The sequence below is a fragment of the Pseudoalteromonas sp. P1-11 genome (assembly GCF_001399995.1).
Classification (GTDB): domain Bacteria; phylum Pseudomonadota; class Gammaproteobacteria; order Enterobacterales; family Alteromonadaceae; genus Pseudoalteromonas; species Pseudoalteromonas atlantica.
This window is the reverse complement of record NZ_LJSP01000013.1, coordinates 72,311-114,612: the sequence shown is the minus strand read 5'-3', so window position 1 is coordinate 114,612 and position 42,302 is coordinate 72,311. Positions and strand designations below refer to the sequence as shown.

The 42,302-nt window shown below is 41.6% G+C and carries 36 protein-coding genes (1 of these 36 cut by a window edge); 23 read left to right on the top strand and 13 right to left on the bottom strand.

Translation table 11 applies throughout. The features are described 5' to 3' along the window. Window positions 1-157: 157 nt before the first annotated feature. The 3 genes from AN390_RS17010 to murB are packed head-to-tail and all read right to left on the bottom strand — an operon-like array spanning window position 158 to window position 2,879. On the bottom strand, window positions 158-883 hold the full coding sequence (locus tag AN390_RS17010) for a type III pantothenate kinase (protein WP_055255461.1): 726 nt from the start codon (window positions 881-883) through the stop codon (window positions 158-160). Continuing rightward, window positions 880-1,872: a bifunctional biotin--[acetyl-CoA-carboxylase] ligase/biotin operon repressor BirA gene (birA, locus tag AN390_RS17005; RefSeq protein WP_055255460.1), complete on the bottom strand. Its 993-nt coding sequence runs from the start codon at window positions 1,870-1,872 to the stop codon at window positions 880-882. Before birA ends, AN390_RS17010 begins: the two co-directional genes overlap by 4 nt. Beyond that, a complete protein-coding gene (gene murB / locus AN390_RS17000) occupies window positions 1,872-2,879 on the bottom strand; it encodes a UDP-N-acetylmuramate dehydrogenase (RefSeq protein ID WP_055255459.1) in 1,008 nt (335 codons plus the stop codon). Before murB ends, birA begins: the two co-directional genes overlap by 1 nt. 133 nt (window positions 2,880-3,012) lie before the next feature. Between murB and AN390_RS16995 the strand changes: the two genes are divergently transcribed. Then, the gene (locus AN390_RS16995; protein WP_029774313.1) at window positions 3,013-4,857 is read left to right on the top strand and encodes a M1 family metallopeptidase; all 1,845 of its coding nucleotides are present in this window, start codon (window positions 3,013-3,015) and stop codon (window positions 4,855-4,857) included. 168 nt (window positions 4,858-5,025) lie between these two features. Here the strand turns inward: AN390_RS16995 and AN390_RS16990 are convergent, their stop codons facing one another. Further along, window positions 5,026-5,637 carry a DUF2057 domain-containing protein gene (locus AN390_RS16990; protein WP_055255458.1) on the bottom strand — a complete coding sequence of 204 codons (612 nt, stop codon included), beginning with the start codon at window positions 5,635-5,637 and terminating at the stop codon, window positions 5,026-5,028. Window positions 5,638-5,725: 88 nt separating this feature from the next. Between AN390_RS16990 and AN390_RS16985 the strand changes: the two genes are divergently transcribed. From AN390_RS16985 to AN390_RS16975, 3 genes are all read left to right on the top strand, one after another. Next, a complete protein-coding gene (locus tag AN390_RS16985; RefSeq protein ID WP_004587493.1) occupies window positions 5,726-6,097 on the top strand; it encodes a histidine triad nucleotide-binding protein in 372 nt (123 codons plus the stop codon). A 219-nt stretch (window positions 6,098-6,316) separates the two neighbouring features. Then, window positions 6,317-6,973, top strand: coding sequence for a response regulator transcription factor (locus AN390_RS16980; RefSeq protein ID WP_004587492.1), 657 nt, complete (start codon window positions 6,317-6,319; stop codon window positions 6,971-6,973). A gap of 116 nt (window positions 6,974-7,089) precedes the next feature. Continuing rightward, window positions 7,090-9,246, top strand: coding sequence for an ATP-binding protein (locus tag AN390_RS16975; protein WP_055255457.1), 2,157 nt, complete (start codon window positions 7,090-7,092; stop codon window positions 9,244-9,246). Between the two features lie 28 nt (window positions 9,247-9,274). Here the strand turns inward: AN390_RS16975 and AN390_RS16970 are convergent, their stop codons facing one another. The 3 genes from AN390_RS16970 to AN390_RS16960 form a co-directional block, all read right to left on the bottom strand. After that, window positions 9,275-10,693: a mannose-1-phosphate guanylyltransferase/mannose-6-phosphate isomerase gene (locus AN390_RS16970; RefSeq protein ID WP_055255468.1), complete on the bottom strand. Its 1,419-nt coding sequence runs from the start codon at window positions 10,691-10,693 to the stop codon at window positions 9,275-9,277. A gap of 68 nt (window positions 10,694-10,761) precedes the next feature. Continuing rightward, complete coding sequence (locus tag AN390_RS16965) at window positions 10,762-11,535, bottom strand: amidohydrolase (RefSeq protein WP_055255456.1); 774 nt, start codon at window positions 11,533-11,535, stop codon at window positions 10,762-10,764. Then, a complete protein-coding gene (locus AN390_RS16960; RefSeq protein WP_055255455.1) occupies window positions 11,523-12,665 on the bottom strand; it encodes a methionine aminotransferase in 1,143 nt (380 codons plus the stop codon). The genes AN390_RS16965 and AN390_RS16960 overlap by 13 nt, the downstream gene beginning before the upstream one ends. Window positions 12,666-12,877: 212 nt before the next feature. On the opposite strand from AN390_RS16960, the gene AN390_RS16955 reads away from it, so the two are divergent. From AN390_RS16955 to AN390_RS16945, 3 genes are read left to right on the top strand one after another with little or no spacing between them, the layout of a single operon-like run. Next, complete coding sequence (locus AN390_RS16955) at window positions 12,878-13,501, top strand: methylthioribulose 1-phosphate dehydratase (protein WP_004587487.1); 624 nt, start codon at window positions 12,878-12,880, stop codon at window positions 13,499-13,501. Then, a complete protein-coding gene (gene mtnC / locus AN390_RS16950) occupies window positions 13,501-14,184 on the top strand; it encodes an acireductone synthase (RefSeq protein WP_055255454.1) in 684 nt (227 codons plus the stop codon). Before AN390_RS16955 ends, mtnC begins: the two co-directional genes overlap by 1 nt. Then, on the top strand, window positions 14,181-14,723 hold the full coding sequence (locus tag AN390_RS16945) for an acireductone dioxygenase (protein WP_024033953.1): 543 nt from the start codon (window positions 14,181-14,183) through the stop codon (window positions 14,721-14,723). The genes mtnC and AN390_RS16945 overlap by 4 nt, the downstream gene beginning before the upstream one ends. 48 nt (window positions 14,724-14,771) lie before the next feature. Here AN390_RS16945 and mtnA read toward each other — a convergent pair whose 3' ends face one another. Then, window positions 14,772-15,797 carry an S-methyl-5-thioribose-1-phosphate isomerase gene (mtnA, locus tag AN390_RS16940; protein ID WP_054983619.1) on the bottom strand — a complete coding sequence of 342 codons (1,026 nt, stop codon included), beginning with the start codon at window positions 15,795-15,797 and terminating at the stop codon, window positions 14,772-14,774. Window positions 15,798-15,925: 128 nt separating this feature from the next. On the opposite strand from mtnA, the gene mtnK reads away from it, so the two are divergent. Beyond that, complete coding sequence (gene mtnK, locus AN390_RS16935) at window positions 15,926-17,143, top strand: S-methyl-5-thioribose kinase (protein ID WP_055255453.1); 1,218 nt, start codon at window positions 15,926-15,928, stop codon at window positions 17,141-17,143. A gap of 36 nt (window positions 17,144-17,179) precedes the next feature. On the opposite strand, the gene AN390_RS16930 is transcribed toward mtnK, so the two are convergent. Together AN390_RS16930 and AN390_RS16925 are read right to left on the bottom strand one after the other, a co-directional pair. Then, window positions 17,180-18,661, bottom strand: coding sequence for an FMN-binding glutamate synthase family protein (locus AN390_RS16930; protein WP_004587481.1), 1,482 nt, complete (start codon window positions 18,659-18,661; stop codon window positions 17,180-17,182). A gap of 95 nt (window positions 18,662-18,756) precedes the next feature. Next, complete coding sequence (locus tag AN390_RS16925) at window positions 18,757-20,535, bottom strand: DUF885 family protein (RefSeq protein ID WP_055255467.1); 1,779 nt, start codon at window positions 20,533-20,535, stop codon at window positions 18,757-18,759. Window positions 20,536-20,890: 355 nt separating this feature from the next. On the opposite strand from AN390_RS16925, the gene AN390_RS16920 reads away from it, so the two are divergent. From AN390_RS16920 to mdoH, 14 genes are all read left to right on the top strand, one after another. Beyond that, window positions 20,891-21,877: a GGDEF domain-containing protein gene (locus AN390_RS16920; protein ID WP_055255452.1), complete on the top strand. Its 987-nt coding sequence runs from the start codon at window positions 20,891-20,893 to the stop codon at window positions 21,875-21,877. A gap of 95 nt (window positions 21,878-21,972) precedes the next feature. Further along, window positions 21,973-22,728, top strand: a complete 756-nt coding sequence (gene ubiE, locus AN390_RS16915) for a bifunctional demethylmenaquinone methyltransferase/2-methoxy-6-polyprenyl-1,4-benzoquinol methylase UbiE (RefSeq protein ID WP_004587478.1) — start codon at window positions 21,973-21,975, stop codon at window positions 22,726-22,728. A gap of 11 nt (window positions 22,729-22,739) precedes the next feature. Then, window positions 22,740-23,423 carry an SCP2 domain-containing protein gene (locus AN390_RS16910; protein WP_055255451.1) on the top strand — a complete coding sequence of 228 codons (684 nt, stop codon included), beginning with the start codon at window positions 22,740-22,742 and terminating at the stop codon, window positions 23,421-23,423. Between the two features lie 9 nt (window positions 23,424-23,432). After that, complete coding sequence (gene ubiB / locus AN390_RS16905; RefSeq protein WP_029772890.1) at window positions 23,433-25,037, top strand: ubiquinone biosynthesis regulatory protein kinase UbiB; 1,605 nt, start codon at window positions 23,433-23,435, stop codon at window positions 25,035-25,037. Between the two features lie 79 nt (window positions 25,038-25,116). Further along, complete coding sequence (gene tatA / locus AN390_RS16900) at window positions 25,117-25,371, top strand: Sec-independent protein translocase subunit TatA (RefSeq protein ID WP_004587475.1); 255 nt, start codon at window positions 25,117-25,119, stop codon at window positions 25,369-25,371. An 11-nt stretch (window positions 25,372-25,382) separates the two neighbouring features. Next, window positions 25,383-25,706: a Sec-independent protein translocase protein TatB gene (gene tatB, locus AN390_RS16895; RefSeq protein ID WP_232423994.1), complete on the top strand. Its 324-nt coding sequence runs from the start codon at window positions 25,383-25,385 to the stop codon at window positions 25,704-25,706. Between the two features lie 48 nt (window positions 25,707-25,754). Further along, window positions 25,755-26,495: a twin-arginine translocase subunit TatC gene (gene tatC / locus AN390_RS16890; RefSeq protein WP_004587473.1), complete on the top strand. Its 741-nt coding sequence runs from the start codon at window positions 25,755-25,757 to the stop codon at window positions 26,493-26,495. 1 nt (window position 26,496) lies between these two features. Beyond that, window positions 26,497-27,027, top strand: coding sequence for a hypothetical protein (locus AN390_RS16885; protein ID WP_054983614.1), 531 nt, complete (start codon window positions 26,497-26,499; stop codon window positions 27,025-27,027). Then, on the top strand, window positions 27,027-27,812 hold the full coding sequence (locus tag AN390_RS16880; protein ID WP_055255450.1) for a TatD family hydrolase: 786 nt from the start codon (window positions 27,027-27,029) through the stop codon (window positions 27,810-27,812). Before AN390_RS16885 ends, AN390_RS16880 begins: the two co-directional genes overlap by 1 nt. After that, the gene (locus AN390_RS16875; protein WP_055255449.1) at window positions 27,812-29,659 is read left to right on the top strand and encodes a diguanylate cyclase; all 1,848 of its coding nucleotides are present in this window, start codon (window positions 27,812-27,814) and stop codon (window positions 29,657-29,659) included. The genes AN390_RS16880 and AN390_RS16875 overlap by 1 nt, the downstream gene beginning before the upstream one ends. A 12-nt stretch (window positions 29,660-29,671) precedes the next feature. After that, complete coding sequence (gene hemB / locus AN390_RS16870; protein ID WP_004587469.1) at window positions 29,672-30,682, top strand: porphobilinogen synthase; 1,011 nt, start codon at window positions 29,672-29,674, stop codon at window positions 30,680-30,682. A 130-nt stretch (window positions 30,683-30,812) separates the two neighbouring features. Next, window positions 30,813-33,542 (top strand): ExeM/NucH family extracellular endonuclease, encoded by a 2,730-nt coding sequence (locus AN390_RS16865; protein WP_055255448.1) that lies wholly within the window; start codon window positions 30,813-30,815, stop codon window positions 33,540-33,542. Window positions 33,543-33,867: 325 nt separating this feature from the next. Further along, window positions 33,868-35,487 (top strand): glucan biosynthesis protein, encoded by a 1,620-nt coding sequence (locus AN390_RS16860; RefSeq protein WP_054983610.1) that lies wholly within the window; start codon window positions 33,868-33,870, stop codon window positions 35,485-35,487. After that, the gene (mdoH, locus tag AN390_RS16855) at window positions 35,459-37,420 is read left to right on the top strand and encodes a glucans biosynthesis glucosyltransferase MdoH (RefSeq protein WP_055255447.1); all 1,962 of its coding nucleotides are present in this window, start codon (window positions 35,459-35,461) and stop codon (window positions 37,418-37,420) included. Before AN390_RS16860 ends, mdoH begins: the two co-directional genes overlap by 29 nt. An 82-nt stretch (window positions 37,421-37,502) precedes the next feature. Here the strand turns inward: mdoH and AN390_RS16850 are convergent, their stop codons facing one another. From AN390_RS16850 to ylqF, 3 genes are all read right to left on the bottom strand, one after another. Then, complete coding sequence (locus tag AN390_RS16850; RefSeq protein WP_055255446.1) at window positions 37,503-37,931, bottom strand: hypothetical protein; 429 nt, start codon at window positions 37,929-37,931, stop codon at window positions 37,503-37,505. A gap of 339 nt (window positions 37,932-38,270) precedes the next feature. Continuing rightward, the gene (gene fusA, locus AN390_RS16845; RefSeq protein ID WP_024033968.1) at window positions 38,271-40,355 is read right to left on the bottom strand and encodes an elongation factor G; all 2,085 of its coding nucleotides are present in this window, start codon (window positions 40,353-40,355) and stop codon (window positions 38,271-38,273) included. A gap of 815 nt (window positions 40,356-41,170) precedes the next feature. Then, the gene (gene ylqF / locus AN390_RS16840) at window positions 41,171-42,115 is read right to left on the bottom strand and encodes a ribosome biogenesis GTPase YlqF (RefSeq protein WP_054983594.1); all 945 of its coding nucleotides are present in this window, start codon (window positions 42,113-42,115) and stop codon (window positions 41,171-41,173) included. Window positions 42,116-42,206: 91 nt separating this feature from the next. Here ylqF and AN390_RS16835 point away from each other — a divergent pair, with 91 nt between their 5' ends. Then, a protein-coding gene (locus tag AN390_RS16835; RefSeq protein WP_055255466.1) for a YaeQ family protein crosses the window boundary here: on the top strand, window positions 42,207-42,302 show its start. It continues 441 nt past the right edge of the window; 96 of the gene's 537 nt are visible here — the first part of the coding sequence; it begins with the start codon at window positions 42,207-42,209; its stop codon lies off the right edge, out of view.

Genomic DNA, 42,302 nt, shown 5'->3' with positions numbered 1-42,302 from the left:
CCTACTGATTACAAGTCAGTTGCTCTACCAGCTGAGCTAAGTCGGCACTGCTTTAGTACGGGGCGAGATATTAGAGTAAGGTTTATTATGATGCAACTATAAAATTAAAAAAAATGTAATTTTTTAGCTTAAATGCTCACAATTCATGCAAAAGTGCTTAATTTTGCTGTTTTTCGTCGTTTTTACTTAGCTCATGCCAATAATTTAATCCTTTCATAACCAATAAAGAATCAAAAATACTGCCACCTATTTGTTGCTGTAACAGCAAACCGTAACCACCGGCGCACAAAATTTGTGGTTTTTGTTCGCCTGTTACGTGTTTAAGTTGGTATTTGGCCTGTTCAATAGCGCCTAATGTTGCCACCAGCGCGCCATTTTTTAATCCGTTGGGTGTGTTTTTACCTAGCTCGTTTAAAAAGGGGGTATTGGCATCATCAAACACGCGCTGAGTATTTTGTGTTAATGAGCGAGTCATTAAATCAAGGCCGGGCAATATCCAGCCCCCTAAGTGCTCGCCTTCGCCGCTCAGTACATCAATAGTGGTTGCAGTGCCAGCATCAACAATAATACTCGCTCTATTTGGGTAAAGTGTAAAACCTGCCACCAGCGCAAGCCAGCGATCAATACCTAAATTGCTAACCTGTTCATATGCGCAGATTAAGCCACTGAGATTTTTACTAACATGCGCCTCAAAACACGGAATACTTTTTTTGGCGGCTAATGTGAGCGCGTCATTTAATAATTCACTGTTACCTACACAAGCATACACAACCTCAGTTATTGCTTGCCACGGCACGTCGCTCATAGAAACGGGCGTTGCTTGTTGCTCGCGCCATAAGGCCGCTTTTAATGACGTATTACCCACATCTATTAGCAGTTTCATAATTCGGCCTTTCTTAACGAGATTTCGCCGCCATAGTAACTTTTAACTTCGCCGTCTTGGCGAATACGTATTCCGCCGTGCTGATCAATACCCTCACAAATACCCCGCCAGCTTCTGTGCCCCGTATTTAGCTCTACGCATTCTCCTGCAAAGGCGTTTAGGGCGTTCCACTGTGCGTACATACTATTTAGCCCGTCTTGCTGGTAATCTGCCAAACGCTGCTCTAAATAAAAGGTAAGCGAAGCAACTAACTGGTTTTTATCAAGCGCGGTGGTGTGTTGGCTTAAATCGGTCCATGCTTGGTCAATGTGTTCGCTGGTGTTTTGCGGCATGTGTAGATTTATGCCAATACCAATGACTAGCTGACAAGGGCCTTGCGGTTGCCCATCTAGCTCAACTAATACTCCGGCTAGTTTTTGCTTATTTATGTATATATCGTTTGGCCATTTAAGTTCAATGTCTATATCGTAAAGTGCTTTTATAGCATCGTATACCGCAAGCCCTACTGCAATTGATACACCCATAGCAGCTTGCAGGCCATCATCTAAGCGCCAAAAATAACTGTAATATAAATTGGCGCCAAATGGAGATTGCCATACCCGCCCTCGCCTTCCGCGCCCGGCTTGCTGCATTTCGGCAACCACAACAGTGCCAGACTCAAGCGCGACTTTATTTTGAATACGGCGCATTAGTTCGCTGTTGGTTGAATCTATAATAGGGTGTACTTCTACTTGGGCTGTATTGGCACCTAATGCGTGGTAATGTTTGGTTATATCGGCTTGGTTTAGCAATCCCACCGCATTGTTTAAACTGTAACCTTTACCCGTCACTTTAAATATATCGAGCCCCATGCCTTGCAGTGTTTGAATATGTTTACTCACTGCAGCACGGCTTATACCCAGCTGCTCGCCAAGGACTTGGCCCGATACAAAGCCACCTTGGTTAAGTGCATTTAATATAGCTAGTTTATTTCCATCTGGTGCTTTCATTACGCGTGCTCCGTAATAATATGGCATTCACTCTTTGTGTTTATAAGCCTTACTTCGTGCTCTAGCATTATGCCGTAACGTGTAAACACAGTATTTTGTATATGCGTGATCATAGTGATTAAATCGCGCCCTTTACTATCACCATGATTAACTAATACCAGCGCCTGTTGCTGGTGCACCTCAATCCCTGCTACTGTAAAGCCCTTCAAGCCCGCTTGGTCAATTAGCCAACCTGCCGCCACTTTGTGATGGTTTTCCCCATAGGGGTAATGCGGTAAATCACCAAACCGCACAAGCAGCGCTTCTAAACGCGCATTGCTAATAATCGGATTTTTAAAAAAACTACCCGCATTGGCTAAAGTGTATGGGTTTGGCAGCTTAGCGTTACGAATTTCAATAACCTGCTCAAATACCATTTTAGGGGTGGGATTTTGCAATACTTTGAGTGGGCCATAACTTAAAACTGGCTGCCACATTTTAGGGAGCGCTAAATTAACTTGAGTGATCACCGCTTTGTTTTTTAAAGCATGTTTAAAAATAGAGTCACGATAAGCAAACTCACACTGTGCGTTAGTTAAAGTCACCTTGGTTTTTGTGGCAATATCAATGTATTCAACCGACTCTACAAATTGGGCAAGCTCAACACCATAAGCACCAATGTTTTGTACCGGCGACGCCCCAACAGTGCCCGGAATAAGCGCTAGGTTTTCAAGCCCTGAAATATTTTTATCAAGTAAATAGCTTACTAGGTTATGCCAGTTCTCGCCCGCAGCTGCACTCACTAGTACGTCATTTTCACGCTCGGTAATAGTAATGCCCTTAGTGGCCATTTTAATTACGGTGCCTGCGTAGTTTTCTAAAAATATTGTGTTGCTACCTTCCCCTAATAAACAAAACGGTGCACTAAAACGGTGTGCTTTAAGTTGCTCAACCGAGGTTATTTCAACAAAATGCTGGCATTGATTATTTAGTGCAAAGGTATGTAAAGGTTTTAATGAGTGCGCCACAAAGGTCTCTGAGTGTACTGGTAACTAATCGCAGTAGTTTACCTTATTGTCGCAAAGAATGTAAAAATCACTCAACCCGCTGTATCAATCATGATATAAAACCTGCACTTATTATTAGTGTTCAGGGTATTTTATGAAAATTAAACCTCTTTTTTTAAGCCTCGCTATGGCCGGTATGTGCTCGCAAGCAATGGCAAACGCGATTGATCAAAACTCATACGCCAACCTAGATGATGTGGTAACAACACACTTAAACCTTGATTTAGATGTCGATTTTGCCGACAAGCAATTAGAAGGTTTTGTTGAGCACACGCTAAAGTGGAACAATGACACGAGTAAAAAGCTGGTACTTGATACCCGCGACTTAGACATTGATAAAGTAATGTACCAAGACACCTCGGGCGATTGGCACAAAGCTAAATTTACACTGGCAGATCGCGATGATGTTAAAGGCTCAAAACTAACAATTACTTTAAAAAGCCAAGCGCCAAAAGTACGTATTTACTACAACAGCCGCCCAGAAGCATCTGGCCTGCAATGGTTAACACCAGAGCAAACAGCCAGCAAAACGCACCCGTTTATGTACAGCCAATCGCAGGCTATTCACGCTCGTAGCTGGTTACCAGTACAAGATACCCCTGCCATGCGCGTTACTTACTCTGCCCGTATTCATACACCAAAAGATATACGTGCCGTAATGAGCGCCGATAACAAAGACGCACTATACAAAGATGGCGACTACCACTTTGAAATGCCACAAGCTATTTCGCCGTACTTAATTGCGATTGGTGCAGGTAATTTAGAATTCAAAGCCATGTCAAAACAAACTGGTATATTTGCCGAGCCTGAAATTTTAGACGCTTCGGTTGCCGAGTTTAACGACACCCAAGCCATGATCGACAAAACCAACGAAATGTATGGTGAGTATGCATGGGGCCGTTACGATTTATTAATGTTACCGCCTAGCTTTCCGTTTGGTGGTATGGAAAACCCGCGTCTTTCGTTTATTACCCCTACCGTAGTTGCTGGCGATAAAAGCTTAGTAAACCTTATTGCGCATGAGCTTGCACACTCTTGGTCTGGTAACTTAGTTACCAACGCTACGTGGGAAGATTTATGGTTAAACGAAGGTTTTACCTCTTACGTTGAAAACCGCATCATGGAAGAAGTGTTTGGCCGCGACCGCGCCGTAATGGAGCAAGCTTTAGATGCAGCAGGCTTACGTGCTCAGCTTAAAACCATTGATGCACCCGATACGCGCCTTAATTTAAAACTTAATGGCCGCGATCCAGATGATGCATTTAGCTCAGTGCCATACACTAAAGGGCAGCTATTTTTAATCTACCTAGAAGAAAAATACGGCCGTGATAAGTTTGATGACTTTGTTAAGACCTACTTTAATGAGTTTGCATTTAAATCACTGACTACTGCGCAATTTGTTACTTACTTAAAAGCTAACTTAATTGAAAAATATCCAGGCGTTGTAAGCATGGATAAAGTGAATGAGTGGATTTTTGAGCCAGGTTTACCAAGCGATGCACCTAACCCCACATCGGATGCGTTTGATAAAGTAGATACAGCAAGCGCAGCATGGTTAAAAGGTGAAACAAGCGCAGCACAATTACCTACGGCTCAGTGGACAGTGCACGAATGGTTACACTTTTTAAATAACCTACCACGTGATTTAAGCTTAGATAAAATGAGCGAGCTTGATAAGCAATTTAACTTAACGCAATCAACCAATGCAGAGCGCGCGTTTGCATGGTTTATGTTAGCGGTAGGTAATGGTTACCAACCTATTTACCCAGCGCTTGATAAGCATTTATCAGGTATTGGCCGCCGTAAATTAATTGTGCCGTTATACAAAGCACTTATTAAAAATGGTAAGCGTGAGTGGGCACACGATGTATACATCAAAGCACGCCCAGGCTACCACCCGCTAGCACAAGGCACCATTGACGCTTTATTTGATAAATAAGCAACCTGTGCCACCCCAAAAGGTATTCACACCTTAAGGGTAAAACAGCAAAACCATTAAAAAAGGCCGATTTATCGGCCTTTTTTAATACTGTAATTTTCTCAAACTAAAAACTGTAACTAAGTTCAGCGCAGTTAGCGCTTAAAATTAGTAGCTGAGATAAGTTTATTATTCAGCGCCTTGGTTCGTTACCTTTTCTAAAAAGGCCTTTCGCTCAGCAATCGTGGCTTGCTGCCACCAAAATTCTAGCATTTGCGGTGCACTTGGCATGCCTTTGCCATTAATAGGCGCAAGAGGCTTTATAGGTTGGCTTGGACGCGTTGGACCCGCTGGCACCGTATTTTGTAAAGTAGGCTTTTGACTTGCAAGCTGTGTATTTGAAATAACACTAAGCGGCTGTGCCACAGACGCGCCCTTTGCTTTTAAACTTACCTGTGGTGCCTCAGCAAATATTTTCGCTGATACCGCGTTATCGGCACGATTAAACACCATGTCGTAGTCTTTGTTATCGTCAATAGTAATATCTACCCAAAACGGTTCAGACTCTATTACCTCATGATCGTCAAAGCCTAGCTCGTATAAATCGGTGTATTTTAATTTTAATCGATAAGACCCTGGGGCAAGTTCAATGTCGTCAACGCGGCTAAATAAAGAGCTTTCAATCACTCTTTCGCCGACTTGTAAAGGCACTAACTCTTCAGGAAAGTGAATATTTCCGGCACTTACTGACATACTCATCAATAGTCCCGCAGCTGCAGTTATTAACATTGGTTTACGCATAAAAACTCCTTTATTTGTTTTGAGTTTGACACTGCAAACAAAATTTGTCATTAGTGACTTTAAATTCAACCCTTACACTGAAACGATTATGAGCACAGAAACAATATTTACAAAAATTATTAACCGCGAAATTCCTGCCGACATTATTTACGAAGACGACACCACCCTTGCATTTAAAGATATAAACCCGCAAGCCCCTTTTCATGTGTTAATTATTCCAAAAAAAGCAATTGCCACTATCAATGATATTAACAGCGAAAACTCACACTTAGTTGGAAATTTATACGAGGTTGCTGCTAAATTAGCCAAGCAATTTAACTTTAGTGACGATGGCTACAGAGTAGTAATGAACTGCAATAAACACGGCGGGCAAACCGTCTATCACATACATTTACATATGCTTGCAGGCAAAGAAATGGGCTGGCCTCCGTATCAAGAAGCTAAAAAATTAAAAATTTAATAATAAAAATTCACTGGAATTATTAGTATTTAGCTAGTTACAAATGTTATGGTTTATCATGTATATAAAGTGAAAAATAATTACTTATTTGCAACATTTTATGTTTAAATAATCGTAAAATCGTACTTGTTCACAAGGCGAAACCCGACTTTCTAATACAAAAGGTGTGGAAGTCGTGATAAACTTAACTAGTCAGCTTTATAAAAAGAGTATAAAAACATGAGCAGTTCAGCCTTTTTGTTATTAGATCAAGAGCCAATTAACACCATTGGCATTAACGTTTTAGAACCTTTGTTAAAAACGCAAGGCCTTGACGTAACCACGGGTACAAATATTTTAGATGTACCAGAAGGGACTCGATTACTGTTCATTGAAACATCAAGTAACGATGCATGGGGTAAACTAAAAGAACAGCTAGTTAACCTGCGCACCAAGTGCGATATCGTATTATTTAACCTAGACGAAAACCCAGAGCTCGCTAACCGCGCGCTGTTGAGCGGTATTCGTGGCGTGTTTTATACGACAGATAACGCTGATGTATTAATGAAAGGTATTCGCTTACTTTTAGAAGATCAGCTTTGGTACAGACGTGACATTATGTGTAATGCATTAAACCGCATGCTGCAGTTTAATAAAGACGCACTACACAAGCTGACCGAAGGCGATATAGAGCCAATTAAACTCACTAAACGAGAAAAAGCAATAATCTCGTTAATGAGTAAGGGTTCTAAAAACAAAGAAATTGCTGAAGATTTAAGCATCAGCCCGCACACAGTTAAAACACATTTATACAGCGCATTTAGAAAAACTAAATGTCGTAACCGTATTGAGCTACTATCTTGGGCTCAACAAAACATTCCAGACGAAATTCGTTAATCAATTTCGTAATTTAAAAACAGGCACTTATGGTGCCTGTTTTTGTTTATGCCGCATGCTTGTTAAATTAATCGCTTTTTATTACTCTATTTAAAGTACCCATTGCTGGAACCTCTATGCTCGACTCATTTACCCTCTTTTTTGCCAGCATTGCCGTTATTATTGTAATGACCCTTCTTAACTTTTTAACTTGGCGTACCAACAAAAGTACCCCAGGTACTCTGCTTTATATTTTTTACCCGGTTTTATTACTAGGCGCAGTAATTGGCTTTACGCTGATTGGTAAAACGCACAACCTTATTGTGATTAGTATTGCCAGCAGTATGATGTTTGGCGCATCAATTGTGCACAGCTTGGCTATATGCCAATTTTTAGATTATCGGGGTATTGGGTTTAAGCTACTATGCTCCTTTACCACGTTTAGCGCAGTAATGTTGGGATATTATTCTTTTATTGACCCTTCTTTACGCGAGCGAATTTACGTCTCGGATGTACAGCACATTGCAGAAGCCGCTTTTTTGCTGTTTTTATTTATTAAATATGCTCGAAAGCCCTATCCTAACGGTACTATTGTTTATATTTTAATATTAACTTTAGTTGGCCTGAGCTTTATTAGCCGCTCACTATTTATGGTTAATATTGAACAACCCCTGCTATTGCAAAGCCCATGGTTTAGCAGCTTACTGTTTTTAAATGGCGTTATTGCACCTATGTTTTATGCCGCTGGTATGGCGCTTTTGTGTAATGAACGCAGAGAAAAAAACCTTAACAAGCTGGCCGACAAAGCCCAAAAAGATTTAGAAATTAGAGGCCTGTTTTTATCAACGATTAGCCATGAAATTCGCACCCCCCTTAATGGCATATTAGGCAGCGCCCAATTGGTTATGAACCAAAGCACCGACACCCGCAATAAAGCCTATTGTGAGGCCATCATTAATTCAGCCGAGTCATTAAATTTACTGGTTGATAAAGTGCTCGACTACGCAAGCCTAGATCAAAGTGATGAAGCACTTTACGAAGAAGACATTGAATTTAAAACCTGGTTAAACAATTTGTGTTTATTACTCAGCCCATTGGCGGAGCAAAAGCAGCTTAAGTTTGAACTGGTATGTAATATCCCTGAACAAGCCTGTTACTACTGCGATCAGCAAAAATTAAGGCAAATTATTATTAACCTTGTTGGTAACGCCATTAAGTTTACCGACCACGGTATAGTAAAAATTCAGGTTGATTTAATAAGCGACAGGCAGCTTGAGCACACCATAAAAATTAGCGTTAAAGACTCAGGCCCTGGTATCGAAAAAGACGAAATAGCCTACTTAACCGAACCCTATGTACAAAGTAGCGCCGGCAAAGAAAAAGGCGGCACCGGCCTTGGGCTTGCCATCACCAGCCGCTTACTAGAAAAGCTAGGCAGCCGCTTAGAAATAACCAGTCAACTAGGCACTGGTAGCGTATTTAGCTTTACTACCACCTTTACTCTAGGGGAACTTAGTTTGGTAGAGCAGCGACATCAAAACAAAGACTACTTAACCGGCCTTGAAGTACTGCTAGTCGAAGATTTAGATTTAAATCAAAAAATTGCCATTGAATTTATGGCCGAAGATGAGCATAAAATAAAGCTCGCCAAAGATGGCAAAAGCGCTATTGAACTGCTGCAAACGCATCACTTTGACGTTATTTTACTGGATATGAACCTGCCAGACTTTACCGGCCAAGAAGTATTAAAACGTTTGCAGCGTTTGGAGCATAAAAACCAGCGCACGCCCGTACTGGCCTTTACAGCAAGCTTAAGCCCTGACGAGGTAAAAGAATACTTAGCCCTGGGAATAAAAGACATAGTAGGCAAACCAATTAAGCAGCAAAAGCTTCGCCAAGCACTGAGTGATTCACAATCCAATCAAACTGCAAATATAGCTGTAGAGCTAGTAGATACCTTATACGACGAAACCGCAGCAGAAACGCTAACTAGCTCATTTAGTGAGGATGAAGTGTCGTCGATTTACAATGAATTTGTACTCTCAGCACGGACTAAACTAACCCGATGCCAAGAACTTATTGACCAGCAACCAGAGCAGTGCATTAAATTATTGCACCGCCAAGCAAGCACCGCGCTGCAATTAGGCTTTAACCGTTACGGTATTGAGCTTAAAAAAATAGAGCGCCGCTTGCTTGATAACAAACCCCATAACAACCTGTTAGATGAGGCGTTAGAGCTATGGCAGCGAAGCCTAGAACAATACTTAAAGTATGTGCGCGGGCAGTTGAGTTAATGGGCTTTTCTATTGCAGATTAAGCTGTTTACTCCCTTCCATACTTATCATCAAATCGCTCTATGTCACTTTCATCTAGTACGGCGCCAGTTTGTACTTCAATGACAATTAGCGGCTCTTTTTGATTGTTCGCTAAGCTGTGTATTTGTTTTGCTGCAATGTAGCACGATTGGTCGTGGCTAAGTGTTAATTCTTGCTTATCAATACGTACATCAGCAATACCCGATACCACCACCCAATGCTCTGCACGATGCTGATGACGCTGCGTTGAAAGTTTAGCAGCGCTGTTTACGGTTATTTTTTTAACTTTAAACCCTGCCCCTGTTACTAAAGTGCGGTAATTGCCCCATGGCCGATACACAACCTGATGGTGATTGAGTTTATCACTTTGGCTAACCGCTAATTGCTTGAGCAATAAAGGCAGACCATCGAGCTTGTTTTTATTGGCAACGAGGGTGGCATCGTGGGTATGAATAATAGCTAAGTCGCTAACCCCAAGGGTAGCAACGCTGTGATCGTTTTCGCTTAAAACAAAATTATTAGTACTATTTTGCGCGCTATGGCTGTCGTTTTCATTATTGCCATGTGCATCTTTTTTAATAAGGCTAGCCAAAGCACCAAAGCTGCCTACATCACTCCAATTAAGAGCAACAGGCAGCACTGCTACATTATTGCTACGCTCTAAAATGGCGTAATCGATAGAGTCACTTGGGCAGTTTTCAAGTGGCTCACTTACCGGCCTTGTAAACCCTAAATCGTCAGAGAAATTAGCCGCCGCGCTTACACTGTGTGCAATTTTTGGGGCAAAGCGTTCTAGTTCATTTAAATAGGCTTGTGGTGTAAATAAAAACATCCCGCTATTCCAGCTATAACCGCCTTGAGTTAAATAATGCTCAGCGGTAGCCAAGCTTGGCTTCTCTTTAAACTCAGCCACTTTATAGCAATTTGAGCCTGCTATTTTACTACCTTGCTTAATGTAGCCAAACCCAGTGTGGGGCTGTGTTGGTGTAATTGAAAACGTGACCAACATACCTTGCTGGGCTAATTCAATTGCATCATTTAGTTTAAGTGTGAGCTCAGTAAAGTTGGATATATGATGATCGGCAGGCATCACCAGTATTGGCCCGGTTATGCCTTGCTGTAAAGCGTAGTGTGCTGCCAGCGCAATAGCCGGCGCGGTACTTTTACCCTGCGGCTCTAACAAAAGTGCATGAGGAGCGGCCTGTGCACTTTGCTCAGCAGCAATAAAGCGGTGCTGTTCGTTACAAACAAGTATTGGCTTTGCAAACCCCTCGCCCGATACACGCGCTAACGTGCTTTGTAATAGTGAGTGTTTGTTATCAAGCAGAGGTAAAAATTGCTTAGGCATAGCTTGGCGAGACAGCGGCCATAACCGTGTGCCAATGCCGCCCGCTAAAATTACCGGTGTAATAAGTGTTGTATTCATAAAGCCGCCAATAAACATATCAGCGGCTATTTTAGCACTTTATTGGCTAGGCGCTAATGCTTAGCGATTTATACCAAGGTAAACGCGTCGGCATCTAAGTAAGCAGGAAACGAGGCTTTAAAATCATCGAGCGGTGCTTTTTCAAGTGTTACGGTAAGTAACTCTTGTGTATTGTCTTTTGCTTTGGCGATTGTATCGCCTTTAAAGTCGTATACAGCCGTGCCGCCATTGTGCGCAACACCATTGCCATCGTCGCCAACACGGTTAACGGCTACTACATAACATAGGTTTTCCATAGCGCGCGCCATTAATAGCGTATCCCAAATATGGCGACGAACCGCAGGCCAGTTTGCAACGTTTATCATTACGTCGTAATCATTATTGTTGCGCTGAAAAACCGGAAAGCGCAAGTCGTAACATACTTGCGGCAGTAACTTAAAACCGTTAATTTCAAACGTTTTACGCGCTTGCCCTGCGACAACGTAATCGCCCTCACTGCCTAAGCGAAATAAATGACGTTTATCGTAATAATTTACCTCGCCACTTGGCGTCACCCAATAAAAGCGATTCGCTTTTTTATCGCCTTGAGCAACCAAAACCGAACCTGCAATAACGGCTTTATGTTTATGTGCTTGGGTTTTTAGCCAGCTCAACACTTTGCCATTTTCGGGCTCTGCGCAATCAAGATTAATAGCAAAGCCTGTGGCGAAGGTTTCGGGTAGTAAAATTAAATCAGGTTGAGCGCTCATCGCTGCTAATTTTTTATCAAACATGGCTAAATTGGCGTCTTTATCAAGCCAATGCAGCGCACTTTGAACGAGTGTAAGCGTTAAAGTTGACATAATATTTGCGCGGCCTCTATTAAGGTTTCATCGTTTTTAGCAAAACACAGTCGAATCACTTTATCATTTGAGGGTTGCTTATAAAACACACTTAAAGGAATAGCAGCAACCCCGGCTTGCTCTACTAACCAGTGGCAAAAATCTACATCATTAAGATCAGACACTTCACTGTAATCGAGCAATAAAAAGTACGTACCTTGGCTTGGTAAAATATTAAAACGGCTGTCACTTAAGTGCTGCGCCAGTAAGTCGCGCTTTTGCTGATAAAAATTACTCAGCTCATCTACATGCTCGCCTTGTTGTTCAAGCATGTCGGCCAATGCGTGTTGTGCAGGTGTAAAGCTTGAAAAAGTAACATACTGGTGTATTTTTCTAAATTCAATAGCAAGCGGTGCAGGCGCAATACAGTACCCCATTTTCCAGCCGGTACTGTGAAACGTTTTGCCAAAGCTTGATATAACAAAGCTTTTTTCACGCAGCTGCTCATCACAAAGCATGCTTAAGTGCTTATCGCCATCAAAGGTAATGTGTTCGTAAACTTCATCACTTATTACATATAAATCGTGATCGCTTACTAACGATTTAAGCGCGTCTATATCATGGCTTTTAAGTATTTTTCCGCTTGGATTGTGTGGCGTATTAATAATTATAGCGCGCGTGCTTTTGCTCACTGCACTGCGAACAGCTTGCCAATCAATAGCATAATCGGGGGCATGCAATGCAATATGAACTGTTTTACCGCCAGCAAGCTCAATGGCAGGCTGGTAAGAGTCATAAGCAGGGTCAAACACAATGACTTCATCATCGGGGCGTACTATAGTTTGAATAGCCACAAATAATGCTTCGGTGGCGCCCGACGTTACCGTAACTTGCTCAGCTGCATCAATATTAGCCGCGTATTTACGCGAAACTAAATTTGCTATTTGTTGCTGTAAACGGGGCACACCACTGGATGGCGAGTATTGATTAACCCCTTGCTGAACATAAAAATTTAGCTGGTTTTTTAGTAATTTTGGCGCATCAAACTCAGGAAAACCCTGCGATAAATTTATTGCCGAATGCTGACTTGCCAAGCCACTCATTTGGCTAAATATACTAACACTTAAATTTGGTAATTTACTTTCAAACACGACAGGCCCTTAATGATGGTTTTGCGCTTAAAGCGATGCTATCATTGCTTAAAACAGAAGTATAGCCGTCTAAAATTAAATAGCTTTATATCAATTTGCTTAATTAACTGAGCTATTTTGAGGTAGCAAAAACGCAGCTCGCGTTTGGTTTAGCGCCTCAAACGCATTAAGTATTATTACGCATTGGTATTACACTCATTGGTGAGGAATGTATGCACAACAATACCGCTATTTCGCAACTTATTGAAGCCGGAAAATGGATCAGTCAAAAAGGGTGGGTTCCCGCCACCGGCGGAAATTTTTCGGCGCGCACCGCAACAGGGTATGTGGTTACCGCTAGCGGCTTTGATAAAGGTCAGCTCGGTACACACACATTCATTGAGCTTGATCATCAAGGTAATCGCACTAAAGGTGCTGGCAACCCATCGGCCGAAACGCAACTGCACCTAGGCATGTATAAGCTTATTCCGCACGCAAACGTGGTGCTGCATACTCACTCAGTAGCAGCCACCGTACTATCGCGTGTAATTAAAAGCCATGCATTAAATTTAAGCGGTTACGAAATGCAAAAGTCACTCAGTGGGGTAACCTCGCATTTAGATACGCTCAGCATTCCTATTTTTGAAAACGACCAAGACATAGACCGCTTAAGTTTGCTGCTTAGCGATCACCACTTACATACACCCATTGAACATGCAGTGTTAATTCGTGGGCATGGCGTTTATGTAGTAGGGCGTAATTACAAGCAAGCACTTCGCCATTTAGAAGGGTTAGAATTTTTATTTAGTTGCGAGCTGGAACGGTTAAAAATAGAAGGTATTGGGGCACAGCTATAATGATAAAAGCAATTTTAACTGATATTGAAGGCACCATAACACGTATCTCATTTGTAAAAGAGGTGCTGTTTCCGTATGCAGCCAAGCAACTAGCGACGTTTATGCGCTTAAACGAAAATAAACCCCATGTCGCTGAGCAAATAGCGGCTGTTAAAGCCATTATTAATGAGCCAGATGCCGATATAGAAAATGTCATTAGCGTGTTACTAAAGTGGATTGAAGAAGATAAAAAAATTACCCCTTTAAAGCAAATACAAGGGCTAATTTGGCAAACGGGCTACGAGCACGGTGATTTTAAAGGCCACCTATACGCAGATGCGATTGAGTTTTTACAAGCTCAGCACGCTCAAGGTACCGCACTTTATGTGTATTCATCAGGCTCGGTAAGGGCGCAGCAGTTACTCTTTAAATACAGTGAGTATGGCGATATTCGCCCCCTGTTTAACGATTTTTTTGATACCAAAGTCGGCGCAAAGCAAGAGCAAGCAGCCTATAACACTATCGTTAACCAGCTCCCTTTTAGTGCTAACGAAATCTTGTTTTTAAGTGATGTGGCAGGTGAGCTTGATGCAGCTAAAGCCGCAGGGCTTAAAACCTTGCACTTAATACGTGATGGCCAAGCACATAGCGCGCACCCATACGTACATGACTTTAGCACAGTTAAATTGGAGCAATTTGCATGAGCCAATTAACAATTTATGCTGACAACAATCCAAGTAATGCGCTGGTAAATACCTGCGATTTAAGCGAAATTACTCAGCAATTAGCAAAGGTAAATGTACGTTTTGAACAATGGCAAGCAACCGCACCCATTAATGAGCACACCACAAATGAGCAAATTATTGCAGCGTATAAAAATGATATAGCGCGCTTAAAAGCGCAAAATGGCTACCAAACGGTGGATGTTATTTCACTTGCAAAAGGTAATCCTGCAGCGGCACAAATGCGAGAAAAGTTTTTATTTGAGCACACCCATAGTGAAGACGAAGTTCGTTTTTTTGTAAAAGGCCAAGGGTTATTTTGCCTACATATTGATGCCAAAATTTACCAAGTATTATGCCAGCAAGGTGACTTAATTTCGGTCCCAACTCTTACCCCACATTGGTTTGATATGGGGAGCGACCCAGAATTTACCGCCATTCGATTATTTAATAATACCGAGGGCTGGGTTGCAAAAAGCACCGAGTCTGAAATTGCGAAGCAGTTTCCGTTGCTCGCATAGCAAAAGTAATACGCTCCACAAAGGGATAAGTGGAGCGCTGTTTTAAAACTACTTAAGCGCTGTTAAAGCGCCACTCTCTACATCACTTTTATTGTAAACACCGGTATCTAACACCCAAGCTGTTATTAGTTTTGCAGGTGTTACATCAAATGCGGGATTATACACATTGGCATTAGTGGGTGCCCACAGCGCCTCACCAAAACTGCCACTTACGCCGCGTACCTCTGCGCTATTTCGCTGCTCTATTGCTATATCGCTACCGCAAGCTGTTTGTGTATCAAGCGTAGTTAAAGGCGCGACAACATAAAAAGGAATATCATGAAAATGCGCCAATACAGCTAAATTATAAGTTCCCACTTTATTAGCAAAGTCGCCATTAGCAGCAATACGATCGGCGCCTACCACTATTTTATCTACCTTGCCTGCGGCCATTAAACTTGCTGCCATATTATCGCAAATAAGCGTATACGGTACTTGCCAGCGCTCAAGCTCGAACGCGGTTAAACGCCCGCCTTGCAACAAGGGCCGCGTTTCATCAACCCACACATGTATATTGCCGTGTTGTTGCTGCGCTTTGTAAATAACGCCTAATGCTGTACCAATACCAGCAGTCGCTAATGCGCCGGTATTACAATGGGTTAAAATATTGTCGCCGCTGTTTATAAGCTCAGCTCCGCGCGTTGCCATGCGCTCACATAGGGCAATGTCTTCAATAAAAAGGCGCTCTGCGCTGCACACCACTGCTGCTACAAAATCATCGCTTTTAAGGGCCTCTCTTAATGTAGCCATGCAATGCATTAAATTAACAGCGGTTGGCCTTGTGGCTTCAAGCTCATCAATTGCTTTTGCAAGCGCCGCTTGAGTTCCCCCCTGCTGCGCTAAATGAGCAACCAGCAAACTCGCACCTAAGCCTATTAATGGTGCGCCACGAATTTTTAAACTGATGATCAGCTCCTTCATCGTCTCAACACTATGGCATTCATGCCATACCTGCTGATGAGGAAGTAAATACTGGTCAAGCACACTTAATGTGCCGTTTTCATATTTTAAACTGCTTGCGATAAGGTTTTGCATGGTGAGGCTGCTTAAATAAAATGCGTAAGGGTATTTTACATCAGTTTGAATAACTCTCAAGTTAGACTTGTAGACATCTAAACATTTAAAGGTATAGAATGCCCAAAAAGGTTATTTGAGAACTCACTATGGCTAACTATGTCGCGTTTAATGCGCAGCGCGCAATTGAATATGTAAACTCGCTAATTGACTCTAAGCAGTATGATTTTTTTAATGCTGGCGCACACTTAACTGCGTACGAATTTGGTGACGGTAACCTTAATTTAGTATTTAGAATTAGCGATGAGCACCATAACAGCATTATTTTAAAGCAAGCACTGCCTTATGCTCGTTGTGTAGGTGAATCATGGCCGCTCACGCTTGATAGAGCCCGTATTGAGGCGCAAGTGTTACTTAACCATGGCGCTATTTGCCCACAAAACACCGCTAAAGTACTGCACTATAACCAAGCTTACGCACTTACTATTTTAGAAGATTTAGGTCACTTAAAAATATTGCGCACTGCGCAAAATAACGCGGAGCAATTTCCTAAGTTAGCCGAGCACGTAGCTACGTATTTAAGCCATACCGGGTTTTATAATTCAGATTTTTACCTAACCGCCCAGCATAAAAAGGCCCTCGTACAGCAATTTACTAACCCTGAGCTTTGCCAAATTACAGAAGATTTATTTTTTAGCGATCCGTATACAGATCACGAACGCAATCACTTTGACGAGCAACTTACTACACATGTACACGCTTTGCGTGATAACACGGCACTTAAGTTAGAAGTTGCGAAATTAAAAGCTAATTTTTTATCTAACCCGCAAACATTGCTGCACGGCGATATGCACAGCGGCAGTATTTTTGTAGATACCAATACCACTAAAGTGATTGACCCCGAGTTTGGCTTTTTTGGCCCTGTTGGTTTTGATATAGGCTCTTTTATTGGCAATTTACTATTAAATTACTGCGCACAAGCAGGGCATATTGAAGAGTTTGTAGCACGGCGAAACTATCAAACGCATTTACTTAGCTGCATTGTTGAAAGCTATAATTTATTTGAGCAACAATGGTTAACTTTAATTGCCAACCACAGCACAGATCACACCCTTAATACCGAGGGCTACCCACAGTACTTTATGAAAACCGTATTACAAGACGCCATAGGTTATTGTGGAACAGAACTAATTAGGCGCACCATAGGGCTCGCGCATGTGGTAGATATTGACAGCATTGAAGATGAAAATACGCGCCTTGCAGTACAAAAACAAACGCTGAGCTTAGGTGAGCAACTTATTTTAAATGCCAAAAGCTGCGACAACAAAGATGCCTTTTTTAGTTTATTAATAAGCCAACTAAATTAAAAAAGGCGCCAAAGCGCCTTTTTTATACTAATACCGTTATTGGTAGTTTTCGTAAATTTTATCGAGCGGCTCCGACAGCCCGCTTTCTTGCACTATACGCACGTGTTTACGCCTTAATTCCCGCGCACTCGTTACACCACATGAGTGGGCAATTAAGCCAGCGCCGTAATGAATATATTTATTATAATTGGCAACCCGCTGAGCTTTATCTGCAACATTTAAACCACGCTGTAGCCGCTCGTTATGGGTAGTTACACCGGTTGGGCAGGTGTCTTTATTACATTGCATGGCCTGTATACAGCCTAACGCAAACATATGACCACGCGCAGAAACAACAAAATCAGCACCCAAAGCAAGCGCCCATGCTACCTTAGAGGGCACAATTAACTTACCCGAAACAATGACTTTAACCCGCCCTGTTAAGCCGTGTTTTTCAAGCATATTAACAACCAGCGGTAAGCTTTCGCGCAGCGGTAAACCTACCGAATCTAATAAGGGTTGTGGCGCTGCGCCCGTACCGCCATCGGCACTATCAATAGTGATAAAATCCGGTGCTGATTCAAGCCCTCGGTGGTTTATTTCTGCAAATAGCGTTTCTAGCCATGTGTAATCACCAATAACGGCTTTAAAGCCGGTAGGTTTGCCTGTGGCGTTTCGCACTGTGGCAATCATATCTAATATGTCGCTTGGCTTTTTGATCTCTGGGTGCCCATTTGGGCTAATTGAATCTTTACCCTCAGGGATGCCCCTTATTTTAGCAATTTCAGCATTAACCTTTTTACCTGGTAACATACCGCCTTTACCTGGTTTGGCGCCCTGGCTTAATTTAAGCTCAAACATTTTTACGTTTTTATGCGCCGCAATTTCTTTAAGTTTATCAATACTTAAATTTCCAAGCTCGTCGCGCACACCATATTTAGCCGTACCAATTTGAAACACCAAATCGGCTCCGCCCTCTAAGTGATAAGGGCTTAACCCGCCTTCGCCGGTATTCATCCAGCAGCCGGCCAATTTTGCCCCTTTTGATAACGCTCTAACAGCCGGTTTTGAGAGCGCGCCGAAGCTCATTCCCGATATATTAAACAAGGAGTTAGTGGTGTACGGCGTTTTACAATAAGGGCCTAAAGTTACATTACTTGGGTCCAGCGCCTCTTCATCTAAGGTAGGAAAAGCACAGTTCATAAACATCACTGTACCTGTAACCTCTAAGCTTTGCGTGGAGCCAAATGCAGCGGTACGATCGACATCTTTTGCAGCGCGATACACCCAGCTGCGCTCTGCTCGGTTAAACGGCATTTCTTCTCTATCGAGGGCAAAAAAGTACTGCCTAAAAAACTCGCCTTGGCGCTCAAAAAAGTACCTAAAGCGACCAATAACCGGGTAATTTCGCCTAATTGCATGCTTTGTTTGAGTAATATCACGAAAATAAAAAACAATAACGGTAAGTACAATTAATCCTAATGCAACAATAAAAATACTCGCAAATACATCAATACTAAAAATAATAAAATCGCTCATCCAAGGCCCCTCGATGGCTGTTTTTAAAATAAAAAAGGTGTTGCGTCAAAATGACACAACACCTTTCGTTGTTCAAGGTTTATACCTTTAGATAATTAGCTTTGCGTGTTTTCAAGCTCAGCTTTTATATACAAACGAACTTGCTCTTCAAGCACTGATAACGGCACAGAACCATGACGCAATACTTGATGATGAAACTCACGAATATCAAAACGTGGCCCAAGCGCTTGCTCGGCCTCTGCGCGTAAACGCTTGATAGTCAGCTCGCCAATTTTGTACGACAAAGCTTGCCCCGGCCACGAAATATAGCGGTCGGTTTCGGTTTTAACATTGTGTAAGGAAAGCGCTGTGTTTTCGCTCATAAAGTTCATAGCGCGCTCGCGGCTCCAACCGTACATGTGCATACCTGTATCAACCACTAAACGAGCTGCACGCCACATTTCATAGGTTAAACGGCCAAATCGGCTGTATGGGTCTTGGTAAAAGCCTGCTTCTATACCTAAGTATTCAGAATAAAGCCCCCACCCTTCACCAAAAGCCGAAAGGTAGGCATCACGTCGGTAGCTTGGTAAGTTTTCAAGCTCTGCATTAAGCGATATTTGTAAATGATGCCCCGGTACGGCTTCGTGTAAGGTTAGCGCCTCTAATACATACAATGGGCGCTTATCTAGCGCATATGTATTTACCCAATAATAACCTGCTTGATCGCTTCGGCTTGAGCCAACATAGCGACCGGTTGTATATTTAGGGGCTATATTTGCAGGTACAGGTGCAACGCCATAGGGCATACGTGGCAGTGTATGAAATAACTTAGGCAGCTGCGCGTCCATTTTTTTAGCTATATAAGCAGCTTTTTTTAATAGCTGCTCTGGAGTGGTGGCGTAAAATTGCGGATCGGTACGTAAAAAGTGGATAAAATCGGCAAACGAGCCTTCAAAGCCTACTTCTTTAATTATTTCCTGCATTTCACTGCGGATACGCGCCACTTCAGATAACCCCAGCTGATGTATTTCATCAATGCTCATATTTGTGGTGGTGTAATACTGTGCGCGGTTTTTATAAAATGCCTTGCCATTAGGGGTTTGCGAAATACCAATCGTAGTGCGTGCACCTGGCTGATATTGCGTAGTAAAAAATGTTAAATACGCTTTGTAAGAGGCAATAACATCATTTTTTATGATGCGTTTAGCTTTTTGCTGTATCGCTTTAAAGTCGTTTTCACTTAGCCCTGCCGTGTTCGTTTTAAAAGGGGTGTAAAAGTCTGACTGCGTTACATCATCTACTATGTATGCGCTTATTGAGTCTTCATACCCGGCTAATACCGCTTGTGGTTGAGTAAGTCCCGTTTCGAGCCCCTTTTTCATCCAATGTATGTTTTGCTCAAAAAAGCGCGGCACTTGTTCAAGGCGGGCTAAATACGTTTCTAACTGTTGCGGTTGCTTGTACTGCGAACTATTAATCATATAAGACAAGCTAGAATGGAACCCATACTCAGAAGTTAGCGGCATGTAGTGCGCATTAAATACATATTCATCAACACTATTTTGTACTTGCGCACGAATAATACTGAGGTTAATACTGTTTTCACTTGAAAGCTCATCGCTATCAATTGCATCTAAACGACTTAATAATGCTGTTTTTTCCTCATATTGCCGCTTTAAAAATTCAGCCGATAAATTAGGTAATAAATAGCCATCAACCCCTTCAGGCTGAGTGTAGGGATTAACACGTTTGCGGTAATCAACAATACTTTGCGCCACTTGTTCAAATTGTGTGTTTGCGTTGGGGCTTGTTAATGTACATGCGCTTAGCGTGCCAAAAAGTGATAGCACAAGCAGTGTGCGGCAAATTCGCGGGGGTAAGGAATAATTCATTTTAGTTTTACTTAACCATACAATAGATTTCACAAAACTATCGTAGGCTGAGTAAATAGCAAGATAAATGCGATTAATCTCAATAACACACGCTTAATTGGAGCGCGTAAAATAAGCTGAACCCGCCTAAATTAAGCTAAATACGTGCTCTTTGATGATAAAATCAGCTATTAGGCAGCAAAAGTAAAAAATTAAGTTCACTAATACTGGTTTTTACTTTTAAATAGCCTGCTTAACGATTATTGTAGTAAAAAAATAATAAAGCTTGGATGCATTGCCGCCTCATTGAAGAGTTATTTTAATGTGTAATTTAATGCGTACTTAGTTGGTAGTTAAAATGATGTTCCATGATTCCATGGCTGTAGCTCAAGAAAAAATGACGAATGTATGCCTGTTTTTAGAACGTCATACGCTGCCTCCCTCTCCGTTAAATTACCAAGTTGCCTATACCTATATTAGTAAAGTAAATCCTCAGCTAAATAACGCCATAGACGAGGCCATTACTAATAAAGCCCAAATTGATAGTATTTTGATTGAGCAGCTCTACTTTGAGTTTTTAAACGAAGGGCATACCACGCAAGTGGCAATGATTAATAACGTAAATGGGGTTATTGATTCACTGTCGCGCAATGCGCAATCAACCGAAAAACAAATTGTTAGCTTTGCCGGCCAAGTAAGTGAGTGCATGCACACGCTTGATGAGAATAATATAGAGCAAAGCCGCCAAGCACTCGATACGTTAAACACGCAATCAGCCACGTTACTTGAGCAACACAAGCACTTTAAACACGAGCTATATAAAGCTAAAAAGTTACACGAAAAAACCCAAAAACAGCTGGCGCAATTACGTAAGCAGCACATTATTGACTCACAAACGGGGCTGTATAAACGTCATTATTTAACGCAGCAAACCCAACTATGGAGCAACCAAGACAAATCAATTTGCGCAATTGCTATTCAAATAGATAATTTAGATCATTTTGTAGATAATTACGGCGATATAATTGGCGAAGTTATTTTGAACAAAGTAGCTAAACAAGTAAAAAAATATGTTTTTCAAAGTGGTTTACCTGGGCGCACAGCAAAGGACCAATTTACCGTATTACTGCCAGATATAGACCCCGAAACCGCTAATGTTATTGCTGAAAAAGTGCGTAATGGCGTAGAAAAGCTTCGTTTTGTTAGCTCAAAAAGCGGCACTAAGCTGCCTGGCATTAACTTATCTTTAGGCATAGCGCAGCAACTCAAAAATGATGACTTTAACCAGTTAGCTAAAAAAGCCTCGCAAGCGGCATTTAAAGCACGCTCACTGGGGCAAAGTAGCTTTACAGCTGGCCACTAGGTTTTACGCTAAATTACCTGATAAATCATATTCAAATTGCACCTGCAGTATACAATCAAGTACACTAGTCTTTATTGCCACGATAGAGACTAACCATGAACGAAACAGAGCAAAAGACCACGCATTTTGGCTATAAAACCGTAGCCGAAAACGATAAAGCCTCAATGGTTGCAGACGTATTTCACTCGGTTGCAGCAAAGTACGATGTAATGAACGATTTAATGTCTTTTGGTGTACATCGATTATGGAAACGTCAAACTATAGCCAGCTCAGGTGTGCGCAAAGGCCACCACGTCCTTGATTTAGCAGGCGGCACTGGCGACCTAACAGCAAAATTTAGCCAGTTAGTCGGTGACACCGGCCAAGTAGTTCTAGGCGATATTAACTCATCAATGTTAAAAGTGGGCCGTGAAAAGCTGCACAACCTGGGTTTAGTTGGCAATATCGACTACGTGCAAATGAATGCCGAAATGCTGCCATTTCCAGATAACAGCTTTGATGTGATCACGATTGCCTTTGGCCTACGTAATGTAACCGATAAAGACAAAGCCCTGCGCTCTATGTACCGTATTTTAAAGCCAGGTGGACGTTTATTAGTATTAGAGTTTTCCAAACCTGAGCATGAAATTTTAAGTAAAGCGTACGATTTTTACTCGTTCAATCTATTACCAACTATGGGTAAAGTAGTAGCGAACGATAGCGAGTCATACCAATACTTAGCTGAGTCGATTCGTATGCACCCAGACCAAGAAACCTTAAAAGCAATGATGGAAGAAGCAGGCTTTGAACAAACAACGTATCAAAACCTAACCGGTGGTATTGTTGCACTGCACCGTGGTTTTAAATATTAAGGCAGGCAGTTATGGCGTTTGAGCAAAAAAGCGAGCAAGTGGTCGCAGCAAAACCCGATTCGCAGTTTTTTATGTTACCTAATTTTGTACTTTCGCTTATAGAGCGAGTGCTTAATAAGGTACTGCAACTCGACGCCACCTTAATAGATAAGCTCAGTGCCGTTAAGCACAAACCATTAAAGGTCGAAATCCGCAATTGGCAGCAGCAAATAGTATTAACCTTTGATGGTAAACTATTACACCTTTACAGTGCCAGCGATGAAAATAGCGCAGAGTGTATGATCAGCGCAGATATAGATACTCTTATGGCGCTTAAAGACCCAGCCATGCTTACACAGCTCATTCGTCAAGATAAGCTAGACCTGCAAGGCGACTTAAACGTCGCTCAGGCATACAGCGCCGCATTTTCTGGGCTAGATATAGATTGGCCTGAGCAACTATCGCATTATATTGGCGATGCGCCCGCACAACAACTTTACATACAGCTAAACGCTTTACGCAGTAAAGAGCGTAAAGCGCGTCAGCAAATTAGCACCACATTAACCAGCCTATGCCAAGATGAGCTCGCTGTAACTATTCACCCTTTAGAGCTTGAACAATTTAAACAACAAAACCGAGTGCTAAAAGGACAAGTGGCCGCTATTGAACAACGCATAAATGCATTAATCAACTCTTCTAACACCAACAGCCGCTAAGGATTTTTTGTGTCGACTGCTCGATTGTATTACATCACTAAAACATTACTTAGCTACGGATTAGATGAGTTAATACCAAAACAAAAAATACCTTGGTACGCTAAAATTGCGCGTGGTAGCTTGTTTTGGTTACGTAACCAGCACAAAAATAAGCCAGCGGGCTTGCGACTGCGCTTAGCCTTGCAAGAGCTTGGCCCTGTGTGGATTAAGTTTGGCCAAATGCTTTCTACCCGCCGAGACTTACTTCCTCACGACATTGCGTTAGAGCTTGCTTTTTTGCAAGACCAAGTCGAGCCCTTTGAAGGCGAACTTGCCCAAAAAATAATTGAAAAAGCGCTCGAAATTAGCGATATAAACCAGTTATTTAGTGAGTTTTCGCAAACCCCATTGGCCTCAGCGTCTATTGCACAAGTGCATACTGCTAAGCTAGTTGATGCCCATAACAATACCCAAGATGTTGTTATAAAAGTGATTAGGCCAAATATAAAAACACAAATTAATGCCGACTTAGCACTTATGGAAAAGCTCGCTAAAGTACTTGCCAATGTACACAGCGAAGCAAAAAGGTTACGCCCTGTCGAAGTGGTCAAAGAGTATAAAAAAACCTTGCTAGATGAGCTCGATTTAATGCGCGAAGGCGCAAATGGCATACAACTTAAGCGTAACTTTGAAGGCTCTGATTCGTTATATATCCCGGCTGTTTATAGCGATTATAGCCGCAGTAACGTTTTGGTTATGGAGCGTATTTACGGAATTCCGGTCTCAGATACTGAGTCGTTAATTGCGCAGAATACCAATATGAAATTACTCGCTGAACGCGGTGTAGAAGTGTTTTTTACCCAAGTATTTAGAGACAGTTTTTTTCACGCTGATATGCACCCTGGCAATATATTTGTCTCTCGCGAGCACCCTGAAAACCCCATGTATATTGGTATCGACTGTGGCATTGTTGGCACATTAAACAAAGAAGATAAACGCTATCTCGCTGAAAACTTTATCGCCTTTTTTAATCGTGACTACCGCCAAGTTGCTCAGCTACATGTTGACTCGGGCTGGGTTCCACCTGATACCAGCATAGAAGAGTTTGAATTTGCAATTCGTACCGTGTGCGAACCTATATTTAATAAGCCACTGGCTGAGATATCGTTTGGCCATGTACTCGTTAATTTATTTAACACCGCACGCCGCTTTAACATGCAAGTACAGCCGCAGTTAGTATTATTACAAAAAACGTTATTATACGTTGAGGGCTTAGGGCGTCAGCTTTATCCTCAGCTTGATTTGTGGAAAACCGCTAAGCCATTTTTAGAAGATTGGGTAAAACAACAAGTTGGACCGTTATCAGTAATGAAACAAATGTATGCTAACTTGCCATTTTGGGCTGAAAAAATGCCAGAACTACCTGATTTAATTTATCAAAATTTAAAACGTAGTCCGCAAATGCAGCATTCTCAGCCAAGTAAAGTGTCACACAAAGCGCTAGTACTTAGCCTATTTGGCAGTGCTACACTGATTGTATCGGCACTGTGTTATCTGCAGCACGACCTCATAGCGGCAGGCGTAACATTAGCAGCGTCTGCAATTAGCTTTATTGTGGCGTGGCGTAACACATAAACTAAGTGCTATTTATGCCACACGGCGTATAATTAGTACTTAAAATAAACATTTAAGCATTTATCAGTTGGAGATAACCATGGGTTTAGGTGGCATTAGTATTTGGCAATTATTGATTGTTTTAGCGATTATCGTACTTCTTTTTGGTACTAAAAAACTACGCGGCATGGGTGGTGATTTAGGCGGTGCAGTAAAAGGGTTTAAAAAAGCCATGTCTGATGATCAAACTAAAGAGACTGAAAGCGAAAAAGCTGAGCAAATCCAAGAGTCTCAAAAAGCAGCGCCAACACAGACACAAAGCACTGAAAAAACCAAAGACGATACTAAGGTTTAAGCAATATGGGAATGTGGGAGCTCGTTGTTGTTTTTATTGTTGGCCTAGTGGTACTTGGCCCTGAGCGGTTACCGGTTGCCATTCGCACCGTAATGCGCTGGGTAAAAACCGTTAAGTCGATGGCCAACTCAGTTAAAGCAGAAGTGAGTGAAGAGCTACGCATACACGAGCTTCACGAAAACCTAAAAAAAGCAGAGCAACAAGAGCTTAAAGATTTAAGCCCTGAGCTACAACAATCGGTTGATGAACTGCAAAAAGCAGCGCAGTCGGTTACTCATAGCTATAAAAACACTTCAAGCACGTCATCTAACGAACAACTCGATGAAAAAAAGTGAAATTAATTCCCCTATTTGTGGTCAACTTATTACGTGGTATAAAAAATAATGTCTGAACAAGCTAAATCAGGGTTCGTCGCTCACTTAATTGAGCTGCGCGATCGACTTATTAAATCACTTTTTAGTATTTTAGTGATATTTATTGGCCTAGTGTATTTTGCCAATGATATATATGAGTTTGTAGCCGCCCCTTTAGTCGCACATTTACCAAGCACTGCCACTATGATAGCTACCGATGTTACGGCACCGTTTTTTGCACCGTTTAAGCTAACGCTATTTGTTGCCTTGTTTGGCGCTATTCCGTGGATATTGCATCAAATTTGGGGATTTATAGCACCTGGCTTATACCAACACGAAAAACGCATGCTAATGCCAATTTTGGCCTCGAGTATTTTGCTATTTTATGGCGGTATCGCTTTTTGCTACTTTATAGTGCTCCCTATTATATTAGGCTTTTTTACTAGTGTAGGGCCGCAAATGATGACCCTAGCACCGGATATTAGTAGCTATTTAGGATTTGTACTTAAGCTATTTTTTGCATTTGGTGTGGCGTTTGAAATACCCGTAGCCATAATGTTGCTATGTTGGAGTGGCGCTACAACCACGCAGAGTTTAAAGCAAAAACGCCCTTATATTGTGGTTGGTGTATTTGTTGTGGCGATGTTTTTAACACCGCCCGATGTGTTATCACAAACACTATTAGCACTTCCTATGCTGCTTTTATTTGAGCTAGGGTTAATTTTAGCGAAATTTTATAGCGCTAAAGAACAACAGGAATCTGAGGAATAAAATGAAAAAACAACTACTCTCACTACTGGTTTTACTAAGCGCACCGACGTTTGCAGCGCAAGAAATTAACGTGCAAGCTTTGCAAGCATGTAGCTTTATTGAAAACGACTTTAACCGTTTACTATGTTATGACAACACAGTGGCAGGTAAACCGCTTACTAAACCTAGTGAGAAAAAAACCCTTACCCCACCAAAAGCCGTAACCAATGTATCGCCAAACGTAAGTGCACCTGTTGCAGCTGTTTCTAAAGCAGCGCCTGCTGCTAAAGCAGATGATTTTGGCCTTGAGCATAAAGAGATCACTAAAGATAAAGACGAAAATATCACAGCATTAGTATCATCAGTTAGAAAAGCCCCTTATGGCGAGCTCATTATTACCCTTGATAACGATCAGCAATGGCGTCAAATTGGCTCTGACAGTCTCAAATTAAAAGAGTCAGATACAGTAGTTATTAGCCGCGGTGTATTTAATTCTTTTTTACTTCGTAAAGATGGTCAAAACCGCTCAATCCGTGTGAAGCGCACTCAGTAATGACCTACACGTTAGTTGATGCAGGCGTTAATTTAACCAATCACCAGTTTGAAGGTGAGCATCAGGCCATTATTGCCCGCGCAAATGCCGCGGGCGTGCAAGCTATGTTACTGATCGGCTGCGATGTGCCTAGTAGCGAACAATCGCTTACATTAGCAAAACAATATAATCAGTTTTCTACTGCTGGCGTGCATCCACATGACGCTAAAGACGCCACCGATGAACTTGAAACCACTTTAACGCAGCTTGCTAGTAACGATTGCGTTGTGGCCATTGGTGAGTGTGGGCTTGATTATAATCGCGATTTTTCTCCTCGCGATATTCAGCGCAGCGTATTAAAACGCCAGTTAGCGTTAGCTGAAAAACTAAACCTACCTGTTTATTTACACGAACGTGACGCAAGCGAAGATATGCTAAATATTTTGGCTAACTATAACGTACGTGGTGTGCTGCATTGCTTTACAGGCAATGCCCAAGCACTTAAAGATTATTTAGAATTAGGCCTTTATATTGGCATTACTGGGTGGGTGTGTGACGAGCGCCGCGGTAAAGCATTGCAACAATTGGTGCCAAGTATCCCGCTTGAGCGGTTATTAATAGAAACCGATGCGCCTTTTTTAATTCCACGCACAATAACCCCTAAACCAAAATCACGTAAAAATGAGCCCGCCTATCTTAGCTATGTGTGTGAAACACTCGCTAAGCTTTATAACGTTGAACCAAGTACTATTGCCACCCATAGTACGGCTAACTTTTATAGCTTATTTGATATAGCAGGTCGCTAATGACAAGCCCAAAGGCGCTATTTAGCCTATTTATGCTCCTTTGTTCATTTTGCAGTGTTGCAAACCCCGTAATTTCTGAAAATTTTAAATCAATAAAAATAGACACCCTGAGCTATTCGTTTACGCCCACCACAGCAAACAATGCCTACCATGAGGTTAACGACTGGCAAACAGTAAGTGATAAGCCATTAAATTTAGGGTTTGAACAACGCCCTGTATGGGTCAAGTTTACAGTTAAAAATACCTTAAATAACAATATAAGCCCTATTTTATCGCTCGATAACCCGCTGTTAAATGAAGCGCAGATTTTTCATTTTTATAATTCAGCACTGCTCTCACACACGCAAACTGGCGATAACTTTAAGCTCTCATCACGGCTAATAAAAAGTGAATCTTTATTAGTAACCTTGAGGCTGCCGGCAAATAGTATTAGCACCGTAATAATGAAGGTTAACAACAGTGCTGGGCTGCGCATCCCGCTGACTTTATGGCAACCAGATGTCTACCTAGCGCATAAAGGTAAGCTTAATTTAATTTATGGCTTACTCATTGGTTTTTTATTTTCACTGGCCATAAGTTGCTTGGTTTTGTATGGGTTTTCGCGCAAGCTGTATTTTGCTTATGCAGGCATTATTACGCTGACCTTAGGTGTGCTTCTGGCTTATTTATGCGGTTTTGGCGCTCGTTATTTTCATCCAAATTCGCCTTCATTACAGCAAGTAATGATACCTGTTTTACTAATGCTCACTACGCTCGCTTTTGTGCCGCTACAAAAACAACTGTGCCAACCTAAAGCCTCTAAACTACTAAAATGGCAAACCATTGTTGCTAATATTTACGCAATTAGCCTGCTGTTTATGTGGGCTTTACCTAGCACAGTGTTTACCCCATTTAGCTTACTGGCGAGCCCGATTGTTATTATTTATTGCTTGGTAAGCGCCTACATCTGCCAGCAAAATGCGCCTTCAAAACCAATTCAAGCACTGCTAATTGCACTCATGCTATTTTTACTTGTTATGGTGTACCTTACTGTTGCTGTATTTGGCTTATACCCTTTAGGTAGAAGTAGCTTAGCTTTTGTTTTTATATGCTTTTTTGGTAGTACATTTTGCCTATGCTATGGCGTTATGAAGCGCTTTATTTTAGAGCGTGATGAGCAAGTTATTGCTCAACAAACCTTGATTGCTGAAAATGCAGCCCAAGATACACTATTAAATGAGCGACTCGCGCTGCAAGCCCAAACACAAAAAGAATTAGAGTCGTTAGTTGATGAGCGCACCTTTGAGTTACAAGTCACTTTGCGTGAACTAGAAGATAAAAACCGCGAGCTTGAGCTACTTAATATGGAAGACGCGCTGAGTGGCGTTAAAAATCGTCGCTTTTTTGATAAAAAATTAGTGATGGAACTGCGTCGCTCTCGGCGTGAACAAACGCCTTTGAGTATGATTATGCTCGATATAGACAGGTTTAAACGCGTTAATGATAACTACGGGCACTTAACCGGCGACCAAGTAATACGCGCTGTAGCCGACATTATAAAACAGCATTTAAAACGCCCGTTGGATGAAGTGGCTCGCTACGGCGGCGAAGAGTTTGTTGTTTTGCTACCTAACACTCCAAAAGAGGGGGCTGTTGATATTGCTGAAAAAATTCGCCAAGCCGTAGAGAGTAATACCGTAAACGTAGCCGGAACATCCGTAAAAGTAACCATTAGTGCTGGCGTAAACAGCGCTGTAGTAAACGATATTAGTAACCCTGAGCTATTTACAGACGACGCAGATAAAGCGCTCTATTTCGCTAAACAACATGGCCGAAATCAAGTAATTAGTTTTCCAATTCCACAGTAGGAGCTTAGTAACATGGCCCAATCAGGACTCGACCTTTTCCCATATACCCGCATGCGTAGAATGCGCCGCAGTGATTTTTCTCGCCGTTTAATGGCCGAAAACCAACTATCGGTAAACGATTTAATTTTTCCGGTCTTTGTACTTGAAGGTAAAAACCGCCGCGAAGCAATTGAATCAATGCCAGGAATTGAGCGTTTATCAATTGATTTATTGCTTGAAGAAGCTAAAGAGCTTGTAGATTTAGGTGTACCTGCCGTCGCTATTTTTCCGGTAACCCCTGCTGACAAAAAATCTTTGATGGCCGAAGAAGCGTACAATGAAGATGGCTTAGCACAACGCACTGTTCGTGCTTTAAAAGAAGCTTTTCCTGAGCTTGGGGTTATTACCGATGTAGCCCTTGACCCATTCACTACTCATGGCCAAGACGGCATTATTGATGATGAAGGTTATGTAATTAATGACATAACCACTGAAATTCTTGTTAAGCAGGCGCTTTCTCACGCCGAGGCAGGCGCAGATGTGGTTGCGCCCTCTGACATGATGGATGGCCGTATTGGTGCTATTCGCGAAGCACTTGAAGCAGATGGACATATTCACACACGCATAATGGCTTACTCAGCTAAATATGCCTCTAGCTATTACGGGCCGTTTAGAGACGCTGTTGGCTCTGCAGGTAACTTGAAAGGGGCCGACAAAAAAACGTATCAAATGGATCCTGCCAACTCTGATGAAGCAATTCGTGAAGTGGCACTTGATTTACAAGAAGGCGCCGACATGGTGATGGTGAAACCCGGTATGCCGTACCTTGATATTGTTCGTCGTGTTAAAGATGAGTTTGGTGTACCTACTTTCGCATATCAGGTCAGTGGCGAATATGCAATGCACAAAGCGGCAATCGATAACGGCTGGTTGAGTGAAGAGGCCACAATTATGGAATCTTTACTGGCATTTAAACGCGCCGGAGCGGATGGTATTTTAACGTATTTTGCCAAGCAGGCCGCGCAATGGCTGCAAAATAAGTAAACATGTTATCAAAGGCGGTACGCCGCCTTAATTTTTTTACAATCATTAACATATTTGTATTCTTTTTGTCATTTAGATTGCCTAAACTGGTGTCCCATTTTGGGATTTAAATACACGGGAATAATAAAAAATGTTAAAAACGAAAATAACGCCACTGGCGCTTGTATTAGCAAGCCTCAGTGCACCAGCCTCCGCCGATCTAATCATTTCTGAATACATCGAAGGCAGCAGCAACAATAAAGCGATTGAGCTTTATAACAATGCTGATACAGAGCTTTCTCTTGAAGGTTATACTTTAGGACTTTATTCAAATGGTAGTAGTTCGGTAGGTAACTCAATTGATTTATCAGGCACATTGGCTGCCAATACCACCTATATAATTTCAAACCCTAGTGCAGACGCTGCCATTCTTGATATTGCAGATGAAACCAGCACAGTAACTTACTACAACGGTGACGATGCCCTTGTTTTAACTAAAGATGGTGTGGTAGTTGATAGCTTTGGCCAAGTGGGTGTTGATCCTGGCTCTTTTTGGTCTGATGATACCGTACAAACTCAAAATAAAACCTTACGAAGAAAAAATAGCATCACAACGGGTCGAACTGACTCAACTGCAACTTTTAATCCTAGCGATGAATGGGAACAGTTTGATATTGACACCTTTGATGGCTTAGGCTCGCATGCTGGCGATGGTGGTACAGCTCCTGCGCCAGACCCTGAGCCAGAACCATTAGAACCGCTTGTATGTGGCGCAGATAAAACGCTAATTAGCGCTGTGCAAGGTTCTGGTGAAGCAAGCCCGTTAGTAGATACCCTTGTTGAAATTGAAGGTATTGTCACTGCCGATTTTCAAGGTGAAGGTGGCTTAGATGGTTTCTTTGTGACCTCGCTTGCTGCAGATGTAGATAACGATCCAACGACCTCTGAAGGTTTGTTTGTTTACTTTACTGATACCGATGTAAATGTAGGTGACCACGTGCGCGTACAGGGCACAGTTGATGAATACTATGATTCAACACAACTAGCAGATGTAACACAAATTGCTGTATGTGGTACTGACGAAGTGGCCTCTGCAACCTCAATAAGTTTACCTTTAGAGAGCCAAGCTGACCTAGAAGCTTATGAAGGTATGCTAGTAAGCCTAGATCAAACACTTGTAGTTACTAACAACTACGGCTTAGGTCGCTATGGTGAAGTAGAACTAGCCACTGAGCGTTTATACCAAGGCACTCAAGTTGCATTGCCAGGTGATGCAGCCAATGCTGTTGAAGCGGCTAACTTGACTAAAAAAATCTTATTAGATGATGGCTCTACAGCTCAAAACTCAGATCCATCGGCTTACCCAGCGCCAGGCCTATCGGCAGAAAATACTCTACGTACCGGCGATACAGTAAATGCGGTAACAGGGGTAGTTACATACAGCTTTAGCACGTATCGCATTCACCCAACAGTTACACCACAGTTTATAGCGACTAATGCGCGTGAAGATGCGCCTGAGCAAAGTGAAGAAGCCGATTTACGAATCGCCAGCTTTAACGTACTCAACTACTTTAACGGTGATGGCCAAGGCGGTGGTTTCCCTACTAGCCGTGGTGCAGACTCAGAAGAAGAGTTTGTACGTCAAGAAGCAAAACTTGTAAGTGCTATTAGTGCAATGCAAGCTGATGTTGTTGGCTTAATGGAAATTGAAAATGATGGCTTTGGTGAGTTCAGTGCTATAGCAAGTTTAGTAAATGCATTAAACGATGCTGACAGCGCTAACAACTACGCGTTTGTAGATTTTAACGTAGCCCAAATTGGTACCGACGAAATCACCACAGCCCTTATTTACCGCGCAGATAAAGTAGAAGAAGTAGGCACAGCCGCTATTACTACTGATTACCCGTTTGATTACAGCAACCGTGCACCAATTGCACAAAGCTTTAAGTCACTTTCAACAGATGAAGTATTTACTGTTTCTGTAGCCCACCTTAAATCTAAAGGGAGCTGTGGTGATGATAACAACGACGACCTAGGTGATGGCCAAGGCTGTTGGAATGAAATTCGTACCGAAGCTGCTGATGCGTTTACTGATTGGTTAGACAACAAACCTACTGGCGTAGATGACGAAGATATCATTCTTGTTGGTGATATGAACGCATATGCAATGGAAGATCCAATCCGTAAGTTTGATGAAAAAGGCTATAAAAACGTAGTCGCAGAGCTTGATGGCGATACACTAAGCTACTCTTATAGCTTCTCTGGCCGTGCAGGTAGCCTTGACCATGCTTTAGCAACCGAGTCTTTACTAAGCAAAGTTGTTGCAGCAAATGATTGGCATATCAATGCTGATGAGCCTATTGTGCTTGATTACAACCTAGAGTTTAAGAGCGAAGGTCATCAATCTACGCTATACGCAGAAGGGCCATACCGTGCATCTGATCACGACCCTGTGATTGTTGATATAAAATCTGAAGTAGTACTTACCCCTGAAGAGCAAACACCGGTAATTGCACCTGATCAAATATTCACAGTAGATGAAAACAGCGCTGTAGGCACTGTGATTGGTACACTTGATTTTAGTGACCCTAACGCTGATGTATCACCTGTGGTTAAATTTATCGTATCAGGTAACGATTCTGTATCAATTAACGAGCAAGGTCAGTTAATTGTTGCAAGCGAAGTAGATTACGAGTTTGAAAATCGTATTACCCTTACAGTACAAGCAGAGGATAGTGTAGGTAACGTATCTGAAGCACAAACGGTTGTAGTAAGAGTAAACAACCTACGTGGTGATGACGATAACGACTCTGGCTCATTGCTTTGGTTATCTCTTTTATTAGCACCACTTTCATTAGTGCGCAGATTTAAGAAAAAATAACGAGTGATTTGTTTTAAAGCCGCATTTTTGCGGCTTTTTTTATGCTTATAAAAATGTAATTCAGACAAGCTTCAGTAAACAACCCTTAATATCTTCCATACCGTTTATTAACTATTAATAGAATTAGCCGCGCAACAAATACATTAAATGAGTATTTTTTACACATAAGCCGTAGTTAAAACCCTTTTTAATAAATTTACCTGTTGAAATGTAAACACTTTATTTACGGATTAAAAGTTGCACTATAAGTTCGTCACCCTTGTGTAGTAGTTAAGTAACAAACCCTAAGCGTAAAAATAAGTCGTGTTTTTATAAAGGAATGGAAATGAAACAATTAACCCAAACACCTCCTACTTGGCAGAAAAAAGCAACGCCATTATTGGGTCTACTTTTTATTTTTTCTGGCTGGGGCTATAGCACGCAGGCAATAGCAGCAAGTGTTGATGCAGCAATTCCGCAAGAAAGCCTATTTGAAGTAATAAGCGCCCGCGCTAAAAAACTAGCCGAACAAGAATATGCACCTCCAAAAAATATAGAGCTAGAAGCATTAAATAATATTGATTACCAAGATTACCGCTCAATTCGATTTAAGCAGGATAAATCAGTGTGGAAAGATGAAGGCCTGTATGAGCTACAACTCTTTCACCCTGGTTTTTTATATAAAACACCGGTAACAATTAATACCGTAGAAGGCGATTCAAAACGTAATCGCCTACCTTTTAGTACTGATTTTTATCAATACGATGGCACAGCCGCCCCTTTAAAAGACGAAATAGCAAAAAGCGTAGCCGGCACGCAACTAGGCCATGCAGGCTTTCGCTTACATTACCCAATTAACACAAACGAATACAAAGATGAGGTAATGGTGTTTCAAGGGGCCTCTTATTTTAGAGTTGTTGGTCCTAATCAAGTATATGGTTTATCAGCACGCGGATTAGCAATCGATACCGCCGAAACATCGGGTGAAGAGTTCCCTATGTTTAAAGAGTTTTGGCTTGTTAAGCCCCAGGCTGAGCAAACTAACATCACTATTTTTGCATTGCTTGATAGCCCTTCGGTATCAGGCGCTTACAAATTTGATATTGACCCAACAACCAGCATGTTAGTTGATGTTGATATGCAAATTTTTGCCCGTAAAGATATTAAAAAGCTAGGCGTAGCCCCTTTAACAAGTATGTTTTACCACGGTGAAAACAGCACTAAGTTTTTTGATGACTACCGCCCAGAAGTGCATGATTCAGACGGCTTGTTAACACAGTCAGCTGATAACAAATGGGTATGGCGCCCGCTTAACAACCCAACACAGTTAAGCGTTACGTCGTTTTCGTACACCAACCCTAAGGGGTTTGGTTTAGCACAGCGTGACCGTGACTTTAACAATTACTTAGATACTGAAGCGCACTACCACGACCGTCCAAGCCTGTGGATAGAGCCAAAAGGTGAATGGGGAAATGGCCGAGTTGAGCTAGTAGAAATACCAACAGATACAGAAACGAACGACAATATAGTGAGTTACTGGGTGCCTGAAAAGCCAATGAAAGCTGGTGATTCATTAAAGCTAAGCTACAAAATGAGCACCTTTAACGCCCATTTAACTCAACACCAAAAGGCGCGTGTAACACGCACACGTATAGGTAGCGCAGCGCTGCCAGGTGAAGATAATCCACCACCGCAAAGCCATCGCCAGTTTACCGTTGACTTTGCAGGCCCCGATTTAAACAACCTGTCTGAAAAGCTAACTCTTGAAGCCGACATTCAGCTAACAACAGGTGAAGTAAGAGATGTAACAGTGCAAAAACTTCCTAAATCTCTTGGTTGGCGAGTAGCGTTTAAAATTGCACCACAGGACGATCAACCCGTAGATATGCGTTTATCGTTAAAACTTCGTGATAAAGAAATTAGTGAGGTATGGAGCTATGTTTGGTACCCAAATGACATCAAGTAATAAAGGAAAGGGCACACCAATGCCATTCAAAACACTGCGCGTATGGTTATTTGCTATTGCTGCACTCACTGTTTCAGGGTACGGCATCTCCATTATGTTTGAAATTTTAAGCTCAAACGGAATGACCTTGCTTGAATACGCGCTATTGGTTTTATTTTCAATAACCTTTGCATGGATTGTTACGGCATTTTGTAGCGGCACGATAGGATTTGTACTGCAATTATTTCGTATTGACCCGCTCACCCTAAGACGCATTAAGCCTATTGAGTTTGACAATGCCGCGCTTGCACAGCAAAAAACTGCGGTAGTAATGCCTATTTATAACGAAGACACGCACCGTGTTATTGCCGGCTTTGAAGTGAGCTTACAATCGCTAAAAGAGACTGGGCAACTTGCCAATTTTGACTTTTATTTACTTAGCGACACGCAAGACCCTGAAATAGCACAAAACGAGCTAAGCGCATGGCATGCTTTATGTGAGCGTTTAGGCGATACTGCAAAACAGGTTTTCTATCGCCGTCGCGAAGATAACACACACCGTAAAGTAGGTAACTTAACCGACTTTTGCGAGCGCTGGGGCAGCCAATACGATCACATGATTGTACTTGATGCCGACAGCGTAATGACGGGTAAATGTATGCTAGAGCTGACCACAAGCATGATCAACAACCCGCAAGCTGGTTTAATTCAAACTATTCCTATTCCAGTTCGTCAAGACACCTACTTTGGTCGCTTTTTACAATTTGCCTCTGTGCTTTACAGCCCAATGCTGGCAACGGGGTCTGCTTTTTGGCAAACCGACAAAGCTAATTATTGGGGCCACAATGCCATTATTCGTGTTGAAGCATTTATTAACTATTGTGGTTTACCTACGCTTGAAGGCAATGCCCCCTTTGGTGGCGAAATTTTAAGTCATGACTTTGTAGAAGCTTCACTACTGCACAGTGCAGGCTGGGATGTTTTATTACTTAGCGATATTGAAGGTAGCTACGAAGAAGTACCAAGTAACATTTTAGATTATGCCATACGCGACAGACGTTGGGTTCAAGGTAACATTCAGCATCTTGGTTTATTAGGCTCGTCTAAATTAAAGTTAATGAGTAAGTTTCACTTTTTATTAGGCGCAACCGCTTATATTTCATCGCTTATTTGGTTATCTATGCTGGCACTAAGCACCATAGATGCGGTAACACGTGCATTAAATAGCGATGTGTACTTTAATCGGGTTTATCAGTTATTCCCAACGTGGCAAATAGCTAAAACAGACTTAATTGATTCACTACTTTATTTAACCATTATTATATTATTGGTGCCTAAATTAATGGGTGTAATTGTCACGCTAGTGCACAGAAATAAGCGCTTTGGCGGCTCGTTTAAATTAATATTAGGCTCAATAATAGAGACTGTATTTGCCATTATTGTGGCACCACTTATGATGGTGTTTCATGCTTACTTTGTAGTGTGTGTATTTTTGGGTAAAAAAGTTAAGTGGGATGCACAACCGCGCGAAGGCCGCATGGTACCGTGGAAAGAAGCGTTTAATTACACACTATTTTCTACCTTGGTTGCCATAGTATGGGGCGCTACAGCCTATTACTTTACGCCAGTGTTCTTTTGGTGGTTATCGCCTATATTACTTGGTCTATTACTTGGAGCGCCAATAATACGCTACACCAGTAGCATTAAGTTAGGTGTGCAACTGCGTAAAATGGGAATATTTATTTGCCCTAGCGAAGTTGATAACGACCCTATGCTAAACAACCTTAAAGTGCATTTAAAAGAGATTTCGGTACCAGAGCCAGGGCAATACCCTAAAACGGTGCCAGCCCTACCACAAGAGCATTTAGTGGTTATGCCAATACAAAGCTTTAATAAGCCTCGCTTGCCAAAGATGAAAGCGCTAAGAGCTAAAGCAATTAAGAAGTTTAATTAGCGCAATGGGCACGCACTAAATACAAAAAGGAGCATGATTGCTCCTTTTTATTTATAAAATGCCAATTATACAAAGGCTAACCTCACGCTCTGCATGAGCTAATATAGTCGACTTTACAATCTACCTTATTTTTATATAACCTAACTATATTCGCTTTTTCATCTGCTGATAATCGCCAATTATAAAAATGGTGATTTTTACCATTTTCTAGCTCAACCTTAAATATGGTACAAATAAATAATGATTTAAATGAAATAGACTTTATTTCTTCGCTATTTATATATTGTTCGCGCATAAAGCGAGTATAGTTTATACCTGCTTGGTAACAGTGTAAGAATCGAAGGTGGATAAAATTAAAGATTATTATTACTCCTATTAACGGTAATAATAATAGAAAAGCCGCTTTTAGAGTAATTGCAAACACACTTTTTATAACAAACAAAAGTACGAGTACCGCAGCACACTTTGTAAATTGCAGCGGCCAGTTAGGGGTAAGTTTTATCGAGTTCATGAATTTACGTCTTATATAAAATGAAATATAGTAAACGTCTCTTCTTCGGAGACTTCCTTATCAACTTTTAGATTACTAATCTAAAAGTGCCAGTATTCTACAGTAGACACTTGCACACGGCAATAAGTCTAAGTAAATACATCAAGTTATAATCAATGAAAAATACTACTTCTATTACAGTAACTTACGTTAAAGCATAATAAGTTAATAAATAAGGCACTTCATTAACTAATCATATAAGACTATTAAATAAGCCAAACCCAATACTAAAAAACTACAACTGTAGGCAATAAAAAACCCGCAACATGTGCGGGTTTTTTTAAAGAGTTACAGAGCTAATTACTTAGCTGCTTTTTTCTCTTTTTCTGCAGCGATTACAGTGTCAGCTACGTTTTGTGGACATGCTGCGTAGTGTGAGAACTCCATAGAGAACTGACCACGACCTGATGTCATTGTACGTAGTGAACCGATGTAACCAAACATTTCTGATAACGGAACGTCAGCTTTAATGCGAACGCCAGTTAAACCAGCTTCTTGGTCGCTTAGCATACCACGACGACGGTTAAGGTCACCGATTACGTCACCAACGTGATCTTCTGGAGTGAACACGTCAACTTTCATGATTGGCTCAAGAAGTTGTGCGCCCGCTTTAGGGATCGATTGACGGAAAGCGCCTTTAGCAGCGATTTCGAATGCGATTGCAGATGAATCCACGGCGTGGAAGCCACCGTCGAAAAGCTCTACTTCAACGTCAAGTACTGGGAAGCCAGCTAGAACACCTTCGTTCATCATTGACTTGAAGCCTTTCTCAACTGCAGGCCAGAATTCTTTCGGTACGTTACCACCAACAACTGATGAAGTGAACGTGAAGCCTGAATTCGCTTCGCCTGGCTTGATGCGGTAATCAATTTTACCGAACTGACCAGAACCACCAGATTGTTTCTTATGCGTGTAGCTATCTTCGATTTCACGAGTGATAGTTTCACGGTAAGCAACCTGTGGTTGACCAACAATAAGGTCTACGCCGTAAGTACGCTTAAGGATATCTACTTTGATATCTAAGTGAAGCTCACCCATACCTTTAAGGATAGTTTCGCCTGAATCTTCATCAGTCTCAACTTGGAAAGACGGATCTTCTGCAACCATTTTACCGATAGCAATACCCATTTTCTCATTACCGCCTTTATCTTTAGGCTGTACAGCAATCGAGATTACTGGAGTTGGGAATACCATTGGCTCTAGAGTTACTTTGTCTTTCGGATCACATAGAGTGTGACCAGTTTGAACGTTTTTCATACCTACGATTGCAATGATGTCACCAGCTTGTGCGCTAGTTAGCTCTTTACGTTCGTCAGCTTGCATCTCAACCATACGGCCAACACGCTCTGTTTTACCAGTAAACGAGTTAAGGATAGTGTCACCCTTGTTAAGTTTACCTGAGTAAATACGTACGAATGTTAATGCACCAAAACGGTCATCCATGATCTTAAATGCTAATGCTTTAAAAGACTCATCAGCAGATACGATTGCATGCTCGCCAGTTTCGTTACCTTCTTCATCCATAAGAGGTTGAGGGTCAACTTCTGTAGGAGATGGTAAGTAATCAACAACAGCGTCAAGTACTAGTTGAACACCTTTGTTTTTGAATGCAGAACCACAGAATGTAGGGAAGAAAGCAAGGTCACGAGTACCTTTACGGATACAACGCTTGATATCTTCTAAAGAAGGTACTTCACCTTCCATGTACGCTTCCATTAGGTCATCGTCTTGCTCTACAGCAGTTTCGATAAGCATTTCATGGTATTCGTCTACTTTGTCAACCATGTCTGCAGGAACGTCTGTGATTTCGTAGTTTTCAGGAAGACCAGTGTCATCCCAAACGTATGCTTTTTTAGTAAGAACGTCTACAACACCAACGAAGTCATCTTCAATACCGATTGGTAAAGTCATAACTAGTGGTACAGCACCAAGTACTTTACGTACTTGCTCAGTTACACGGTAAAAATCAGCACCCATACGGTCTAATTTGTTTACGAAGATAATACGTGCAACTTCTGATTCGTTAGCGTAACGCCAGTTAGTTTCTGATTGTGGCTCAACACCACCAGAACCACAGAATACACCAACACCGCCGTCTAATACTTTAAGTGAACGGTAAACTTCAACTGTGAAGTCAACGTGTCCAGGAGTATCGATAACGTTGAAACGGTGATCTTTCCAGAAACAGCTTACTGCCGCAGACTGGATAGTAATACCGCGCTCAGCTTCTTGATCCATGAAGTCAGTAGTAGATTCACCATCATGAACCTCACCTGTTTTATGGATAGTACCTGTAAGCTTCAGGATACGCTCAGTAGTAGTGGTTTTACCCGCATCAACGTGCGCGAAAATACCAATGTTTCTGTACTTCGATAAATCTGCCATTATTTTACTCTTAATAAAGTCGATAAATTATTCGGCGGGAGTATAGCATTACTTAAAGCGAACATCACCATACAAGTCGCTTAAAATGCAATCAATTCAATAAAATTTTTCTAGATTTACATCAAGCACTGGTTAAATAGCACTGATTATTATGTAACCCATTAAAAATATTATGTTTTATTCTTGTAATCTGAAGAGCACTCAGTTACTTAATTATTTTGTAACAACGCTCTGGCCTGCCAATACTACCGTAGCTTTAATCTGCCGCTAGCACGTTAGTTTTGATTAAAAACACTTAAAAATATAAATATTTCGCCTCAGTACAGCTATTTAATTGCCTCTTTATTGAGCAAAAAACTCCTTTTAAGAAATCAACTCGATTCGGTTTTCCTGTATTCGATGCTTTCGAATTATGTATGAAATTCTTAAATGACTAAAAAACAACACGAGTAATTACCATTGAAAAGCGAATAAAAAACGCACTTAATAAAATAAGAATTATTTGCATTTAGGTGTTGACAGTTTATTAGATCTAACTGATAATCAATATCAACAAGACGGGAATGCATACCCACTTGTGACGGAATGAACTAATTTGTTTCTCGACCCTGAAACAACGTGTGGCGCACGTAAACAGCTATGGTTACTTGTTATGAACCGCAACGCCCCTTGATGTTGATGATAAGTAACCGCCCTACTATTTTACTTGCTACATTGCTCATATCGGTGACGGTAGATATGAAACTAAAAAAGCCCTTACGGGCTTTTTTTATGTCTGTAATTTAGTAAGTAATATACTCACATAAACTCACATATTAACGGCGGTTTTTACGTGCACGTGCACGGCGCTGTTTTTTCTCTTCTTCTTTAGCGGCTTTTTTGGCCTCTGCAGCGGCGCGTAAGCCAGCTACCATAATTTCTTCTTCTTCACGCATGGCTGGGGTTTCCATGGTAATACGGCCGATAATCCCATCACGTAATTCGTTAATCAGTATTTCAGACATTTTATAGGTGTCTATTTGGTTACCGCCACGAATACAACCACGCTTTTTACCGGCCATTTCTACAAATTCCCAGTCACTTTCTGGCAGTTCATCTATTTTATAGCGTGCTTTTAAAAGCTCTGGGTAGGCTTTTAATAAATACTCTGCGGTATAACTTGCCACATCTTCGTATTCAAGCGCTGTATCACGTATTGCACCAGTGGCACCTAAACGATAACCCGAGTTCTCGTTTTCTACTTTAGGCCACAGCATACCTGGTGTGTCGTAAAGCATAATGCCGTCTTCAAGCTTAATACGTTGCTGCGCTTTTGTTACCGCAGGCTCGTTACCCGTTTTTGCAACTATGCGCCCAGCTAATACGTTAATTAACGTCGATTTACCCACATTTGGAATACCCATGATCATAGCTTTAATTTGCTTATCGGCGCCCACTTTGTGTGGCACCAATTTTTTACAAAGCTCATTAATGCGGTGCACCTCAGCGGCTTTATCATGGCCAAACGCAATCGCTTTTACGCCACTTTCTTGCTCAAAATAGTCTTTCCACGCTTGGGTCATTTTAGGGTCGGCTAAATCCGCCTTATTTAAAATTTTGATGACCGGCTTGCCTTCACGAAGCGTAGTTACCATAGGGTTTTCACTACTGTAAGGAATGCGTGCATCAAGCACTTCAATGATCACATCCATTTGCGGCATTATTTCTTTAATCTCATTACGGGCTTTATTCATGTGCCCAGGGAACCACTGGATAGCCATTTTTAACTCCTAACATATAATTTGACGCTATTTTAACTGGCAATTCATTTAATTGCGCTATACTGGCGCAAATTTTTTTAGATTAGATATTATGGCTCTTAAATCTACCATTATTAAAGCGCAATTATCGTTAAGCGATATGGACCGCCACGTGTACCAAGATTTTAATTTAACGTTGGCACAGCAT

Excerpts from the sequence above, each read along its gene's own strand:
- AN390_RS17010 (WP_055255461.1), bottom strand. The coding sequence starts at position 883 with ATGAAACTGCTAATAGATGTGGGTAATACGTCATTAAAAGCGGCCTTA.
- birA (WP_055255460.1), bottom strand. The coding sequence starts at position 1,872 with ATGAAAGCACCAGATGGAAATAAACTAGCTATATTAAATGCACTTAAC.
- AN390_RS16995 (WP_029774313.1), top strand. The coding sequence starts at position 3,013 with ATGAAAATTAAACCTCTTTTTTTAAGCCTCGCTATGGCCGGTATGTGC.
- AN390_RS16990 (WP_055255458.1), bottom strand. The coding sequence starts at position 5,637 with ATGCGTAAACCAATGTTAATAACTGCAGCTGCGGGACTATTGATGAGT.
- AN390_RS16985 (WP_004587493.1), top strand. The coding sequence starts at position 5,726 with ATGAGCACAGAAACAATATTTACAAAAATTATTAACCGCGAAATTCCT.
- AN390_RS16980 (WP_004587492.1), top strand. The coding sequence starts at position 6,317 with ATGAGCAGTTCAGCCTTTTTGTTATTAGATCAAGAGCCAATTAACACC.
- AN390_RS16975 (WP_055255457.1), top strand. The coding sequence starts at position 7,090 with ATGCTCGACTCATTTACCCTCTTTTTTGCCAGCATTGCCGTTATTATT.
- AN390_RS16970 (WP_055255468.1), bottom strand. The coding sequence starts at position 10,693 with ATGAATACAACACTTATTACACCGGTAATTTTAGCGGGCGGCATTGGC.
- AN390_RS16965 (WP_055255456.1), bottom strand. The coding sequence starts at position 11,535 with ATGTCAACTTTAACGCTTACACTCGTTCAAAGTGCGCTGCATTGGCTT.
- AN390_RS16955 (WP_004587487.1), top strand. The coding sequence starts at position 12,878 with ATGCACAACAATACCGCTATTTCGCAACTTATTGAAGCCGGAAAATGG.
- mtnC (WP_055255454.1), top strand. The coding sequence starts at position 13,501 with ATGATAAAAGCAATTTTAACTGATATTGAAGGCACCATAACACGTATC.
- AN390_RS16945 (WP_024033953.1), top strand. The coding sequence starts at position 14,181 with ATGAGCCAATTAACAATTTATGCTGACAACAATCCAAGTAATGCGCTG.
- mtnA (WP_054983619.1), bottom strand. The coding sequence starts at position 15,797 with ATGCAAAACCTTATCGCAAGCAGTTTAAAATATGAAAACGGCACATTA.
- mtnK (WP_055255453.1), top strand. The coding sequence starts at position 15,926 with ATGGCTAACTATGTCGCGTTTAATGCGCAGCGCGCAATTGAATATGTA.
- AN390_RS16930 (WP_004587481.1), bottom strand. The coding sequence starts at position 18,661 with ATGAGCGATTTTATTATTTTTAGTATTGATGTATTTGCGAGTATTTTT.
- AN390_RS16925 (WP_055255467.1), bottom strand. The coding sequence starts at position 20,535 with ATGAATTATTCCTTACCCCCGCGAATTTGCCGCACACTGCTTGTGCTA.
- AN390_RS16920 (WP_055255452.1), top strand. The coding sequence starts at position 20,891 with ATGGCTGTAGCTCAAGAAAAAATGACGAATGTATGCCTGTTTTTAGAA.
- ubiE (WP_004587478.1), top strand. The coding sequence starts at position 21,973 with ATGAACGAAACAGAGCAAAAGACCACGCATTTTGGCTATAAAACCGTA.
- AN390_RS16910 (WP_055255451.1), top strand. The coding sequence starts at position 22,740 with ATGGCGTTTGAGCAAAAAAGCGAGCAAGTGGTCGCAGCAAAACCCGAT.
- tatA (WP_004587475.1), top strand. The coding sequence starts at position 25,117 with ATGGGTTTAGGTGGCATTAGTATTTGGCAATTATTGATTGTTTTAGCG.
- tatB (WP_232423994.1), top strand. The coding sequence starts at position 25,383 with ATGTGGGAGCTCGTTGTTGTTTTTATTGTTGGCCTAGTGGTACTTGGC.
- tatC (WP_004587473.1), top strand. The coding sequence starts at position 25,755 with ATGTCTGAACAAGCTAAATCAGGGTTCGTCGCTCACTTAATTGAGCTG.
- AN390_RS16885 (WP_054983614.1), top strand. The coding sequence starts at position 26,497 with ATGAAAAAACAACTACTCTCACTACTGGTTTTACTAAGCGCACCGACG.
- AN390_RS16880 (WP_055255450.1), top strand. The coding sequence starts at position 27,027 with ATGACCTACACGTTAGTTGATGCAGGCGTTAATTTAACCAATCACCAG.
- AN390_RS16875 (WP_055255449.1), top strand. The coding sequence starts at position 27,812 with ATGACAAGCCCAAAGGCGCTATTTAGCCTATTTATGCTCCTTTGTTCA.
- hemB (WP_004587469.1), top strand. The coding sequence starts at position 29,672 with ATGGCCCAATCAGGACTCGACCTTTTCCCATATACCCGCATGCGTAGA.
- AN390_RS16865 (WP_055255448.1), top strand. The coding sequence starts at position 30,813 with ATGTTAAAAACGAAAATAACGCCACTGGCGCTTGTATTAGCAAGCCTC.
- AN390_RS16860 (WP_054983610.1), top strand. The coding sequence starts at position 33,868 with ATGAAACAATTAACCCAAACACCTCCTACTTGGCAGAAAAAAGCAACG.
- mdoH (WP_055255447.1), top strand. The coding sequence starts at position 35,459 with ATGTTTGGTACCCAAATGACATCAAGTAATAAAGGAAAGGGCACACCA.
- AN390_RS16850 (WP_055255446.1), bottom strand. The coding sequence starts at position 37,931 with ATGAACTCGATAAAACTTACCCCTAACTGGCCGCTGCAATTTACAAAG.
- fusA (WP_024033968.1), bottom strand. The coding sequence starts at position 40,355 with ATGGCAGATTTATCGAAGTACAGAAACATTGGTATTTTCGCGCACGTT.
- ylqF (WP_054983594.1), bottom strand. The coding sequence starts at position 42,115 with ATGGCTATCCAGTGGTTCCCTGGGCACATGAATAAAGCCCGTAATGAG.